Source organism: Neobacillus ginsengisoli, assembly GCF_030813055.1.
Map to the genome: position 1 here is coordinate 57,370 of NZ_JAUSTW010000001.1, position 57,671 is coordinate 115,040.

A 57,671-nucleotide genomic window follows, 5' to 3' on the forward strand; every position below is an offset into this window, starting at 1 on the left:
AAAACTGCAAATCAATAAGCTTGGAATTTTCGGGAAAGCAGATTCGCCCCGTATTTTTTGGGCGGATACATTGGAAAGCGATCCGTTGCAACAGGTGAGAAAAAAGGTGTTTTCGGCATGTGAGGAGGCAGGATTCCAGCTTGAAACCAGGCCATTTCGGCCGCATATTACCCTTGCAAGAAAGTGGGTAGGTGAGATGCCTTTTGAATCGCATCTCCTTGATAGGTGGCTGGAATTTCAGCCCGAACCCCTGTCGTTTGAAGCAACTGATGTGGTTTTATATCAAACACATCTTAAGAGAACGCCAAAATACGAAGCGAAAACTATATTTCCATTCATTCATAACTCGAATGAAAATTCAAGTTAAAGGTTGGTTGTATGGAACAAATCTATTTTATTATCAATCCCAAAGCGGGGAACGGATCCTGTTTAAAAATATGGAAAAGGCTCGAGCCTGAACTAAAGAATAAAAATATTTCTTATCTGGCTTTTTTTACGGAATATCAGGGTCATGCAACTAGCATTGCCGCCACAATTGCAACCCGGGATCATGAGAAAAAAATACTTATTGCTGTTGGCGGTGATGGAACTATGCATGAAGTCATGAATGGAATGGTAAAATATAAGAATATCATTCTTGGATTTATACCGGGCGGTTCCGGCAACGATTTTTGCAGGGGCTTTCAAATTCCTTCAGAACCTGCAGAAGCATTAGAAGTGATTTTTCGGCTTATGAATAAAGAGGCTGCATCAATCGATATCGGAGATATTACGATGCAGGATCAAGCAAAATATTACTTTATTAATAATATGGGAGCGGGTTTTGACGCATTAATATCCTATGAAGTAAATCAATCCCGTATGAAAGTACTATTAAATAAGCTTTCAATGGGAAGGTTAATTTATTCCTATTTTCTTTTGAAAAAACTATTTACTTATAAATGCTCAACAATTGATTTATCAATTGACGGGAAAAAGCATATATTTGAACATACATGGTTTGTTACCGTTTCCAATCAACCTTATTACGGCGGGGGTATGAAAATTGCACCCGGATCAGTGCCGGATGATGGAATTTTCGATATAACAGTGGTTCATCAGCTTTCAAGGCTGAAGCTTTTAGTTGTCTTTATTAGTGTTTTTTGGGGTAAACATATCCATTTCAAAGAGGTTAAAACCTTTAAAGGCAGCTTTGTTTCAATTCAAACTAACTCTCCTTTATATGTACATGCAGATGGAGAGTTTATCGGATATACTCCCTTAACGATTTATCTTCACTCCAAGGCATTAAAGGTGTTAACGAGAAGACAAAGTAAGGAAGATGCTAATCTGAAAGAGAGGGGTTCGAATGATCTCAACTGAACGAAATTTCTTTGCCTATTTGGATGAGATGAATATCATTACGATTCTTCTTCCGCTTTCCTATCATCAGGGATTGTCATCTTCTTTCACGATCACAAGTGATTTTCAAGAATTTCCTTTGATTATCATGGGGAAGAGCCAAATCGAAAACAATAATAAATATACATGTCATCTTGCAGAGGAAATTTCTTTTGGTAAACCATATTGGATTATTGATGAGCATGGCGGCAAAACAGATCTTCAAATAGGGGCAGTAATTCGCACAGATGCTTTTGATGAAAAATTTTATTATAACGGTAAGGATCTTGGTGTTCGGTTCGAAAACAATCAAACTCGCTTTAAGCTTTGGGCACCAACAGCTACTCAAGTTAAATTAAAATTACGTCCGCCAAATAACTTTTTTTCTGAGATTGTCAAGATGAAACGGGAGGAAAAGGGTATTTGGTCCGCTGTTGTTTCTCAGGATTTAGATCGCTATCAATATACTTACCTGGTCCTTGTGAATCAGGAATGGCGGGAGGCCGTAGATCCTTATACAACGGCAGTAACCTCTAATGGAGAGGGAGGAGTTGTTGTGAGACTTGAAAAAACAAATAGGCCGAAACCGGTTTTACCGGCATTGGAAAGTCCCGTTGATGCCATTATTTATGAAACACATATTAGGGATTTTACGATTCATCAAAACAGCGGAGTAAAAAATAAGGGTCTCTATTTAGGCGCGGGAGAGTTAAATACAAAGGGACGGGACGGAGAGGCTACAGGATTATCGTACCTAAAGGAGTTAGGAATCACCCATATTGAATTTCTCCCTTTTAATGATTTTGCCGGTGTGGATGAATTAGACCGAAACAAAGATTATAACTGGGGCTATAACCCGCTGCATTTTAATGCTCCTGACGGAAGCTATTCAACGAATCCGGCGAACCCCTATTCCAGAATTAAAGAATTAAAGCAATTAATTGATAATATCCATAGCGCAGGACTAAGAATTATTATGGACGTGGTCTACAATCATGTCTATATTCGTGAAAATTCCTCTTTTGAAAAAGTAGTTCCCGGTTATTATTTCCGCCACAATGAGTTCGGTCTGCCATCTAATGGTACGGGTGTGGGAAATGATATTGCATCCGAAAGGAAAATGGTCAGAAAGTTCATCGTTGACTCCATCCGATTTTGGATAGAGGAGTATCATATCGATGGATTTCGTTTCGATTTAATGGGGATTTTGGATGTTGAGACAATGTCTGAGGTGAGAGAGACTTGTGACAGCCTGCAAAAAGGAACACTGCTTATTGGTGAGGGATGGAATCTTAACACCCCTTTACCAATTGACCAAAAGGCGATTATTCGTAATCAGTCGAAGATGCCTACAATAGCCCAATTTAATGATAAATTTAGGGATACCATTAAAGGAAGTACCTTTAATTTATTTGAGAAAGGATATGCCTTAGGAAATGCTCATTACTTTGAGGCAGCATGTGAGATGCTGACTGGTAGTGTAGGTTTCAAAGGGACGGAAAACGGGCTTTTTAATGAGCCTTACCAATCAGTTAATTATATCGAATGCCATGATAACCATACGATGTGGGATAAACTACTCTCATGCCATTATAATGTGGACGATTCCATACTGATGAACTATCACCGTCTAGCAACAGGAATCGTTTTATTATCACAAGGAATCCCCTTTCTTCACAGTGGTCAAGAGTTCTTCCGAACAAAGCAAGGGGAAGGAAACAGCTATCGTTCACCGGATTATATCAATCAACTTGATTGGGATCGAAAATGTCGGTATGAAGAAAATGTAAACTATATTAAAGGGCTAATTGAGATACGCAAAGCGTTTACCTGTTTTCGAATGAGATCTGCAGCTGAAATCCGAACCAATATGCAGCTTTTACCCAACAGTGAAGCCCACATCATTAGTTATTTATATCAAAATAAAGATAGCGATTTCAATGAAATAGTAGTTTTAATTAACCCCTTTCCTGGAAAGCATACGATATCAATTCCCGAGGGAAAATGGTTGGTTCTTGCTGACCATCTCCATGCAGGAAATTATTCCAAAAGAGTTGTGAATGGGGGAAAAATCACGATAGATCCAGTTTGTCTTAATGTTTTAGCAAAAAAATAGTTTCTCCAGATGTACTTGACTAAAAAAGCATATAGGAGATAAAATTTAGTAAGATGGCTATTTTATGTAATGGTTTCAATAGCTTTTTTTATTTTTTTAAAATAAAAGCTGTTGAAATGCTTGCGATTATTAAACCTTCCAGCAGCTAGAGATTACCTCTGTATATTGATGGGAGACTAAAAGCCCATTAGAACGGCATAAATTGAAGGTGAACAATTTTGGAACATATATTAGGACAAGAATGGGAAATTGTCCCAGCAGGAGGCGCAACCGGGGAAGCCTTTTATGCAAGGTACAAAGATCAAAGGCTTTTTTTAAAGCGCAATTCTTCTCCATTCCTAGCAGTACTATCAGCAGAAGGCATCGTCCCGAAGCTTGTTTGGACGAAGCGATTGGAAAATGGAGACGTAATTACTGCCCAACAATGGCTAACAGGCAGAGAACTTAAGCCGTCTGAAATGAATCAAGAGCTTGTTGCGAAACTTCTTAAGAAAATTCATTGCTCAGAGCCAATGCTTGGAATGCTAAGTCGGTTAGAAAAATCACCATTACATCCTAACACTATTTTCCAAACGGTGGAAGAGGAATTGGATGATGAAGTTCTTTTGTTGCCGGAAGTCCAAAAAACTATAGCTTTTTTGAAAAAAGAGGCGATAAATGTTTATTCAGAAGAAATGGTCGTTTGCCATGGAGATGTCAATCATAACAACTGGCTGCTTGCACAAGACAACCAGTTGTATTTAATTGATTGGGACGGAGCAATGATTGCAGACCCTGCCATTGACTTAGGCTTACTTCTTTACTGGTACATCCCTGAAGAAAACTGGGGAAATTGGCTTGCCATGTATGGGAAAACACTGAATAACCATTTAAAATTAAGGATGAAATGGTATGTGGCATTGCAAACTTTATCCTCTATTCAATGGCATAAAAATAAGAACCGCCTGCAGGAAATGGATAAATGGATTGAATTCTTAAATGGAATTTAATCGTTAGGAAAACTGGTCAATATTGCTGACCCAATCTGACAAATTTTCCTGGTTAGAGAGTATATGTTGATCTAAATCAGCTGTCCCTGCGCCATGCTGGCTGTATTCATATACCTCCTGTAAAATATTTTTTACATTTTGATCAACCTGTGTGTTTACCATAAGGGATTTTACTAAACGTTCCAATTGTTCACATTCTGCTACCGATCCACAACAATCCGTTTGATGATTGTTTAATATATCTTTAAGTAATGTAACTTGGTCCTGATGACTTAATGGCATGAAAGCACACCCTTTCAAGTGAATATTAAAAAGAATTCACAGTTAGGTTGTGAATTCTTTTTTTGTTTATTCATTTTTTAAATTTGTATTTTTAACAGGAATGGCTTGCAAGTGTTTAGTTTGAATGTTATGTTTTGAACGATATTATTTTTTAGGAGTGTCAAAATGCGACTTAGGAATAAACCTTATGCGAAGGATAAAATAGAGCAGCATCCCCAATATATAGTAGCAAACCCTGAACTGTATAAAGGCAAATGGAATGAAGTATTTGAAAATGGCCAGCCGCTTCATATTGAAGTCGGTACTGGAAAAGGCCGTTTCGTTACAGAAATGGCAAAAGCCAATCCGCATATAAATTATATGGGTATTGAGCTATATAATAGCGTCATCGTCGCGGCGTTGGATCGGTTAATTGAAGCCGATTTACCAAATTTAAAGCTGTTAAATGTAAATGCTAGTGATTTAGAAAAATACTTTGAGAAAAATGATGTGGACAGGGTTTATTTGAACTTTTCTGACCCATGGCCAAAGGTTCGTCATGAAAAAAGGCGTTTAACCTATAAAGATTTTCTAAAACTTTACGAAAATATTATGGTTGATGGCGGCGAAATTCACTTTAAAACAGATAACCAAGGCTTATTTGAATATTCTTTAATGAGCTTTTCTGAATATGGATTATTATTGAAATATGTAAGCCTTGATTTTCATAAAAGTGATTACCAAGGAAACATCATGACTGAATATGAACAGAAATTTTCTGAAATAGGCAACCGTATTTACCGTTGCGAAGTAAAATATCAAAATTAATTAGTTGGACAGTTCATTACCTGAGCTGTCCTTTTTCATTCTCATAAATATCTCACAATGATAAAATAATGAGGAGGGGGAGAAGCACATGGAAACGTTACAAATTGGAAATGTTTCACTGACCTGGTTATCCGGTGGGGTGACGAACCTCGATGGAGGTGCCATGTTTGGTGTTGTACCGAAAGGGCTATGGTCTAAGAAGTATCCACACAATGAAAAGAACCAAATCGAATTGTCTACAGACCCCATTTTAATTCAAATGGATGGGAAAACTATTTTGGTTGAATCCGGAATTGGAAAAGGAAAATTAAGCGAAAAGCAATTAAGAAACTATGGCGTTACAAGAGAATCAGAATTGGAAGCTTCTCTGGGGAAAATTGGGTTAAACCCTGAAAAAATTGATTATGTTCTGATGACACATCTTCATTTTGATCATGCTTGCGGTTTGACTGGTCTTGTAGGAGGTAAGTATGTTTCAACCTTCCCGAATGCCCAAATTATTACTTCCCACATTGAATGGGACGAGATGAGAAACCCAAATATCCGTTCAAAAAATACATACTGGAAAGAAAATTGGGAAGCGATTGAAAATCAGGTTGTCAATTTTGAGGAATCATGGAAAATGGGGCCAATAAGTATGTATCATACCGGCGGACATAGTGATGGCCATTCGATTTTAATCATTGAAGATGGCGAAGAGATGGCCATTCACATGGCAGATCTTATGCCCACCCATGCCCATCGAAATAGTTTATGGGTCATGGCTTATGATGATTACCCAATGGACTCCATTGCGGCAAAAGAAAAATGGGTAAGCCATGCATTAAAGCGTAACGCTTGGTTTACATTTTATCATGATGCTTTTTATCGTGCTGTAAAATGGGGAGAAGACGGTCAAATAGTAAAAAGTATAAAAAGACAGGGATAATTAAAGAGAGCCGCAACAAATAGGAACGGCTCTCCTTTAAGGTTATGATAGAGCCCGTTTATTAATAAACTAATAAACGGGCTCTTGGGCTTTTCTTAATTCCCGTACATCCAGCAGAGTTCCTGTAGAGGCATCTGCAATAAATTCATATTGTTCATTTTCACCATTGTTTACTTTGGAAATTCCACCCTTATAAACATGATAATGAATTTGTTGTTTTTCATACGGTTCGGTTTTCATATGGATCCAGGACCCGCTAATAGGGCCATTTTGTTTAAATTGTTTTCTTACATGATCCAATACTTTTTCCGGTGAAACAACTGATTTAGTTGAGATGATTTCCTTGACGGCATAACCACCGATTACACCAACTGTTGCACCAAGGATAAATGATTTCCAGTTCATCATAGACCTCCAAAATATTTATTTGGAAAAGAGAATCATCTTACTTGAATCTCTTTTTAGTATATCGTATTTGAAGAGGGGAAGATATTATTACATAATTAAACGGAATGGATGGTAAGCGGCTCAAAATATCTGTAAAATTAAACTATACATAAAGTAAACTAACCAAAAGGAGCCTGAAAATGAACGAGCAAACCTTAAAGCTTTTCCACGCCTTAACAGAGCTTCCCGGAGCCCCCGGGAATGAGCATTTAGTGAGAAATTTTATGCAGGAACAATTATCTCTATATGCAGATGAAATTGTCCGTGATAAACTAGGCGGTATTTTTGGTGTAAGAAAAGGAATTGAAAATGGGCCAACAGTCATGGTAGCAGGTCATATGGATGAAGTAGGTTTTATGGTGACGGGCATTACAGATAACGGAATGCTGCGTTTTCAACCGCTTGGCGGCTGGTGGAGCCAAGTTCTGTTAGCGCAACGTGTCCAAATTATGACTAAAAATGGGCCTGTCATTGGTGTTGTGGGCAGCATCCCGCCGCATCTTCTTGATGAAGCAAAACGTAGCAAGCCGATGGAAATTTCCAATATGCTGATCGATATTGGAGCAGATGACCGTGAGGATGCCGAGCGGATTGGCATTAAGCCCGGTCAAGCCATTTTGCCGATTTGCCCATTTACTCCGATGGCCAATGAGAAGAAAATTTTGGCGAAAGCTTGGGATAATCGCTACGGCTGTGGTTTAGCAATCGAACTGCTGCAAGAATTAAAAAATGAAACTTTGCCAAACACCCTCTATTCCGGTGCAACTGTTCAAGAAGAAGTGGGATTACGCGGTGCTCAAACTGCGGCAAATATGATTAAACCCGATATCTTTTTTGCCCTTGATGCCAGCCCTGCTAATGATATGTCAGGAAGTAAAACTGAATTTGGTCAATTAGGTAAAGGAGCTCTTTTACGTATTCTTGATAAATCGATGGTAACCCATCGGGGAATGAAGGAGTTTGTTCTTGATACAGCCGAAACTCATAAAATTCCCTACCAATATTTTGTATCACAAGGCGGAACGGATGCTGGACGTGTTCACCTTTCCAATGAGGGTATTCCAAGTGCCGTGGTCGGTATTTGTTCACGTTATATTCATACCCATGCATCTATTGTTCATATTGATGATTATGCCGCCGCAAAAGAATTAATAGTCAGGCTCGTTAAAGCTTGTGATAAATCAACTGTTGATGCAATCAAAGCAAACAGCTAATAAAGAAGAGCTTTGGAGGCATTCAATGATGCCTCCTTTATACGTTCATTGAAGGAGATTTTAAATCGTATGAAAATAATCATCGGATCAAAAAACCCGGCAAAAATTACCGCTGTAAAGAATGCCTTTTCTGAAAAGGAACTTGAATTCATTTCCTTAGATATTCCTTCAGGGGTTAATGCCCAGCCTTTTTCAGACGAAGAAACGATAAATGGAGCCGTGAATCGGGCCGTTGAAGCTTTAAAAAAAGGGAAAGGTGAAATTGGAATAGGACTCGAAGGAGGAGTGCAAGAAACAAAGCGGGGAATGCTGATATGTAACTGGGGCGCCCTTGCCGCAAACGATATTGAACCGATTATTGCCGGTGGAGCCAGATTTATTCTCCCGGAAGAAGTGGCCATAAGAGTAAGATCAGGAGAAGAGCTTGGGCCTGTAATGGATGATTATGCCAAAATACAAAATGTAAGGAAGCATGAAGGCGCTATCGGCATTTTTACAAATGGGCTAATTAATCGCGTTGATATGTTTACCCATCTTATGAACATCCTCGTCGGCCAATATCAATATAAAAAAAAATCTCTTGAAAATCAGTAACATTTTTTATGAGGAAAAATTTTTTTCGACAACAAAAAATCGACAAAAAGTCTTGTCTTTTAAATATTATGGAAGGTATAGTGGAGGTAGGACTATTGGATGATTAGGGAGGAAAGAAAGCTGAACTTCTTCAAACCCATTCTTATATTGATGATATCAGTTCTGGTATTAAGTGCCTGCAGCAATTCATTAAAAACATAAAGTAAAATGACTGTTAAAACCGTGAAAACGGTTTTAAATGAAAAAGCCAAAAAGCCAAAAAGCCAAATAAAAAAATGAAAAAATTCAATTTTATTAAATTGGGAATCATAAGTGGAGCTTCACTTTTGTAATGTTGCATATAAATGGACTGAAAAGCTGTACGATTGATATGATTAAATGGAAGCGACTTGAAGAATCAATTTAAACAGGGGGCATAGGAATTGAAAAATTTAGAATCCATGGAGCAATTTGAGCAACTTCGAGATCAAGGTAAAACAATCTTTATGTTTTCAGCAGGCTGGTGTCCTGATTGCCGATTTATTGAACCGGTTCTTCCTGAAATTGAAGACAAATTTAAAGAATACACATTCATCCATGTAGATCGTGATCAATTTATCGATTTATGCCAACAATTAGATGTGTATGGCATTCCAAGCTTTATCGGGTTTGAAAACGGTAAAGAACTTGGCCGCTTTGTAAGCAAGGATCGAAAAACTCAAGAAGAAATTGAAGGATTCATTACAGGTTTAAAATAAACTGGCAGTTTAACCTCCATCTTCTTTTGAGATGGAGGTTTTTAATGTAAAATATAACTTACAGCTCCTAAAGCGGAGGGATTAATGATGAAAATGACTAGCAATAAAATGAAAAACGAATTAGAGACACGGCTGGCAAGAGATAACCGTGCCATTTCTTATGATCGTGAGAAAGATGTTTTTAGAATTGAAAATAAATCTACCGGTAAAGGAATTTCGATTTCATTATCAGGGATTGTAGCCAAATGGCATATTGAAAAAGAAAAAGCTATTGATGAGGTCGTTTATTATGTGGAAGAAGGGCTTAATGCCATGGAGGATCCAATCCGGCTAAGCGATCATGAGAAACATATCTTTCCAGTTATTCGTTCAGCTTCTTTTCCGGTCGAAGCAGAAGAGGGGATCCCGTTTTTAATTGATGAGCATACAGCTGAAACAAAAATCTATTATGCAGTGGATATGGGGAAAACCTATCGATTAATTGATTCCCGCGTGATGGAAAAGGAAGGTTGGGAAGCAAGCAGAATAAGGGAAATTGCATTATTTAATGCAAGGTCACTTCCCACGCCGTTAAAGGAAGATCAAGTGAGAGGGAATGTGTTTTATTTTCTTAACACAAATGATGGATACGATGCCAGCCGTATTTTAAATAAAGGCTTTTTGAATGAAATGAAAAAGCGGATAACCGGTACCATGGTTATTTCCATCCCGCATCAGGATGTATTGATTGTTGCTGACGTCCTTAATAACACAGGCTATGATGTTTTAGCTCAAATGGCGATGAGCTTTTTTGCAAATGGACGTGTTCCGATAACGGCATTATCATTTATATACGAAAATGGAGAATTGGAGCCGATTTTTATTTTAGGAAAAAACAAGTAGTGAGAATGAAAAGGTCACTGTAAAGAGTGGTCTTTTTTCATTGTAATTTTGAATTTATTTCCATATTATCTGTATTTCGACTTATTCTGAGATTTTATGTCGAAATTTTTGTAATTACTGATAGAATAGAATGATAGATGAAAGTAGAAAGAGTGATAGTTTTGAGCTGGATCCAAAACTTTTTGCATTTTTTTATAAAAGAAGTTGAAGTGGAAGTTGAATTTGAGGAAGAACTGATAGTAGAAAAAAGTGTGAAAAAAGAAAAAAAAGAAAAAAAAGAGATTCTCCCGTATCCTAGCTGGAATGAGGGCGTTAAAGACATAGAAGCCAGGATTTCTTACCATTATCCAAAAGGAAATGTTTTATTTTCTTTTCCTGAAGAAATAATTAAGCCGAAGGAAGAACCAATCCGTAAAAGAAAAGAACGGCTCCCTGAAAAAGATATAACGGCTCCAATTGACGTTCCATCAGTAAAAAAAGAAATTATTAAAACGAGAAATGAACAGTCTACTACAATGCGAAGGCCATTTCACCCAACTGAAATTCCTTCACCTGTTTTTGGATTTAACAGACCGAACAGTCCATCGAATATGACAGAATTAGTCGAGCATGAGCTTTGCCATTTTTTAAACAAAGATGCTGAAACTCAGATTGATCCTTTACCTGTAAAGAATGATTTGAATACTGTAACTGAAGAAATAAAACCAAATAATCAACATTCTGATATTCCAATTAATTCACCTATTGAAATCAACCAAAGTCAGTTTCATAAAGATGAAGAAGGGGTGTCTGCTGCAAAAGAACCTTTTTCGAATGAGTTAGAAAATCAAGATTCTCAAAAAGAAAATACGATACCTATTCATTTTGAAGAAGTAGTTAAATCAGAATTGAAAGAGGATGCTGTGATTGGGCAACCTAGCCCGCCTGAACAGCCAAGACCAAGTCGAGCGCATTTGCCGTTTAATGTGATGATGCTAAAGCAAGATAAACAAAAATGGGAAGAAAGTAAGAGAAGAAGAGTCGAACAGCTGAGACCGATAATCCCAATAAGCACTCAGCAGGTTGAAAAGGCAATAGAAAGCATTCCGATTGTCGCGGAGCTTAAAGAAGAAAAACAGTCAGATGTTGATTCAAATTTATACGAGTTCCCGATTTCAGAGTTGTTAAATCCCCCTGTATCGGAAGAAAAGGATACAGAGTGGATCCAATTCCAAGAAGAGCTTTTAAATCAAACATTGCAAAATTTCAATGTCGGAGCCAGTGTTGTCAATGTAACACAGGGTCCCTCTGTTACCCGGTTTGAGGTTCAGCCGGAGCCAGGAGTAAAAGTTAACAAAGTAACGAATTTAAGCGATGACATTAAGTTAAGCCTTGCTGCAAGAGATATTAGAATCGAAGCTCCTATCCCGGGGAAGCATACAATTGGGATAGAAGTGCCTAATCAAAAATCTAGACCGGTTTTAATCAATGAAATTATTCAAAGCAATGTTTTTCGTGAATCACAATCGCCGTTAACGGCTGTGCTTGGTCTTGATATTTCCGGTAAACCGATTGTTACTGACCTGAAAAAAATGCCGCATGGATTAATTGCCGGTGCTACCGGCTCAGGAAAAAGTGTTTGTATTAATTCGATTTTAATTAGTCTATTATATAAAGCAAGTCCTGAAGATTTGAAGCTCTTACTCATAGACCCGAAGATGGTGGAGCTAGCGCCATATAATCGTATCCCTCATCTTGTCAGCCCGGTGATAACGGATGTGAAGGCAGCGACGGCGGCATTAAAATGGGCAGTTGATGAAATGGAAAGACGGTATGAATTATTTGCGCATACAGGGGTTCGGGATATAAATCGCTTTAATGAACTGGCAATAACGCATAAACGGTATTCTGATAAGCTTCCGTTTATTGTCATTATCATTGATGAATTAGCGGATTTGATGATGATGTCACCCGCAGATGTTGAAGAAGCTATTTGCAGAATTGCCCAAAAAGCAAGGGCATGCGGAATTCATCTCATTGTTGCTACGCAAAGGCCATCTGTGGATGTCATTACAGGATTAATTAAAGCAAATATACCGACGAGGGTCGCTTTCTCCGTTTCATCCCAAGTCGATTCCAGAACGATTATTGATATTAGCGGTGCGGAAAAATTACTTGGCCGAGGTGATATGCTCTTTTTAGAAAATGGGTCTTCAAAGCCTGTCCGTCTCCAAGGAACGTTTGTGTCAGATGAAGAAATTGATATCGTTGTAGCCCATGTAAGAGAGCAGCGGGAGCCAGATTACTTGTTCGAACAGGAAGAGTTATTAAAAAAGGCACAAGTAACGGAAGAAGAAGATGAACTCTTTTATGAAGCCTGTGAGTTTATCATCGATCAAGGCGGTGCTTCCACATCCAGTTTACAAAGACGATTTAAAATTGGGTATAATCGTGCCGCACGATTAATGGATGTGCTGGAGAACCAAGGATACATATCCAGTGCAAAAGGAAGCAGACCCCGAGAGGTCTTAATCACAGAATCAGACTTAGAATCCATGCAAGATGCAAATTCAATTAGTTAATTTATGTCAGTGGACAAATAATATATAGTTTTGTGGTACTTAAATAGTTTTTATGAATAAACAGTGGTATAATAATTAAATGTTATTTTAAGAATTTGATTCACTGTTATTGATAATTACCAAATACAGTAAGATGTCATATACTGTTTTACAGATAGACGTTGGTTGGAGGTTCTTTACATGACTATTTACCATTTTGTAGGTATAAAGGGGTCAGGAATGAGTGCGTTGGCGCAAGTTCTGCATGATATGAAGTTCGAGGTGCAAGGCTCCGATGTCGAAAAGCGCTTTTTTACTCAACAAGCCCTTGAACATTCAGGAATAAAGATCCTTCCCTTTCAAAAGGAAAATATTAAGCCGGGAATGACCATTATTGCAGGAAATGCCTTTCCGGATACTCATGAAGAAATTCAAGAGGCAATGAAATTGGGTCTTCCTATTGTTCGCTATCATCGGTTTTTGGGCGATTTTATGCAAAACTTTACAAGCGTTGCGGTGACAGGTGCACACGGAAAAACCTCTACTACAGGCTTGCTTGCCCATGTAATGGAGGGGGCAAAGCCTACATCCTTTCTGATTGGTGACGGTACCGGTAAGGGTGAAGAAGGTGCTGAATACTTTGTTTTCGAGGCCTGTGAATATAGAAGACACTTCTTGTCTTATTTTCCTGACTATGCCATCATGACAAATATTGATTTTGACCATCCCGATTATTTCGCCAATATTGATGATGTTTTTTCAGCATTCCAAGAAATGGCGATCCAGGTGAAAAAAGGGATATTTGCTTACGGAGATGACGAGCAACTGCAAAAAATTCAAGCAAAGGTTCCAGTCCTGTTCTACGGATTTGGGGATGAAAATGATTATCAGGCTAAAAATCTTGTGAAATCAACAAATGGAACCAGCTTCGATGTTTTTATTCGAAATACTTTCTATGACACATTCTCTATCCCGACCTTTGGCGATCATAGTGTGTTAAATTCGCTTGCCGTCATCGCCTTGAGTCATTATGAAGAAATAGATGCCGCTATTGTGAAGGAACAGTTAAATACGTTCCGTGGTGTGAAAAGAAGATTCTCCGAAAAGAAAATTGGTTCACAAATTTTAATCGATGATTATGCCCATCATCCAACAGAAATTAAAGCAACTATTGATGCTGCGAATCAAAAATATCCTGATAAAAAAATTGTTGCTGTCTTCCAACCGCATACTTTCACACGCACTCAAGCCTTTTTGGATGATTTTGCTGTTAGCTTGCGTAAGGCTGATAAAGCCTATTTGTGTGAAATTTTTGGCTCAGCCAGAGAAAACCATGGAAAGCTAACAATTAAAGATTTACAGGATAAAATTGAGGGGGCTGAAGTTCTTTCAGAAGAAACAACCTCAATGTTAAAAGAACATGAAAATAGTGTCATTATCTTCATGGGAGCTGGAGATATTCAAAAATTCCAAGACTCCTATGAAAAACAATTGACGATATAAAAACAAAGGATGCCGGTACATGTCGGCATCCTTTGTTATAAGATAAGTAAGGATAAATTTGACTTTGAGAATTGTCTAGCGCAAGCAGCCCAGCGACTAGTGTACTTCGCTAAAAGGGCGCTTGCGCTTTTCTTATTTCATTTTAGATTTTCTGGGTTAAGTCCTTCTAATTCCGGTACAACAAACAGGCCGTCTTTGCGAATTAACACATCATCAAAGTAGATTTCACCGCCGCCATACTCTGGACGTTGAATATTCACCATATCCCAGTGGATATTGGAATGGTTCCCGTTAAACGCATCATCATAGCATTGACCAGGGGTAAAGTGGAAACTACCTGCTATTTTTTCGTCAAATAAAATGTCCTGCATTGGATTTAAAATAAAAGGATTTACCCCAATTGCAAATTCCCCTATGTACCGTGCACCTTCATCCGTATCAAAGATTTTATTGATCCGTTCTGAATCATTTGATTCAGCTTCAACAATTTTTCCATCTTTAAATGTTAGCTTAACATTTTCAAATGTGAAGCCTTGATATGGTGATGGAGTATTATATGTAATAATTCCGTTGACGGAATCTCGGACAGGAGCTGTGTATACCTCACCATCAGGGATATTTAATCTGCCTGCACACTTAACAGCAGGAATATCCTTAATAGAGAAAGTAAGATCTGTACCAGGCCCTGTGATTCGGACTTTGTCTGTACGGTTCATTAAAGCTTCAAGGCTGTCCATTGCTTTATCCATCTTTCCATAGTCTAAGTTACAAACATCAAAATAAAAGTTTTCAAAGGCTTCTGTGCTCATTTTCGCTAGTTGTGCCATTGAAGAAGTTGGATAGCGGAGAACCACCCATTTTGTTTTAGGAACACGGATTTCGCTATGAACTCTTTTGCCAAGTGTTTTCCCGTGGATTTTCATTTTATCGTCCGGTACGTCGGCAAGTTCATTTATGTTATTACCTGAGCGAAGTCCTATGTATGCATCCATCTTACTCATTACATTTGCTTCAAAATCCGCCATCATGTTAAATTGCTCTTCCTCTGCACCTAAAAGCAGAGAACGATCCACCTGTTGATCCTTAAGTAGAACAAACGGATAGCCTCCTGCTAAGTAAGCTTCTTTTACGAGAGCTGTAACAAGCTCACGCTGCAAGCCAAAGTTTTCGATTAACACCTTTTCACCTTTTTGGAGCTGCACGGAATAGTTAATTAAACCGTTGGCTAGTTTTTCTAAACGAGGATCTTTCATTTCATAACGCCTCCATCTTAAAATAGTAAAACTACACTTCTATTGTACCCGAAGGAAGCTCGAAAGTTATAATATATACTCTATCAATAACACAAGGCGAAATTTAAACTTTTTGCAGGAAAAGAAGACAAATTTATTGAAGTAATATAAGATAAATAGCGAGGTTTAGATCCATTATGGATGGGTTATACATAATGATAGATTAAGCGGAGGTGCGGGATGCAAATTATTTTAAGTTTAAGTGCAGCCTTGGTTGCGGTCGCGTTTTTTATCCTGGTGATATATTTAGTGAAAACGCTTAAATCGCTTCAAGCAATTCTCACGGGTGTTTCGAAGACATTAAAGGAAGTAGAAAAACATCTTGAGGATGTAACAACTGAAACCACTTTACTTTTAAAAAAAACGAATGTACTTGCTGATGATTTTCAGCACAAAGCGGAAAGCTTAAATAGTGTGGTGGATGCGGTTAAAGACGTTGGCTCAACAGTGAGTAAATTTAATGGCACATTAAACAACCTATCAACTTCATTTGACAGGCAAGTCGAGGAAAACAAAGAAAAAGTCTCGCAAATCATCCAGTGGAGTGATGTGCTCTTAGAATTAAAAGACAAGTGGAGGGCTAGAAAACAATCAAAAAATGAAAACACTCCAAACGAGAGACAGAGAGTTAGGTCTAACTAGTTTTTTAAGGAGGTATAAAAAATGACCACTAGAGAACAAGAAACAAGAGAAAATACCCAAAACAAAAAAGCGGGAACTTCCAATAGCTTTTTGCTTGGTGCAATAATTGGCGGAATGGTGGGCGCAGCAGCTGCACTGCTTTTTGCACCAAAATCAGGTAAAGAACTTAGGAACTCCATTAATAATCAAACAGGCCCGCTTGTTGAAAAAACGATCCAATTACGCGAAAACGTGGTCAACAAGAGCAATGAAATTGTTACCAAAACTTCATCGCTTTCACAGGGGTTGGTTCAGCAATCAACTGAATTATTGAATAAGGCAAAAAAGGTAACAAAACCAAATGAGGAATATGAAGAGAAATCAGAGATTCAATATATTCCAATCCATACTCCCGCTGAAATAACAACCGGAAAACATTCAATTAAAGCCGGGACAACGCCTGATAATTCTGATATCAGAAAAAAATTAGAAGAAGCAAAAAAAGCCTTTGATGAGGAAGAATATAAGGTAAAACATTAATGATTTCGTTTAGCACCAATTTAAATTATTTGTGATAGAAACGGTGAAGTGATAAAATGACTTCACCGTTTATTATTTTGGAGGTTTTGAAATGTTAGAAAAAATAGATTCAGTTGAACAATTTGATGAATTATTGAAAAAGGAAGAAAGATTTTTTCTATTAAAACATAGTTTAACTTGCCCGGTCAGTCACGCAGCGTATCAAGAATATCAAAAATATGCGAGCGAGCATCAGGATGTACCGACCTATTTTCTAGCTGTGCAGGAATCAAGGCCGCTTTCCAATGAAATTTCAGAGAAATTCCAGATTAAGCACGAATCTCCTCAGGCGATATTGTTTTCAAACGGAGAGGCAATGTGGAATGCTTCTCACTGGAAAATAACTAATCGTTCTTTGACTGGAGCAATAGGTGAAAATTAAAAAGCTTATTGATTAGATTCTTGCACCGCTTATAGTCCAATTGCATAAACTGCTTTAATACTTAAAAGCGTTTAATCGTTAAAGAAAAAAGTCGTGACAAAGAAATTTTTTTCCGCTATAATAAAGCCTAATTATATAAAAATTGTTTAAAAATTAAAAATTCGCAAAAAGTTGTTTAAGTCTGACAAAAGCAGCTTTATGGAGCATTCAGAATTTAAGTAGTTAAATACTGGGTAGCTTTAAGAAAGGACGGGGGCAAATGATGGGCAATAATGAATTGGAGCAATTAAGGACGCGTGTCGATGAATTAAACCTGGAATTGTTGAGGATTATTAATGAAAGAGCTGAACTTGTACAAGAGATTGGACGAGTTAAAGGCCACCAAGGTGTATACCGTTACGATCCGGTTCGTGAAAGAAAAATGCTCGACAACGTTAAAGAGCAAAATGATGGTCCGTTTGATAATGCAACAATTGATCATCTTTTTAAAGAAATTTTTAAAGCAGGTTTAGATTTGCAAAAGGATGACCATAGCAAAGCACTGCTTGTTTCACGTAAGAAAAAGGCAGAAGATACTATTGTAACCTTAAAAGGTGAAAATGTTGGGGATGGCAAGCCGCATTTTGTATTTGGACCATGTTCCGTTGAATCATACGAACAGGTTGCTGCAGTTGCCAAGTCAATGAAGGAAAAAGGTTTAAAACTGCTTCGCGGCGGTGCTTATAAACCAAGAACATCACCGTATGATTTCCAAGGCTTAGGGGTTGAAGGATTAAAAATTCTTAAGCGCGTTTCAGATGAATACGGTATGGCGGTTATCAGTGAAATTGTTAACCCTGCAGACATTGAAATGGCTTGTGATTATATTGATGTCATTCAAATTGGTGCACGTAACATGCAAAACTTTGAATTATTAAAAGCTGCAGGTGCAGTTAAGAAGCCTGTATTATTAAAACGAGGGCTGGCTGCTACAATTGAAGAATTTATTAATGCAGCAGAATACATTATGGCTCAAGGTAATGGACAAATCATTCTTTGTGAACGAGGAATTAGAACCTACGAACGGGCTACGAGAAATACACTTGATATTTCTGCAGTTCCAATTTTAAAACAAGAGACACATTTGCCGGTATTTGTGGATGTTACGCACTCCACTGGAAGAAGGGATTTACTATTGCCTACAGCGAAAGCTGCGATTGCAATTGGTGCTGATGGAGTAATGGCGGAAGTTCACCCTGACCCGGCCGTTGCCCTTTCGGATTCTCAACAGCAAATGGATCTTAAACAGTTTGATCAATTCTATAATGAATTATTGGCATCAAACTTTGTCCGTATCTAAGCAAATACAAAACTAAGTCCAAAAACCTTCTGCAATCGTAATTGCAGAAGGTTTTTTAAGTTAATCATGAAAATAAAATGAAAATAAAGGCAAATGCAATTGCGGCATTATAATTCTTATCGTATTATTGAATACATAAAATAAAGATTGTTTATTTTCTCACAATCAATAAAGATGACTAGGTTATCATATCCTGTTGTAAAATAAAAGAAAATAACGAATCGTGTAAAGGAGTGTGGTAAACGTGAATATAACGATTTATGATGTTGCCAGGGAAGCAAACGTTTCGATGGCGACTGTTTCACGTGTAGTGAATGGAAACCCCAATGTTAAACCAGTTACCCGCAAAAAAGTTCTTGAAGTAATTGACCGCTTAGGTTATCGTCCAAATGCGGTTGCAAGAGGGTTGGCCAGTAAAAAGACAACAACGGTTGGTGTAATAATCCCGGATATATCGAATATCTTTTTTGCTGAACTAGCCCGCGGTATTGAGGATATTGCGACAATGTATAAGTACAATATTATATTGAGCAATTCCGATCAAAACAAAGAAAAAGAATTGCACCTATTAAATACAATGTTAGGTAAGCAAGTGGATGGGATTGTCTTCATGGGAGGCAATATCACGGCTGATCATGTTGAGGAATTTGAAAAATCTCCTGTTCCAATTGTACTTGCCGGGTCCATTGAAGAATCGAAAAAAATCCCCTCCGTTAATATTGATTATGAAGAAGCTGTTTTTGATTCTGTTTCAGAGTTTATTGAAAAAGGTCATAAAAATATTGCATTTGTTGTAGGCCCATTACATGAACCGAAAAACACGGAGAAGAAGCTAAATGGATACAAGAGAGCACTTCAGGAAGCAGAAATTCCGTATAAGGAAGATCTTGTTGTTGAAGGTGATTATACGTATGATTCAGGTCTTGAAGCCTTTGATAAATTATTGGAAGCTTCCGACAAGCCGACAGCTATTTTAGTCGGCGCTGATGAAATGGCACTTGGAGTGGTACATGGTGCTGAGGATAAAGGGTACCAAATCCCTGAAGATTTTGAAGTTATTACTTCGGATAATACAAGGCTCTCACTAATGGTTCGCCCGCAGCTGACAACAGTCGTTCAGCCATTATATGATATTGGTGCAGTTTCAATGCGTTTGCTGACTAAATTAATGAATAAAGAAAAAGTAAGTGAACAAATTGTAGTGCTGCCACATCGCATTGAACATCGGCAATCAACTAAATAAATGAAACAAAGGGTTGTCCAACTTGGACAACCCTTTTTCTATGATATGGTCTCACTTTTCTTCTGGTTCCGAATCGGATATAATGCTTTTTCAAGTGTTCGTAAATTTTTTTCGGTAATTTCAGCTTTTCGCGGGATCGGTTTGTACAAGTGCTCAGGGTCGTCCCATTCCGGTGGTAATGTTACCGGAGCTTCCTTTTGCCAGCTATCAACCCATTCGTGCGGTAAACTTCCATAACAATTTGAGTTTTCAGTCATTTCTAACCAGATTAAAGCCCAGGCCCGCGGGACAACTCTCCAAATGTCATAGCCTCCACCACCGACCGCAATCCATTTACCGTCACAGTATTGATGGGCAATTTCATGAGCTAGCTTTGGAATTTCCCGATAAATTTTCATTGTTGCTGATAAATGTGTCAATGGGTCAAAGTAATGCGAGTCTGCACCATTTTGAGTTAGGATAACATCAGGTTTAAAAAACTCGGCAACTTCTTTAATTGAGTGAGTATAAATATCCAGCCAAGATTCATCTTCTGTAAATGCATCAACAGGGACATTAAATGAAAAACCGTAGCCTTTGCCCTGGCCTCTCTCATTTACATTACCTGTACCGGGAAATAAGTATCTGCCTGTCTCATGAATGGATAAGGTACAAACATTTGGATCATCATAGAATGACCATTGCACACCATCGCCATGATGGGCATCCGTGTCAACATATAGGACCCGTGCATTATATTTCATTTGCAGATATTTAATTGCGACGGAACTATCATTATATACGCAAAATCCCGATGCCTTTCCCCTAAAGCCATGGTGGAGCCCTCCTCCAAGATGGAGGGCATGGGTAGCTTGTCCTGTCATCACTTGATCAACAGCCGTTAATGTGCCTCCAACCAGCAGAGAACTGGCTTCATGCATATTTGGGAAAATAGGCGTGTCCTCGGTACCTAATCCATAGTTTTCAGCTATTTCTTTTGAAAGCTTTCCATGACCTGCTTTATTTACTGCGTCAATGTAGCTTGGGTCATGGATAAGGGAAAGTTCTTCAATGGTTGCTCTTCTTGGGGTAATAATCTGATTATCATCTAAAGCATGAATTTTTTTAAGTAGGTCTACTGTAAGTTTAAGACGGAACTGATCAAAAGGATGATGACTGCTGAATTTATAATTCAGCAGCTCTTCTGAAAAAATAAAGGAACAACGATCCATCATATCGATATACCCGGCAGATTCGGCCATAAAACATGGTGTCCTGCTTCTTTCAAATCGTGTATCAGCTGTACAGGATTCATCATTTGCACTCGAATTACAAGTATTTTAAATCGATCATCCTTTTTGTCCGGGTAAACAAGCACACTTAAAATATTTGCATTCCGATTTCGAAATATAGCCGAAATATCACTTAGAATTCCGGCTATGTTAGGAACCTTTATTTCAATTTGGGAACCCGGCTGATGAGCTCCGGTTAACTCGACCATGGTCCGTAAAAGGTCAGTTTCGGTAATAATTCCTACTAGTTTTCCATCCTTCGTGATGGGAAGGCAGCTGATTTTGTGTTCATAGAATAAGCCTGCAACTTCTTCAACAAAATCAAGTGGATGTCCGGAAATGACGTCCTTTTTCATAATGGAATCAATAGGTTTTTGTAAGTCCTCTAAGTGTTCATTGGCGTGAAAGATGGAGGGAGTTACATCCCGTAAACCGGCCGCCGTTACTAATCCGACTAAATGCTCTTCTGAATTGATAATGGGAATATGACGGATTCTTTTTGCCTCCATTAAACGCAAGGCATCGGCAATTGAATTTGTCGGTGTAAGCTTTGCGACATTTGTTCTCATGATTTCTTCTACTATCATCAGAAAATCCCCCCTACTCAAACAGTTTTTGGTGTCTAGCTCCAGTGCCTAGTGGCTCTTTGGTCTAAGCCAATCCGTCAAGAAGGTTAAGGAGCAACCTTCTCGCCGGCTCGTCTTATGCTTGTCGCTCCTGGACAAGGCGCTTGCACTTTTTGTATTAATACATAAAACGGTTCATAAAGCGAAGTCGATCAAATCTTTGAATTGATTCAGTATCTATTCTTTTACCGATCCGAGCCATTAGGCAGTTGGCGGGATGGGAACAAATTTCAGGGTCATCGGTAGCATACCATTCCAAGCCGCCGGCATTCATCATTTTTTCCATAATTTTTCGATACTCCCAGACATTTGTACCTGTTCCCTTTAGATCCCAATGCCAATAATATTCTGTCGTGATGGTAATGTAATCTTCCATCGCATCATCCATCATCGACACAATCAGAAGATTTTTCCCTACTGAACAACCTCTAAATTGAGGAATTACTTCAATCGCACCCAACTCTATTAAATTATCCATTTTGCCCTCTGACCAGCGTTCAAGAGGATCCGGATAGAGATAGGTCACATATCCAACAATGGTTTCCCGATGTCTGGCAATAATAATCCTGCCTTCCTCAAGTTTTGCAATGCCAACCAGGGCCTGATGCTGTGCAGCCGGCTGACGGAAAGCAATGAGGTGTTCATGAAATTCATAACCTGCTAGTTTATCTGAAGAAGTAGGTCCTTCAATAATTAAGTTCCCATGAGGAGTTTTTAATTCTTTGGCATTATACGTTTTTTTATGTTTCATTCGGTCACCCCTGGATAAATCTATCGCGCGTTAATTCTATTATACATAATTTCTATTCATTTATTGTTCGTTCACAAAATTTTCTGTTTTCTTTGATGGTATTTTCTAACCATCCTACCTCGTCATTAAATGTAAATTATTCTTTAAAAATAATTTTAAAAATTGAGAATAGTTACTATTTGTACTATAATAATCACATGAAATAGCAAAAGGGGGAATTTGAATGAAAGTGGAAGCGCTGCCAGTGGTACATGGTGATTACAATCTAAACAATTATGATGAAATGTACAAGCATTTTAACTGGAATGAAACAGAAAAGGAATTTACTTGGCATGAGACAAATCTTGTCAATTTAGCATATGAGGCAATTGACCGTCATGCAGAAACCTTTCGGAAAAATAAAATTGCCCTTTACTACCGTGATGGCTTAAGAGATGAGAAATACACCTTTAAAGAAATGAAAGATCTTTCCAACAAAGCTGGAAATGTCCTCAAAACGTACGGTGATGTAGAAAAAGGCGACCGCGTCTTTATTTTTATGCCACGCTCACCTGAGCTATATTTTACTGTTTTAGGTGCGATTAAGCTAGGAGCCATCGTAGGTCCTTTATTTGAGGCCTTTATGGAGGGGGCTGTTAGAGACCGCCTACAAGACAGCGAAGCAAAGGTACTTGTCACAACACCGGAATTACTGGACCGTGTACCTGTCAGTGAACTCCCGGCTTTGAAACATATTTTCCTTGTTGGTAACGGTGTAGAAGAAAACGGAGAATACCATGATTTCTTAAAGAAATTTGAAGGAGCAAGCAAAAAATTAAGAATAGAGTGGGTCGACAGGACAGATGGCCTGATTCTCCACTATACTTCAGGATCCACCGGGAAACCAAAAGGAGTATTGCATGTACATAATGCGATGATTCAACATTATCAAACGGCAAAATGGGTTCTTGATTTAAAAGAAGATGATGTTTACTGGTGTACTGCAGACCCGGGGTGGGTAACAGGAACTTCCTATGGTATCTTTGGGCCATGGTTAACCGGTGCGTCCAATGTGATTGTTGGCGGGCGTTTTAGCCCTGAAACTTGGTATAAGATGATAGAAGACTTTGGCGTAACCGTGTGGTACAGTGCTCCAACAGCTTTTCGCATGTTGATGGGCGCAGGAGACGAAATCGTAAAGAAATTTGATTTAAGCTGCCTTCGCCATATATTAAGTGTTGGCGAACCGTTAAACCCGGAAGTTGTAAAATGGGGAGTTAAAGTGTTTAACCATCGAATCCATGATACATGGTGGATGACTGAAACAGGTGCCCAGCTGATCTGTAACTATCCATGCATGGCAATAAAGCCCGGCTCAATGGGTAAACCGATTCCAGGCGTTGTCGCTGCAATTGTTGATGATCAGGGCAATGAGCTTCCGCCATACAGAATGGGAAACCTTGCTATTAAAAAAGGCTGGCCGTCCATGATGCATACCATTTGGAATAACTCTGAAAAATATGAATCTTATTTTATGCCTAGCGGCTGGTATTTTTCAGGAGATTCAGCCTACATGGATGAAGATGGCTATTTCTGGTTCCAAGGTCGGATTGATGATGTGATTATGACGTCGGGTGAACGGGTTGGCCCATTTGAAGTTGAGAGCAAGCTTGTTGAGCATCCAGCTGTTGCTGAAGCGGGTGTAATCGGTAAGCCTGATCCTGTTCGTGGAGAAATCATTAAAGCCTTTGTAGCACTCAGGGATGGCTATGAACCGTCAAATGAATTAAAAGAGGAAATTAGGCAGTTTGTAAAACATGGACTTGCAGCACATGCCGCACCAAGGGAAATTGATTTCCGCGATAAGCTTCCAAAAACACGAAGCGGTAAAATTATGCGCCGCGTCCTGAAAGCCTGGGAGCTCAATTTACCTGCCGGTGATCTTTCAACAATGGAAGACTAGAGCAGGGGACTTACAGGATAAGAAATCCATAGAAAAACCGCACCGGTGATTTTCGGTGCGGTTTTTCTATGGATTTCTATCCTTAAGGCGTTGGTGTACCGCCAATTACAACTTCGTTTGAAGGTGCTGATTCATGACCGGCAATATCGACAGCAGTGACATAATAAGTACCGTTTGAAGCCGTATATGCGAGGCTTGAGCCACTTTTTATACTTGCCACTTTTGTTGAAAATACATTATGTTGATAGACACGATAACCAATTACATCATTATCGCCTGAAGTTGACCAAGTCAATATGCTGCCGGAAGCCGTTACGTTCACGCTATCCGGGGTTTTTCCGTTATCTACCATCTTCGCATTAGGTACGAGTATATTCGCCCATCGATCTTTCTTTGGAATGAGCTGACTTGTATTTCTGAAATTTTTACCGACCATTTGGGTGATAAAATCCGGATTTAAAATCATACCTTTTTGGGCAAAATCACTTGGTGTTGAATCCAAGGCTAAGAATTTTTTACCATTAATTTGGACGAAATTTCCTTGAATTAAGCTATTATCTTGTTTTTTCGGGACATTATTTACATTAAAGTAATCACTCACAAGCAATCCTGCATTTGAGCAGGCAGCTGAAGGGAGTAATCCGGAAACAGCACATATTGTACGTTTCACTATCCCATCCGGCATTTGAAATGATTCTTTCGGACTGATTAAATCTGGCTTTATCGCATATGCCGAATTGATTAAGTCAACCCATAAATTATTTGTTCTTTGGCTATATGACAATGATCCGGAGGATTGCAATGATTTCGGAGTATCATAACCTGTCCAGATCCCAAATGTAACATTTGGATTTGTGGCCACAAACCAAGAATCATAATAATTTACCCCTGTACCGGTTTTTCCTGCCCAATCTGTTTTAAATTTCAGTCTGCTGTTAATTCCGGCTGCCGTCCCCATTTTAACCACATCTCGCATCATATCAAGTGTTAAGTAAGCCGTTTGCGGTTTAAAAACGTCAACCGGTTTCACTTCATGTTGGTAAATAATTTTGCCATTTTTATCAACAATTTTATCAATCAAATATGCGTCAATAAATTTACCGCCATTTGCAAAAGTGGTAAAGGCATTCGTATTTTCTTCAATCGTTACCCCATTCTTCATCGATCCAATTGCTGTTGCGAGGTTTGTATAATCATCACTTCGAAGAGATGAAAAGCCCATCTTTTCAAGATATTTGGAAGGTCTTTGATTGACAATTTCACTATAAAGCTTTACCGCGGGAACATTATAGGACTTGGCAAGTGCATATCTTGCTGAAACCAAACCACTGTACCTGAGGTCATAGTTGTGCGGCCAAGGACTGCTACTGGCCGGATTAAGACTTAAGGCCACATCTGGTAGCAGTGTCCCCGGGGAAGCTATTCCTAAATCAATTGCAGGCCCATAAACAAGTAAAGGCTTCATTGTTGAACCGTTTTGCCTGATTGCACTCGTTGCATGATTCAGCTGCTGTTTGTTGTAATCTCTTCCGCCGACAAAGCTGATAATTGCACCAGTCTTATTTTCAATCAGCTCTGCCCCAACTTCCACAGGTTCCATTACAGTTTTCTTTTCACCCGTGTCCGGGTCTACTTTTTCCTGCGGTTTGTCAGGTCCGTAAGAAGGGTATTTATCCTTTACGATTTGCATTGCATCATAGATATCTTTGTTAATGGTCGTATGAATTTCATACCCATTTTGATGCAGATCATGGTTAGCTAATGTTTGGTATTTGTAATGAAGATTATCATCGTTTTTTAAATCTTTTTCACTGTATCCATCTTTTTTTGCTAACACTGAGGCAAGTACATCAATTGAACGCTTTTCAATTTCCTGCGTAAGCCATGGGTATTTTTCGATTGGATTAAGAGTTGGCTTTGTAAAATCTTTAGTAATATCATAAGCTGATGCTTCTGTATAATGCTTTTGGTTTATGTATCCCCCGTCATACATTCTTTTTAAAACTATTTTCATTCGGATTAGTCCTGGTTTAAGATTGTCTTTCAATTTTCCTTCTTTTGTAAAAGGTGTATACCCAAAAGGACTTTGAGGTAAGCCGGCAATAAATGCTGCTTGAGGAAGGGTTAAATCTTTGGCATTTTTTCCGAAGATTCCTTTTGCCGCCGCTTGAATCCCTGCAATATTTCGTCCTGAAGCATTTCTTCCGAAGGTTGAAACGTTTAAGTATGCCTCAAGTATTTCTTTTTTTGTGAAAAATTTCTCTAATCGAAGGGCAAGTAAAATTTCATTTGCTTTTCGTTGGAATGAAACTTCATTTGTCAAAATTTGATTTTTAATTAATTGTTGGGTTAAAGTACTTCCGCCTGATTGGACAGAGGAGTTTGTGACTTCCTGAAAAAGGGCACGGAAAACAGCTTTAGGGACAACACCCTTGTGCTGGTAAAAGTATTCGTCTTCGGTTGCCACAATTGCTTTGACTAGGTAATCTGATACTTGATCTATCTTGACTTCCTCACGTTCCAGATCAGACTGAAGTTTTCCAAGGTAGACATTTTCAGAAAAATATAGATCAGAAGGTTCGGTATAATCATAGATATCTTTTTTCATACTATTGTACGAACGGACGGGCTCGTCCTTAACTAGTGAGGCGAAATAGCCTGCGCCGACACCTGTTGCAAAAGCTCCTCCAAGTACGATTACTGTTAAAAATAAAAGAAATAAGTTCCAAACTACTTGGTAGGTAATTCGTGCTTTTTTTACCGTTTTTTTATGGGTAATCAAGTTTATTGCCGGTTTTATTTTTTCAATCCATGCCTGTAGCTTTTCTTTCATAGCATCACCTCTTATGAAATCCCTTACATTATAGCATATAGCCTTCTAAAAAATGACAAACTTCTACATTTTTCTGGAATTTCCAATCCAGGTTTGACAGATGTAAATAATTATGGTAAAAATAAATTTAATTTCAATAATAAGCTGTGAAGGGAATCCAGTAGTTCTTCTATCCCTGTTCGAAGAGAGTCAGCATATGGTGGAAGCTGACACATATAGGAGAATGAATTACGTCCTCGAGCTTTCGCCGTGAAAAATATAGTAGCGGAGAACGGTAAAAACCGTTAACTTTTTTGAGTTGGAGGAGATTTTCCTCAAGCCGGGTGGTACCGCGATTTTTCGTCCCTGCATTTTTGCAGGGGCGTTTTTAATTTTTTACAAATTGGTTAGAAGTAATATGGAGGGATTTAGGATGGAATTGTTACAGGATTTAGCGTGGAGAGGAATTATTTATCAACAAACGGATGAAGAGGGAATAAAAGATGTTTTAGGCAAGGATAAAATTTCACTGTATTGCGGCGTTGATCCTACAGCTGACAGTATGCACATCGGACACCTGCTGCCGTTTTTAACGCTGCGTCGTTTTCAGGATCACGGTCACCGTCCTATCGTTTTAGTAGGTGGGGCAACAGGACTAATCGGTGATCCAAGCGGAAAAAGCGAAGAACGAAAGCTGTTAACATTGGAAACTGTTCAAGATAATGTTGCAGGCATTAAAAATCAATTAGAATCTATTTTTGATTTCGATGGTGAAAATGGTGCGATTATGGTGAATAACTATGATTGGGCCGGCTCTATGGACATTGTGACCTTCTTACGTGATATCGGTAAGCATATCGGTGTTAATTACATGCTTGCGAAGGATACAATTGCATCCCGCCTTGAGACAGGTATCTCGTTTACAGAGTTTACTTATACGATTCTTCAGGCATTGGATTTTCTACATTTATATGAACACCACAATTGTAGATTGCAAATCGGCGGCAGTGATCAGTGGGGAAATATTACCTCGGGCTTGGAATTAATCCGCAAAATGCAGCCGGAAGGATCCAAAGCTTTTGGTTTAACGATACCACTTGTGACAAAAGCAGATGGGACAAAATTTGGAAAATCGGAAAGCGGTTCAGTATGGCTCGATCCGGAAAAAACAACTCCTTACGAATTTTATCAGTTCTGGATTAATACCGCTGATGCCGATGTCGTGAAATACTTAAAGTACTTCACGTTCCTATCTCATGAAGAAATTGAGAAATTTGCATTGTCTGTTGAAGAGGAGCCTCACCTTCGTAAAGCACAAAAGGCTTTAGCTGAGGAAATGACTCGTCTTATTCATGGCGAAAGCTCACTGCAGCAGGCAATTAAGATTTCTAATGCCTTATTTAGCGGAGATGTGAAATACCTATCCGCAGCGGAGATTAAACAAGGATTTAAAGACGTTCCATCCTTTAATGCAACTGAATTAGAGGGTAATCTAGTAGATCTGTTAGTGGCAGCGGGTATTTCTCCATCTAAGCGTCAAGCCCGTGAAGATATCACAAATGGGGCCATTGCCATTAACGGAGAAAGAATTACAGATACCGCGTATTCACTTCAGGAAACAGATCGGATCGAAGGACAGTTCACAATTATAAGAAGAGGCAAGAAGAAATATTCTTTAATTAAATATTAATTTTCCCAAAGGCTGCCACATTTGCAAAATGGGGCAGCCTTACTTGTTTGATTGGAACAATTTTAAAACTAAAAACCCCTTACCAATACGGTAAGGGTTTTTAGTATCAAGTGACTAACGAGAGTAATGCGCCAATTAAAATCGTTGCATGTGTATGATGAAGGCCATGAGGTGTAATTGTTTTTAGCCCTGTTTTTTTGATGATTCGGTCGAAGCAATATTTTAACGTGTTTCTCCCATTGGTGTGTAATATTCTCTAAGTTAAAACTGTTACAACCCAATTTGGTTCTCTTCATTGATAGGGTTGAGGAGACATCTCTTACCCCTAAGGAGACATCTAAACAAGAACCTTGATAATGTTGGTCCGCAAGTTTGTCCGGATAATTTTTTATAAAGTTACTTTGAATCGACTGTAGTGGCGGAGTTTTTAGCGCATTAAGTTACAAAGAAGCAATTAAAAGAGCAAAAGCAAAAGGGGCTACCATCCGAACATTTGGAAGTCTTTGAAGGGGAGCAATGAGTATCCGCGATTGTAAATCGAACCGAATTTCGACGTACAGATCCTTAACGCGGATCCCGAATAGCTTGATGGGAGTGAACTCCGATAGGGGAACGCGTCCGTGCAAAAATAAGAGCCTGAGTTCTATATTTGCAAGGACTTAGGCTGTTTAATTTTTCTCTAAAAACGGTGGTTATAATAGAATCGGAAATATTGTTTTCGACACATTACCTCTTCAGGCCTGTAATACGGATTCTTTACCTCTCTATAAATTAAATGCTTTTTTTAAAATTATCTAAAAAGTCATCAATAAATTCCTTGGCTACTTTCGTAAAATTTTTCGTTTCTAAATATATAAGCCAGAAATCAACTGGAAAATGCTTTTCTTCCTTTAATGGGATAATTTTTATATCTCCATTCAAAACCATTGAACTATTTTTAATAGCAAAATCATGTAAAAACAAGATGGCTTGACTTTCTTTTACCAGCTTAAAAAGAAGGCTGCTGCTATTCGATCTAACTAACACTTGATTTAAATTCGGTTTTGTTAATTTTAACACCTTTTTATAGTCAGATGAATTATACATCACTAATTTTGAATCTTTTAATGCACTAAGTGTTACATAATCATGATGATAAAAAGGTGAATTTTTACCAACCGCTATACAAATATGCCCTGTATGAATATGTTCAAAACGAATATTTTTTTCTTTTTTTAATTCTTCTAAAGAAGAGGGAATTAAAGCAAAGTCATAATTTTCCTTGTTGAAATTCTGAATAATTTCTGTAGGGTTTTGCTCTATTAATTCGAAGGTAATATCTTTATTTTCCGAATTAAACTTTACCATTGTTTCTTGAAGTATAAAAGTAAAGGCAGGAGCAGTTAAAATTTTCAAATGAGCTTGATTATTATTTTTATACTCAAAAATTTCTTTATTTAGTTCTTTAATGGTGTTTAGTAAAGTTATTGCTTTAGAAATAACGATTTTACCTTCAAAAGTAGGAGTAACTCCTTGTTTTGATCGGTTAAAGATTTTTATACCAAGCTCATTTTCCAACTGAGTAATAGATTGACTCATCCCTGAATTTGAAATAAATAATTTTACTGCTGCTTTTGAAATGGACATCTCGTTTGCAACGTTTATAATATATTCCATTTGTTCAAAATTCATCATTTCACCTCAACTTCAGCGGATCACATCATTATATCTTTATACATTTTACACTTGATTTTAATAGAATCATGAGCCCGTCGTACATAAAAAATTGTTAACAAATTCACCGATAAGGTTGAGAATGACCGAATTCCGAACGAGCTGGAATTGGGTACTCACCTCTGTTTTCCAACTGGGCTGACCGTGCCCTACGAAGAGCTAATCGTAATTACCATTCTAATTCAGTATGCAAATGATATAAATTCCTTTAACATGTACGTATTTCCTTTTGCGAAGGCTTTGGAACTGACCAATTTCGTTTCGATGATCCCTCATACTACAATAGCACTTCCAATCAAAAAGTTGATCATTAAGGAAAATATTTCAATTGGCGCTAATTCTGGTCATCATCCCATCGTGACCTTTCATGCACAGAGAGAATTTTATTGCGATGAAATTTCTCCAGTATCTAAAAGTTCACCCCTCACTTTTGTACGAATCGGTACGGTTGATAGACGGAATCCCAATTATTTTTCTCGGCTCCATCGATCGGACTGATCGGACTGATAAACAGTAAACGGCCAAACTTTATTTTAAAATCACTGCCTTCAATTTGCTTTTCTGCTAAATTGTAAGTGACAAATTTTAATAGAGAGTAAATCGAATGTAAAAGTTTTGTAAATGGGTTCTGGAGCAAAAGGCTTAAATGCGATTGCAGTAATATCAAAAGGACATTTTAAGTTTTACTTAATACGGTATTCAGTTTTCTGGAATTTAATAAACGTTTCGAACCATGATAAGCTTCTTTCTGGCAAGGGACACGAATCCATTTTGGGCTTGCTGAAGGAAGGGTGTTGGGCGGTGTTTTTGCCATGGTTTGTGTGCTACGATTCCTGTCATTTCAAGAGCTGTAGGGGAAAAATTAGATTCATCTAGAAAAGGGAGTGAACAATTTGGGGAAATTTAAAAAGAAGAAAAAAATGATTGCTGGACTGGCATTGAGCACTGTATTACTTGGTTCTATAACTGCTTATGCCGCAAATGATGGTGCATTTGGAACTAACTTAGTCGGTCGACAACCCAATGGCTCAGTTCAAACTGCTGATAATCATCTGCTCACACCAGCTGGGAAGCAAGTTGAATTCCCTGGAAACCCAATTTCCGTTGCCGTTAGTCCTAACGGAAAGACTGCTGTAGCCTTAGATGGAGGAGGTTATGGTGGGGAGGGGCTTAACATTGTAGATCTGACAACCGGAAAGCTGATAGGCACGAATGTCAACATTGGTCTTTACAATGCGTGGGGACTCGCTTATTCTCCTGATGGTAAAACACTCTATGCAACAGGTTTAAATAATAAGAATCAAGCGCAAATTGCCACTATGTCAGTGGCTGATGACGGAACTCCTACAGTGACCTCGACTTTGACACTACCAGATGCTACTGTGGATGGATGGAATGATATTAACCCGCTAGACATGGCTGTTGGGCCTGATGGAAAGACGCTCCTTGTGGCTCTTAATCGAGGCAATAGTCTTGGTGTTATTGATCTACAGTCGGGAAAATTTTCTACCCAAATACCTGTAGGAAACGCTCCGACAAGTGTAATGGTTAATGGGAATACGGCATACGTGACAAATCAAGGTGGTAGAAAAGCTAATCCAGGAGACTTTACTATAAAATCCTCAGGTACGCCGATTGTAGTAGACCCTCAATTGGGTACTTCATCTACTGGAACCGTATCGGTGGTTGATCTCACCACGAATACAGTTACGAAGACAATCCCTGTCGGGGTTCAACCAGAGCGAATGACGCTCTCTGGAAAGTATCTCTTTGTAACAAACACAAACAGTGACACAGTGTCGGTTATCGACACACAGACCAATGACGTTGTTCAAACGATCGATATCAAACCATATCCAGATGCACCGCTTGGCTCTGCACCAAACGCGGTTAAAATGATTAACGGGAATCAATTAGTAGTTAGCTTGGGACGAGATAACGCTCTCGCTGTATATGACTGGAACGGACCGGATAAAGAACCTCAGCTGAAGGGACTCGTACCGACTGGTTCGTTCCCAGATGATATTGCCATTGATACTGCTAACAATCAACTTATTGTCTCAAATATGAATGGAGTAGGCGCGCTCGGATCAAATGGCACCAGTAATGTAGCGGGAAACAAGGTAACAGGTCACCAAACTTATGCTCAAGTCGGCTCTATGTCGATGATTCCGTTCCCTTCGAATAACGATCTCGCTAAAATGACGGACCAAGTTTACAGCGATAACAACTGGTTCGGGTTGAAAAATCGAAACGCCGAACCTCGCCACAATAAGAAAGCTGTGGCAATGCCAGAGAGAATCGGTGAGCCTTCCACCATCAAACATGTGTTTTACATCATCAAAGAAAATCGTACGTATGATCAGGTACTCGGAGACCTTGGTAAAGGCAACGGCGATCCAACTCTGACTCAGTTTGGTCAGACTGTTTCACCAAACTTCCATCAGTTTGCAAATACATTCCCGTTGTTGGACAACTTCTACACAAGTGGCATTAATTCAGCCGCTGGGCATCAATGGGTTACACAAGCAACCCTCCCTGACTATGAGGATAAAGAGACAGATGGAGGAAACAATCGTAGCTACCCAGGAGGAAACCAAAGTGACCCTATGGCCTACGCACCAACCGGGCATATCTGGGATAACGCCGTAAAACATAATGTATCGGCTGCTGTCTTCGGAGAAAATGCAACTAATTTTAGTGGTCCTGAGCCCTTTGGTAAGTGGACTGATTGGTATAATGATTACAAGATATTGTCGGGTCAACAGCAAGGTTCACTTCATGTGCCTGTTGGGGATTATCAAGCAACAAGTGATATTCCAGCGGTGAATTCTATCTTGTACAAGCCGTTTCCTACCAACACCCAAGCAATTCCAGATGTGTACCGGGCTCAAATCTTCTTGGACAAGTTTAATGATTATGTAAAGAACAATAATTTACCACAACTCATTACCATGTGGTTACCTGACGACCATACTGCTTCAACGTCCAAAGGGTACCCAACGCCACAGGCAATGGTAGCAGACAATGATCAGGCAGTCGGAAAGATTGTAGACGCCATCTCACACAGTCCGTACTGGAAAGACTCAATCATTTACGTAACCGAAGATGATGCTCAAGGCGGTGTAGATCACGTAGATGGCCACCGTGAACCAGCATTTGTCATTAGTCCGTGGGTAAAAAGAGGAGTAACCGATAGTCACTACTGGACCACAACTAATATGATTAGAAGTATGGAACAAATACTTGGGTTACCGCCTATGAATCAAAACGATGCTGCGGCTGATCCGATGAGCGAGATCCTTACCGACCAACCGGATTTTACTCCGTATAACTTGGTTGCAAATCAAATACCACTAAATTGGATGAACGGACAGCCTGCACCACAGGGATTCGCACAGGCACCGACACCTCCAACAACACCTGCAACGCAGCAGATGCAGAATGATTGGGATTCCTGGTCCGACAAGCATAAGGATGATTTTGGTGGACCACATTCAAAGCCTGACGTGGAGAACGCTAACGTTATGAACCATTCTGTTTGGTACGCTACAAAAGGATATGATAAACCATATCCGGGTGACGATAAGGTCTTAACACCGGATGAAGTTGAAAAGCAGCCTGCAAGCAGTGCACCTTCACCTGCTGACAACTAAGAGTTTTTTCATGATCTAAAAATCGAAGGGGATGTCTCAAAAGTATAACTTTCTGGAGGACACTGCAAAAAGGGAAGAAATGCTAATCGGTGTTAAATAAAATAGCCCCTAACTTATGATTTTCAAAATTTAGGGGCTGTTTCAACAATAGCTCAAATTGGATTCTAAGCACTAATCATCCTTAAAAAGGTCTGGATAGATACTTGCTAATTCTTCATCTTCTTGTACCTTTTGACCACGAAACAAATAGAATGGTTTAACATTCCATTATTAAATTAACATATAAAAGCCTGTTTTATCAGGCTTTTTTAGAAATACTTTAATTCGTTTTTCTTCATATTTTATACATAAATTAAAGACGTAAAAAATACGGTTTAAGGTGAACAAAGCTACATCCGTTATCAATATTTTTATTTTCTATAACTCCAGTCAAGTGTTGGCTGGAGTTTAGCAGACGGAGAATTGGTGGCAAGTTGGTGTCAAACCCAAACATTCTGCAACCAACTACATATGTTTTAATCTTTAGTGATTTGGGGAAACACAAAAGCCATGGAGCGATCCATGGCCTTTTTAATGATAATTTTCTAATGTAAGAAAAAATAAAGAGCGCTTGTCCACTTAATAATTTCCTTGAAATATCCCCAATTAGTTGGGGGATAATACATTATTCTACAAAGCAGATAGAAATAAAAAACCCTAGAGGTTGAGTAATATCAACGTTTCTAGGGTTTTTGTTGTTACAATTTACAACTCGTATTAATTAACGAGAGTAGAACTCAACGATAAGAGCTTCGTTAATTTCAGCAGGAAGTTCAGAACGCTCAGGTAAGCGAGTGAAAGTACCTTCAAGCTTGTCAGCATCGAATGATAAGAAGTCAGGAACGAAGTTGTTAACCTCTACTGCTTCTTTAACAACATCAAGATTACGTGATTTTTCACGAAGGGTAATTGTTTGACCGGCAGTTAAACGGTATGATGGGATATCTACGCGAGCACCATCAACCAAGATATGACCGTGGTTAACTAACTGACGAGCTGCACGGCGAGTGCGAGCCAAACCTAAACGATAAACTACGTTGTCAAGACGTGATTCAAGAAGAATCATGAAGTTTTCACCGTGTTTACCAGATTGTTTCCCTGCTTTATCAAAAAGATTGCGGAATTGGCGCTCAGTTACTCCGTACATGTGACGAAGTTTTTGTTTTTCTTGCAATTGCAATCCGTATTCAGAAAGCTTTTTGCGTTGGTTTGGACCATGTTGTCCAGGAGCGTAAGGACGCTTATCTAATTCTTTACCTGTGCCGCTTAGAGAAATTCCAAGACGACGAGAGATTTTCCAGCTTGAGCCAGTATAACGAGCCATGAATGACTCCTCCTTCGTGTTTTTATTTTTTTGGTAAAATAAAAACCGTTATGAAACAACAATGAAAGCCATTTTGTTTTCATGCACCTTCGCCCTAGCAGCAGAGGGTTACAAGATGCACCATCATAAAAGAAATATATCTTTATGAGGAACAAAATGAGACCATTAAAGTGTTCACATAGGCTGCAATATTTTACACAAAAAATATTATATAATTTTAATTGCTTTAAAGTCAAGATTTATTTTTGAAATAGATTAAAAGGGATAAAAAAGAAAATTAAAAAATATTCAAAAAAAGTTTACAAAAATTGTCCGGTAGTCACTATAATTAGGATAGGATGTATATTTTTGGAATTAGAAAAATTGGGTGATGTTGGATGGATGATCTAGAAAGAGATTTGACTTTACAAAATGAGGAAAATAGATATAAGCAGTTATTTTTAGTTACTGAAACCTTCTATTCGCTCTTGGACAAGGATGCCCTACTGCGGGAAATAATCGTTTCTCTCGAGCAGTTATATCCTTCCTTTTCTTATTATTTACTCCTCTCTCAGGATAATCCTATCCAAAATGAATTACCGATTATGGACCTGGAATATGATAGTGAAAATGTAGCTGCAATTAATTCCTACGTTTCAGGTACTATTCAAATGGAATTTTCGCTGGAAGAGAAGCGTGCGATCCTTTATGCACCATTTAAAGGAAAACAAGGGGTTTACGGAGTTTTACAGGTGATAGCCTCAAATACACTTGAATTTCCTAAAAATGAAATAGAATTTATTACTTTATTTGCAAATGCAGCCGGAGGAGCACTGGAAAATGCACAGCTTTATCAGCAGTCTAGGCGGGTCATTTCTGATTTGCAATTAATTAATGAGACCTCCCATCGTTTAAATTCTAATCTGCGTTTAGCTGAAACAATGACCTATATGAGCGAACAAATTAAACATTCTTTTGATTCACAGGAAGTGGGTTTCTTCCTGTTCTCCCACGATCAAGTTATAGCAAATGTACTGCCGGGATCCACTCCTTTCTTTTCGACGAAACAGGCCCGAATATATATTGATTTTATAAATGATAAAATTCTGCAAGAAAAAGATTCCCTGTTTATTGGGGATTTACATCTTCCAAAAATATATGATATTACACGCTTTCGTTCCATAATGGCTATTCCGATGATTGAAAGTGAGAATTTAAAAGGTTTTTCAATTGTCATGCATCAAGAACCATATTTTTTTTCATTTGAAAAATTTAAGCTATTACAATTGCTCATACATCATTCTTCACTGGCACTCACCAATTCAATACTTCGGGAAGAATTAGAGAAGATGATCATTACAGACCATTTAACAAAGCTGCATTCCCGTAATTATTTGGATGAAAAAATCCAATTGTCCATGAAACATGAAGAGGAAGGTACATTTATCATTATAGATATTGATAATTTTAAAGACATTAATGATACTTATGGACATCAGGTTGGCGATGAGGTGCTAATTCAAGTGGCGAACCTAATTAAATGTAATATACGTGGAAATGATGTAGGTGCTCGCTGGGGCGGCGAAGAACTGGCAATCTACCTTCCAAAAGTTACCCTTGAAACAGGAGTGAGTATTGCTGAGAGATTAGTTGAAAAAGTGTCACAATGTTCAAATCCTCCTATTACAGTGTCCTGCGGTGTTTCCTATTGGAATAAGGATCGACTTGATTCCTATAATTATTTATTTAAACGTGCGGATGAAGCACTTTACATTGCTAAGAGTACGGGTAAAAACAAGGTAGTTTCCCAGCGGAACAGCATAAGAGCGAGTTAAGCCATAGAAAAAATCTAAAAGAAGAGCACAGGGGATTTTTTCCTGTGCTCTTCTTTTTAAATAAATTCCATTAATACGTCTACAAACTCTTCCAACTTTTCTTGGTCAATCTCATCAAAGCGATTTTTTTCCGTTGAATCAATATCAAGAACGCCGAATAGTTGGCCGTTTTTAATTAACGGAATAACAATTTCCGATTGCGATGCTGCGTCACAGGCAATATGACCCGGGAATTGATTGACGTCTTCTACCCGGACAGTTTCTTTATTCTTTGCCGCTGCACCGCAAACTCCTTTGCCGACAGGAATACGAATACATGCCGGAAGACCTTGAAATGGTCCTAAAACCAGTTCATCAGTGCCATCCATTAAATAAAATCCAACCCAATTAACCCGGTCAAGAAATTGATTTAATAATGCACAAGTATTGCTAAGATTGGCAATCTGATTTTTCTCATCGTGAATCAGAGCTCTTAGTTGCTTTTTTACCAGTTCATAATTTTCAAGGCGGTTGGTAGTATACATTTCGACATTAAACACGAATTTTCACCTATCCCTCATAAAAGTTTATATAGTATTTTATCAAAACATCATGAAAATGGGCAGTATTTGTCGACATTTTCATAAAGGATAAAATAAGGATTTCAAAGAATCATTAGGTAAGGAGTTTAATGGAGACGTCTACAGGGGGAATACGAGTGAAAAAAAATTCAAAAGAAGCAATCGTAACCGCGGCAATTTCACTGTTTAATACAAATGGATTCTCCGGAACGTCTATCAGGGATATTGCCGAGCTTGCGAAAGTTAATACTGCTACCATTGCGTATTATTTTGAACATAAACTTGGTTTGTTGGAATATTGCTTTACCTACTTTTTTGAGCAATACATCAATAAAATCGAGGAAGCATATGCATCAATTGATCATGGCGCAAAAGGTTGTTTAAAGCGATTGGTTGCTAATTTACTCCATTATCAATGTGAAAATAACCACCTTGCAAGTGTAGTGTATCGCGAAATGTCGGTGGATTCTCAAATTGTACGTGAAATCATGTCAACCTATTCTCTTAAAGAGAAATACTATTTACAAAAAATATTTGAAAAAGGTTTTGAATGGAATGAATTTCGTCCCCACTCTATTCCCTATTTGATTATCCAACTTAAGGGCTTACTGATGATGCCATTTATGAATACAAATTATTTAAGGGAAGTTTTATACATTTTTCCCAACGAGCCCTTCTTTGAGCAAAAATATTTAAAAGAAATCAATTTTTGGATAGACAAAACGCTAAGTTTTGAAATCAGAGAAAAGAAGGAAGCATTTATTAAATAGGCTTGACCATTTTGTGGTGAGGAATTTTTAGAGCACTAGCTGATTTTTATCGGCTGTGTGCTTTTTGACATGAGAAAAAGGTAGTTCTCCACGCTGAGAATGTTGTCCACACTGGTTATCCTCTATAATCTTTCCTATTCACTTAATTGCTGAATATTTCCTTTCCTATTTGATTTCAAATCAATGCTTTTTGATTTCTTTTTACAAAAAAATTGAAAATAATAGTCAAAAATTGTCGTATACATGGTATCATAAAGGCATTGAACTTAAACATACATGAACTTTAATATATAGTTTTAATAAAAGCTTTCAATTGAAACTTGTGTACTGCGGAACAGGGGGCCCTCATGTGAAATATTTCATTGGATTTTTCATCCTGCTACTAGCCTTATTTGTATTGGGATATTTAATAAAGAAAAAATACTTTAAAGAAATGGATCGATTAGAAGCTTGGAAAATCGATATTCTAAATAGGCCTATTCTGGATGAATTGTCCAAGGTAAAACAGCTGAATATGACTGGACAAACTGAGGAGCTTTTTGAAAATTGGCGAAATCAATGGGATGATGTCGTTACAGTGAAACTACCGGATTTAGAAGAACTGTTATTTGATGCGGAAGAGTACATTGATCGGTATCGATTTAATAAAGCAAAAGGAATCCAACGTGAAATCGGTAATAAATTACAGGAAACAGAAGATCAAATTAAAAAGATATTGGAAGAGTTACACGAGCTCGTAGGCAGTGAAGAAAAAAACAGAGTAGAGATTGATCAGCTGAAGGAATTGTATAGAGAAACTAAAAAAATGCTGCTTGCTCACCGACATAGCTTCGGCAAAGCCGAAAAACACTTAGAAGTCCTCCTTGATGGCGTGTCAAAAAAATTCCATGATTTTGATGAGAAAACAGAACAGGGCAATTATCTTGAAGCTCGTGAAATTGTCTTAACCATTCATAACGACCTGGGGAAAATAAAAAATCATATGGATTTAATTCCGCAGCTCGTAATAGAGTGTCAATCGATCCTTCCAAGCCAGCTTTCAGAGGTTCTTGATGGGCTCCGTGAAATGTCACAGCAAGGCTATTACTTAGAGCATATTGAGCTTGAAACTGAAATTAGCAATTTGGAAGAGAAATTAACGGAGCATTTAAGACTTATTGAAGAAACTGAAATTGAAAAAGCAGAAGAAGGAATTAAAGAATCTAAGGATAGAATTGACATCCTTTTCGACCATTTGGAAAAAGAAGTACATGCAAAGCATTTTGTGGTCCAAAATGAAAGAATAACGAATAACCTGCTTTTGACTGTTCAGGAACAGCATGATCAACTTACAAATGAAGTTATTCATGTTCAGCAAAGTTATCATTTAACAGAATATGACTTTGAAACACAAAGGAATTTGGAAAAAGAACTGGCTTCTGTTTTTAAACGCTATGAAATTTTGAGTGAAAAAATAAAATTAAACGAAACAGCTCAAACTTCGATTAGCGCAGAATTAACAGAAATAAAAGAACAGCTGGATGCGATGCAAAGTGAGCAGCAAAATTTTGCAAACAAGCTTCAGGCTCTTCGAAAAGATGAGTTGGAAGCAAGAGAAAAAATAAAGGAATTAACAAAAAAAGTGGGCGAAATGCTCAGGCTTGTTTCAAAAAGCAATATTCCGGGACTTCCGGATGATTATAAATATTTAGTTGAGGATACAAATGAGAGTATTCAAAATGTAAAACTTCAACTTGAAGAAAAACCGCTTAATATTTCTTCGTTAAATCAGTATTTAGAGATTGCCATATTAACGGTGGAAAAACTTGTTTCTTCCACGATTGAATTGATCGAAAATGTAATGCTCGCCGAAAAAGCGATACAATACGGTAATCGGTATCGCAGCCAATATCCTTCAGTTGCTAAAGGATTGTCTGAGGCGGAAAAGGCATTTAGGCTTTATGAATATCAGGATGCATTAGAACAAGCTGCAGCCTCAATAGAGGGAATAGATCCTGAAGCTTTGAAGAAAATTAAAACCCCTGTCGTAACAGAATAAAAAAGTAGAACCGATTCAGTCCCATGGCTGAATCGTTTTTTGTATTTTAAGACGCTGTTCTTTTTAATTTGACAAAAATTATGATAAGATTTATTTTTGCGATGGGTTTTTGGTTAAGAATGGGGGAGGACCATGATATATTTTGATAATAGTGCAACTACCAAACCATATAAGGAAGTTTTAGATGCTTTTGTAACTGTATCGAGTGAATATTTTGGCAACCCATCCTCACTGCATGGTTTAGGGGGACAGGCAGAAAAGCTTTTATTTCAAGCAAGGGCACAGGTAGCCGGTCATCTAAAAGTAAAACCATCTGAGATTTTTTTTACCTCCGGAGGTACTGAAAGTAATAATTTGGCGATAAAGGGTGCGGCATTTTTGCACAAAAATAAAGGCCGCCATTTAATAACAACGAGGGTTGAACATGCATCTGTAAGAGCAACGATGGAGCAGCTTGAACTGAATGGATTTGAAATAACCTATCTCCCGGTTGAGAAGGATGGCAGAGTCAAAGTAAAAGAGGTTGAAAAAGCGGTAAAACAGGATACGATATTAATCTCAATTATGCATGTGAATAATGAAGTTGGGACGATTCAACCAATTCAAGAAATTGGAGAGTTATTAAAAACAAATTCCTCCATTTTGTTCCACGTCGACGCAGTACAAGGTATTGGGAAAGTACCCATTCATTTGCATGAAAGCAGGGTCGACCTTTGTTCTTTTTCAGGACATAAATTTCATGGATTAAAAGGTAGCGGGGCACTCTTTATCCGTGAGGGTGCAAGAATTTCCCCATTATTTACAGGCGGAAATCAGGAGTGGAAGATCCGCAGTGGTACGGAAAATGTAGCTGGAGCTGTAGCAATGGCAAAGGCGCTCCGAATGACATTTGAGAAAAATCAGTCAGGCATTGAAAGAATGAAAAAAGTTCAAAGCATTTTACGAGCAGGACTTAGTTCGATGGAAGGTATACAAATTCATACCCCATTTGAACATGCAGCGCCGCATATTTTAAACTTTTCGGTTAAAGGAATGAAAGCTGAAGTTTTCATTCATGCCCTTGAGGAAAAAGGAATTTATGTTTCAACGACAAGTGCCTGTTCTTCAAAGAAAAAATCACCGAGTAAAACTCTTTTAGCAATGGGTGTTTCCGAAGACTTAGCCGGAAGTGCCATTCGATTAAGCTTATCTTTTGATAATACAATTGAGGAAGCAAATACTGTCTTAATTGCCATTGAAGAGGCTGTACAACATTTACGAAAGGTAATGAATTAGATGAACTATGATCGCATACTGATTCGCTATGGAGAATTAACAACCAAAGGCAGAAACCGCAATAAATTTGTGGATAAGCTAAGGAAAAGTATTAAAACCGCACTTTCTTCCTATCCAAAAATAAAAATGGAAGTCAGCCGGGACCGGATGTACGTTTTACTAAATGGCGAAAACGGAAAAGAGATAATTGAGCAATTAAAGAAAATATTTGGAATCCAGTCATTTAGTCCTGCTATTAAAGTCGAGCGGGACCTGTTGGAGATGAAAAAGGCCGCTCTTCAATTAGTCACCGGACTTTACCGGGAAGGTCAAACCTTCAAAATAACTGCAAAAAGGTCAGATAAAACCTTTGAGCTTGATACTGATGAAATCAATCAAGCTTTTGGCGGTTATCTTTTAAAAAACATCCCAGGGATTAAAGTGGATGTAAAAAATCCTGATATTAATCTGCGAATTGAAGTTAGACAAGAAGCAGTATATTTATCCTGTGAGACGATTTTAGGTGCCGGCGGTCTTCCTGTTGGGTCAGGAGGAAAAGCGATGCTCATGCTTTCAGGCGGAATTGACAGTCCTGTTGCAGGCTACATGGCCATGAAAAGAGGTTTGGAAATCGAAGCAGTCCATTTTTTTAGTCCTCCATTTACGAGTGAAAGGTCTAAAGAAAAGGTAATTGACTTGACGAAAAAACTATCTGAAATATATGGCTCCATGTCCCTTCATATTATCCCATTTACAGATATTCAGAAGGCAGTTAGGCACCAGGTGCCAGAAAATTATTCGATGACAACGACAAGAAGATTAATGCTTAGAATTACCGATGAAATTAGAAGGAAACAAAATGGTTTGGCAATTATTACTGGTGAGAGTCTTGGTCAGGTAGCAAGCCAGACATTAGAAAGTATGTTTGCTATTAATGAAGTGACAAATACCCCAATATTAAGGCCTTTGATTACGATGGATAAAACAGATATAATAAAAATTGCTAAAGAAATTGATACCCATGATATCTCAATCAGACCATTTGAAGATTGCTGTACTATTTTTGTACCGGCATCTCCAAAAACAAAACCGCGAAGAGAGAAAGTGCAATATTACGAAAGCTTTTTTGATTTTGAAGCATTGATTCAAGAAGCAATTCAAAGGGTCGAAACCATTCATGTTAAACCTGAAACTACTCAACAAAATGAGTTTAATGAATTATTTTAATTAGTAAATATTAAATTTTGTGAATAATTACCAATTGTTTGTTAGAATGAAGCTTGTGTGTTCTACACATTCTATACTCACAAGGAGGTGATTATCACATGGCTAACAACAATTCATTAGTAGTTCCTGGTGTTGAACAAGCTCTTTCCCAAATGAAATACGAAATTGCAACTGAATTTGGTGTACAACTTGGTGGAGACACTACTTCACGTGCTAACGGTTCTGTTGGTGGTGAAATTACGAAGCGTTTAGTCGCAATGGCTGAGTCTCAATTAGGCGGCGGCGGATTTACTCGATAAAAAATAAATAATATGGCTACAGAGGGCGGGAGTTAATCCCGCTCTCTTTTTTAGTGGATTTTAAAAATATTTTGCAGGAATAATAATTTTAAATTTTTGAATAATTTTGTATAATAAATCTTGAGGGAACAATTATTTTTTAAAAGGGGGAGAATTATGAAACGGGAAGATTTAATTGCTCCAGAAAAGTATAATCTTGTTTCTGAAATGGAACGTTTTGCAAAAGATCCAAATAGATTGGCACTTAAATGGGAAAGTGAATCCGGTGAAACAAAACAAGTTACATACGAACAATTATTGAAAAAGGTGAACCAAGCAGGAAATGCATTTGTTCAAAATGGATTGAAAAAAGGCGATGTCGTTCTTGTTATCGTCCCGCGCTTGGTTGAAGCCTATGTTGTTTATTTAGCAGCGTTAAAAGCCGGTATGGTCGTAATTCCAAGTTCTGAAATGCTAAGAGAAAAGGATCTGCAATACCGTATTACACACGGTGATGTAAAAGCAGTAGTAAGTTATTATCCTTATGTAGACCAATTTAAACATATTACCAGCAGCCAGCCACTCGTTAAATTTTCGATTGGCGGGGAAGAAGAAGGCTGGATTCTGTTAGATGACGAAATGAAAACGCTATCAGAGGGATTTTCTATGGCTGAAACGCATAGAGATGATATGGCCTTTTTATCCTATACATCCGGAACGACAGGAAATCCAAAAGGTGTTGTGCATACTCATGGTTGGGCCTTTGCTCACTTAAGGACAGCAGCTGCAAACTGGCTGAGTATAGAAGATGGAGATACCGTTTGGGCAACTGCAGGTCCCGGCTGGCAAAAGTGGATTTGGAGCCCATTCTTATCGGTACTTGGCTCGGGTGGAACCGGCCTAGTGTACAATGGAAAATTTGAACCGAAAAAGTATCTAAGTCTTCTGCAAAAATATAAGGTAAATGTCCTTTGCTGTACGCCGACTGAATATCGGTTAATGGCAAAGGTAGATAATTTAACAGAATATCAATTACCCAATCTTCATAGCGCAGTGTCAGCAGGGGAACCTTTGAATCGAGAAGTGATTGATACATTTAGAAAGTATTTTAATGTTAATGTCCGTGATGGTTATGGACAAACGGAAAATACATTGTTAGTTGGCGTTACAAAGGGTATGGAGTTAAAATCCGGTTCGATGGGTAAGCCGACGCCCGGTAATAGGGTAGAAATCATCAATGAAGAGGGCGAAGTTTGTCCGGTAGGAGAAGTTGGCGATATTGCTGTACATGTTGAAACACCTGCCTTATTCAAAAACTATTACAAAGACCCGGAAAGAACAGTAATGCAATTCCGCGGTGATTATTATGTAACCGGTGATAAAGCGAAAATGGATGAAGAAGGTTATTTCTGGTTTGAAGGCCGCAGTGATGATATTATTATTAGCTCGGGCTATACAATTGGACCTTTTGAAGTAGAGGATGCACTTGTTAAACATCCATTTGTTAAGGAATGTGCGGTAGTAGCAAGTCCTGATGAGATTCGCGGATTTATTGTTAAAGCGTTTGTTGTTTTACAAGAAGACATAGATTCGAATGATCCGGAATTGACAAAAAACCTGCAGGAGCACGTTAAAACTCTTACTGCACCATATAAGTATCCGCGGAAAATAGAATTCTTATCCGAGCTTCCGAAAACAACCTCCGGAAAAATTCGCCGGATTGAACTTCGTCAAAAAGAATTTGAATCAGTAAAGCAAAATTAAATTTTATGAATCTAAAAAGCAGACGGGATATGATATACCGACTGCTTTTTCTCTTTTTAATGAGTAAAAAAATCCCCGCTCCAAGTAGTTTCGAGATATAATAAATAATATTTCGAAACTAGAAAGAATAGGGGAACAAAATATATGAAAAAAAATGAAACAAAAATGGGGGTCATTTATGCTGGCTTTTCCTATATTTTATGGGGATTATTGCCGATTTACTGGAAGGTTTTAGATCATGTCAATGCCAAGGAGATACTCGCTAATCGTGTTTTTTGGTCGTTTATTTTTATGACGGTAATTCTTTTGTTAACGAAAAAATGGGTCCTTTTTCTTCAAACATTAAGAGGATTTACTAAGAACAAAAAACAAATGTATGCACTGATTCTTGCCTCGTTATTGATAAGTATTAATTGGTTTGTTTATATTTGGGCTGTGAATAGCGGTCATATGATTGAGGCCAGCCTAGGATATTATATTAATCCACTTGTTAGTATTATTTTGGGGATGTTTGTACTAAAAGAAAAATTAACAGCTTATCAATATATATCCTTCGTACTAGCTGTTGTCGGTGTGCTAATTATTTCTATTTCACATGGGCAAATCCCATGGATTGCAATTATTTTAGCATTATCCTTTGGCCTATATGGTTTAGCAAAAAAGCTTATTAACGTTGAATCGGCTGTTGGTTTAACTTTAGAGACATTGGTCGTAACACCAATTGCTGCTATTTATCTGGGATACTTATTCTATAATGGTTCCAGTTCATTTCTTACACAAAGTGCAGGAACCGACTTGTTTTTAATTGGTGCAGGTGCCGCTACTGCAGTGCCACTTCTTTATTTTGCAAAAGGTGCACAAAAAATTCCTTTATCCTTACTTGGATTCATCCAATATATCTCACCTACATTGACCTTGATTTTAGGGGTATTCGTCTACGATGAGCATTTTTCAAAAGTACAATTACTATCCTTCATGTTCATTTGGTTAGCGTTAACCATCTTCTCTCTTTCAAAGACGAAGTTAGTAGCTGAAAGAGAGTTTAAGTGGCGGAAAGAAAAAAAAGCAATCATGTAATCGTTGAAAAACCTTATCTCACTAAAAATGGATAAGGTTTTTTATTTTCTGTCTAGCTCTAGCGCCCCGTGACTAGTGTACTTCGCTAAAGGGAAGCTCCGCTTTTCTTATAAGAATGTTCTCTTAACTTTATCCCAGAAAGAATTGTCTTTTAGTTTTAAGGTTTTTATTTTTTTATTACTAATTTTTATTTGAATTTTATCAACATGGCGAATGCTTAATGCTTCATTATCCATTCCCATTGTCGGGTAATCATTTCCTTCTGAGATGACCTTAAGCCCAAGGGTACGTTCACTGCCTAAGATGAAGGAAGAACCCAGCGTTCGGTAACGGTTGGTATTAACTGATGCCACCTCACTCACCTGCATACATGAAAGTAAAGGATCAACTATCGAACCGTTAACCGACTTATTATAGGCTGTACTTCCTGTAGGTGTAGCAACAATCAGACCGTCACCGCGGAAGGTTTCCAGGTGGAGCTGGTCAACAAATACATCGACTACAAGTGTTTTAATAATCGATGAACGAATGCTGAATTCATTTAAGCAGGTGAAGGTTCCCTGTCCATCAACGGCAACCTCAATCGTTGGATAACGGCGAACTTCCAGATGCTCATTTGCAGTGATAAGCTCTATCATTTTGGACTCATCGGTGAGTAGGAAGTCACAATACATACTTAAATTATTTTTTGTTGAAATACCCGCATAAAGGCAGTCATCACGAAAGCCGGTTTTTCTTATAGCTTGAAGAAATGTACCATCATCACCGATGCTTGCAATAATGTTTGCTTTTCGATAATCCTCCACAATTGTAAAACCATACCGTTCCGCGAGATTAAAAAGGGGTGCTGCTTTAACAAGCATGTCCTCATCCCGCTTGTAATAGAAAAATATATTAAGTCTATTCTCCATTTTTAGTGCCCCCTGTAATGTATCGAGTAACATATTATAATTTTATCAACCAAATTTAATTTTGGTAAAATATTAATAATCTGAATTTAGTTTAACATTTTTTTAAATCAATATGAAATCATAAAATAAATTAAATTTTAGCGAGTTAAAGAGGGCTTAAAAGGTAAACCTATCAACTATGTTGATAGGTTTATTTTTTTTCTGAAAGGCGATACTAATAGGCTGAAAGGTTGTGAATGAATTGATTTGGCTGACCATCGCACTTATATTTCTTTTGTTCATATTCATCCTTATCATTTTTACTAAATTAACAATTTCTATTAATTATTATCATCATAATGATAACGATGACCTAAAAATTGAATTTAAAGTTTGGTTTGGTTTGATTAAATACAAAATTAATATTCCCTTGATAAAAATTGATGATAATTCTCCCAGTGTTATTGTTAAAAGGAAAAAGCCAAAGGAGCAGCCTGCAGACGAAACAAAAGATAAAAATGTCAATCAAATCACACCTGGTGATGTAATTAATACGTTAAAAACGGTAAAAGAATTATTGCACCAAGTTTTTAATTTGCATGTGGTTATTAGGAAGTTTTTTAGCAAAGTAACTATAAAACAATTTGAATGGCATTCAATGATTGGTATTGGAGATGCAGCCTTTACAGGGACGCTGACTGGAGCACTGTGGGCTATCAAAGGCAGTATCGCAGGCATGCTAAGCCAGTATTTAAAGATGAAAGAAATGCCCAATTTAACGATTACTCCACATTTTCAATTAGCGGTATTACAAACACGTTTTACATGTATTTTTCAGTTTCGAATCGGGCAAGCTATTTTAGCAGGATTAAAACTGATTAAATTCTGGAGGGGCGGACGCCCGCATTTTAAATCAAAAACAAATTCTTCTAAGGAAAAAACTAAATCCGTTTGAATGAGGAGGAAACAGACATGTCGGACCACCCAATCCAAGGTTTGATGACGACTGCAATGGAAAGCTTGAAAGAAATGATTGATGTAAATACAATTATTGGGGATCCTGTCGAGACCCCGGATGGAAGCGTTATTTTAACAGTTTCGAAGGTTGGATTTGGATTTGCCGCAGGTGGAAGTGAGTTTAAACTTGATAGCACACAGTCTCAATCACAAAATCAAAGCCAAGGTCAAAGCCAAAACCAAGGGCAAAATCAACCGAAACACCCATTTGGGGGAGGTAGTGGCGGAGGAGTTTCGATTACGCCTATTGCTTTTTTAATTGTTAACTCTCATGGAGTAAAAATGCTTCATTTAGATGAGAGCACCCATCTTTATGAGAAAATCTTAGAATTAGCACCTCAAGCTGTAGACAAAATTCAACAGATGTTTTCCAAGAAAGATGAAGTGAAAAATGAAAACCATACTCTAAACCATCAACCGAAAAACGATCTAGATTTATAACATGACAGGTTAATCTCCCAGTTATAAAGGGGAGATTAACTTTTTTCATGGATTAGGAAGTTTAAATAATTGCAAATAAGATTCTGAAAAGATATATTTACACTGTACATATTTTTGGACGAAAGCGTTAACTTATTGCGCTTAAGCCTAAACGACAAAGGAGGATGTAATACCATGGCAAACGTTACATTTGGAGGAAATCCGGTTACATTACTAGGCAATGAAGTAAAGGTAGGAGACAAGGCTCCTAATTTCACAGTGCTTGCAAATGATCGATCAGAAGTTACGTTAAACGATACAAAGGGACAGGTACGTTTAATCACATCTGTTCCTTCATTAGATACGGGTGTTTGTGATGCAGAAACTCGCCGTTTTAATGAGGAAGCTAATAAATTAGGAAATGTGAAAATCCTAACCATTAGCTGTGACCTACCATTTGCACAAAAACGCTGGTGTGCTGCAGCCGGTATCGAAAATGTTCAAACATTATCGGACCATCGCGACCTATCATTTGGTGAAGCATACGGAGTTGCAATGCAAGAACATAGATTATTAGCACGTGCTGTATTTGTTGTTGATTCAACGGACACAGTAACATATGTAGAATATGTAAGTGAAGGAACCCATCACCCTAACTATGAAGCTGCAATTGAAGCTGCCAAAGCTGCAAAGTAATTATATGATCAAAAGGGCCTCGTCAAATGGCGGGGTCTTTTTTACGTTTAACTTGTATAAATTATACTTACTCGTTTAAAATGGATAAGGAAAATTATGATAGGAGTAAATAAAATGAAAATTTCTCCAGTTGAACAGCTTTTTACTATTTTTAATGAAACAGCCATTGTTTTGCAGGAAGAATTATATTGTACATACTTAGAGGCACTTGCCGAGACTGGAGAGAACCTGTTTCAAGGATCTATTCTTCAGGAAGAATTGAGCGAGATCACAGTTAAAAGACTGAAAAAACATTACCAAGAGATTCACTTGGAAAAATACACAAATGAAGAAATTCGTAAAGCTTACCAGTTGGTTATTTTAAAGGGAATGAAAGAAAATGTACAGCCTAACCATCAAATGACACCTGATTCGGTTGGAATGCTGGTTGGATATCTCGTAGAGAAATTCATGAAACAATCGGACTTTCGATTGTTTGACCCTGCTGTAGGAACAGGTAATTTACTAACAACCGTTTTGAATCAATTACATAAAAAAGTGGATTCCATCGGTGTGGACATTGACGACTTGTTAATAAAATTAGCTTATGTAAATGCTAATTTACAAGAGCATCCAATTCAACTATATAATCAGGACAGCCTTGAACCGCTATTTATCGATCCGGTCGATGCAGTAATCAGTGATTTGCCTGTTGGCTATTATCCAAATGATGTAAGGGCTTCGGACTATCAATTAAAGGCGAATGATGGTCATTCCTATGCCCATCATTTATTTATTGAACAAAGTGTCCGTCATACACGTCAGGGAGGATATTTGTTCTTTATCATTCCAAATGGTCTGTTTGAAAGCGATCAAGCATCACAGCTTCGCGAATATTTTAAGGAAAATGTCATTATCCAGGGACTGCTTCAATTTCCAACAAGTATGTTTAAAAATAAAAATGCAGCGAAAAGCATTTTAGTTTTACAAAAAAAAGGAGAAAATGTTCAGCCTCCTAAGCAGGCATTATTGGTTGATTTACCTAACCTATCAAATGCAGTTGAAATGGATAGAATTTTGACAAAAATCGAAAAATGGTTCCAAGAGAACAAAAGATAAACCGGTAAAAAAGGCCTGTTTTTCAATTTTATGCCGGTAAATTTCAAATGAAAAATATTGCGAAATATTAGAATTGAATTACATTTAACTGAAACCGTTGTCAATGAAAATACTCCTTGAAATGTATTATATACAATGTTTAAATGAGGAATTGAGGGAATAAACATAGACGTTTGCGCAAAATAAAGTTGTATTACTAAAATCCTTAACCAATCATTGTTGTTATATAAAAGGAGAGTTAGAAAAATGGCAAAAATCATTGCAATCAATGCCGGGAGTTCTTCCTTAAAATTTCAATTATTTGAAATGCCGAGTGAGGAAGTCATTACAAAAGGTTTAATTGAAAGAATTGGGTTAAATGATTCAATTTTTAATATTACAGTAAACGGAGAAAAGGTTCAGGAAATTATTGACATTCCTGATCACGAAATCGCAGTTAAGTTGCTTTTAGACAAGCTTACAACTCTAGGTATTATCCAATCCTTAAGTGAAATTGAAGGAATTGGCCACCGTGTTGTGCATGGAGGAGAAGCTTTCAATGATTCCGTTCTTATTACGGATGATGTATTAACTAAAATTGAAGAATTATCTGAATTAGCGCCATTGCATAACCCTGCAAATATTACAGGAATTAAAGCATTCCAAAGCGTTCTGCCCAATGTTCCAGCGATTGCTGTATTTGATACAGCGTTCCATCAAACGATGCCTGAGAGTTCTTTCCTTTATAGTCTTCCTTATGAATACTACGAAAAATATGGTATCCGGAAATACGGCTTCCATGGGACATCCCATAAATATGTATCCCAGCGTGCTGCTGAATTATTAGGCCGTCCAGTTGAACAGCTTCGTTTAATATCTTGTCACTTAGGAAATGGAGCAAGTATTGCTGCAATAGAAGGTGGAAAGTCGATCGATACATCCATGGGCTTTACACCGCTTGCTGGTGTGACAATGGGTACTAGGTCAGGAAACATCGATCCTGCACTTATTCCATATATTATGGAAAAAACAAATCAAACTGCTGAAGAAGTACTTGATGTATTAAATAAAAAGAGCGGTATGTTAGCTGTATCCGGGTTCTCCAGTGACCTAAGGGATATAGAAATCCAAGCTAAGCAGGGAAATGACCGAGCTAAGCTCGCATTGGAAGTATTCGCAAATCGAATTCATAAATATATTGGGTCGTACGCTTCCCGTATGTATGGAGTTGACGCGATTATTTTTACAGCAGGTATTGGTGAAAACAGTGATGTCATTAGGGAAAATGTGTTAAAAGGCCTTGAATTTATGGGTGTTTATTGGGATCCGGCTCTTAATAAAGTCAGAGGCGAAGAAGCATTTATCAACTACCCGCACTCACCGGTAAAAGTAATGATCATCCCAACAAACGAAGAGGTAATGATTGCTCGTGACGTAATGGAAAAGGCTAATTTATAGGCTTTTTCGTGACCTTAACTGGGTAAGTTGTTGAATTACAAATCATTGCCTAAAAATCAACGCAATCTTTTTCATGTTATTAATTTAGCATGGGGAGGTTGCGTTTTTGTTTTGTCTAAAAATCCAATTTATCGAAAAACAAAACGTTATACGAATCAATTAGCATCTGCATATCTTGTAAACAAACCGGCTGATTGATACTCATCTGTACCCTCTTTTACGTCTTGAGAGATGTAAAGAAGTGGCTAATATTGTCCACTCTTTTTTTGATATTTTCGTCAATTGTGTCCTTCTTATTTCATAGTGATATTGTTATAATTATTACTATTCCAATATTAATATATTTATTGAAGAGGATTCCAAATGACAAGCACTTCACATTTTCTTATAAATCTCATAGGCATTCTTATATTATTACTTATATTTCAATTTTGGTTGAACAGGCTTCACCAGAATCGATTAGTTACTGAAATAGTTATGGGTTTGTCTCTTTCTGCAACCGTTGTACTCTGTATGCTGTATCCATTTAATACTAATGGCGGGGTAATTTTTAATTTACGCTTTATTCCATTTATACTAGGTTGTTTGTATTCACATAGGATAACCAGCATGTGGCTTACCTTTTTAATTATCTGTTTACGACTTATGCATGGATTAGAAGTTTCGTGGTTTTCCTGTGTAAGCCTTCTTATTTTTTTTCTAATTACTACTAAACTTAAACCTTTTTATAATAATTTACCAATGGTAAAAAAGATTATGGTATCAGGTGTATTAATGTTATTTATGTCAACTTGGATAATTGTGGGGGTTAAATTTTTATTTCATGTCCCGATTACAATTGAGTTATTTTTTTCTTATATTTTAATTCAAACATTGGGCATACTTTTAATTGTTTATATTATGGAATCTAATAAGGAAAAACAATCGCTTCTCTACAAAATTATCCGAATGGAGAAAGTAGAAGTGGTTAGTCATTTGGCTGCGAGTATTTCTCATGAAATCCGAAATCCATTGACTACTACACGTGGATTTTTACAATTACTAAATGAATCAAAAGCAATTCCTGAAGCTGAGAAAGGTTACTTAACAGTTGCCATTCAGGAACTGGATCAAGCGGAAAGGATCATACGGGATTACCTTACTTTTGCAAAACCTACAACAGAAGAAATTGAAAGCCTAAATTTAAAAAAAGAAATCGAGAGAGCAATAAATATCATTGTACCTTTTGCCAACATGAACATTGTTGAATTATCGTCAGAGTTAGAATCTTGCTATATTAAAGGAAATGCCGGATTGTTCCAACAAGTGCTTGTAAACCTTTTGAAAAATGGGATTGAAGCAATGCCTTCAGGTGGTACTCTTTCAATTGCAGGGACTGTAGAGAAAACTCTTGCTAAAGTTACCATAACTGATAATGGGGTAGGGATGAATGATTTGCAAAGAAATCGTCTTGGAGAGCCTTACTTTTCAACAAAAGAAACAAAAGGTACAGGACTTGGTATGATGGTTGTATTTCGTATTATCGAAAGCATGAATGGATCAATAAATATTGAAAGTGAACAGGGGAAAGGAACACGGATTACACTGGCTTTTCCACTAAATATCTAGGGTTAGTAAAATAATGGCTATAGATTTTAAATTAAATGATTAACCAAACGAAGTGGTAATGATTGCTCGTGACGTTGTTCGTTTAATAAAATTAATAAAAAACATCAAGAGGCTTACCCTTTTTACATAAGGGCCGGCTTTTTTTATTTTCTAACCCTGCAAATTTCCGTTTTTAATCCATCCAATGCTTTATGCTATACTTAAAGAAGAGTAGCTGAACGGAGGGATACAGTCATGCGATTGTCAGAGCGTGAAAGCAAGGTTTTGAATGAAATACGGGATTGGGAAAAGAATTTATTAAGTTACGACGCAAATGATTTTCAATTAACGTATGAAAAATATTTAGAACGATCTTTTTCGCTGTTACCTTATAAAATTCAAAAGCAGTTTTTTTCCCTTATTGATAGCTGGCTTTTTCATTTACATGGTATCATCCAGGGCTCTCAGCTTCAAATGAATGCAAAGGAAAGAATTCTTACATCAGGAAGAATCTTTAAGAAGGATTTAGAAAAAATTGACGATTTAAAACAACTGGACATTGATCAATTACAATACATAGCACAGCAGCAAATAGCAAGACACAGGTTTTATTCATTTGCACAGGGCGGTTTAGCCGGAACAGGCGGTACCCTTCTTTTAGGCAGCGATATTCCGGCAATGGCGGTCATTAATATAAGAGTGGTTCAATTAATCGCTATGACATACGGCTTTGAGGTAAATTCGCCATTTGAAATGATGACCTCTCTTAAGGTTTTTCATATAGCTACATTACCGCCAAGAATTCAAAAAGAGGGCTGGGTTACCCTGATTGATGAAATGGATGGAGATGGAGATCATTATTTTTATGAAGGAAAAGAAGAAATAACTGATATTACTTGGTTGGAACAACCGATCCAACAAATCTTAAAAGCTATGGTTATTACATTGTTCCGAAAAAAGGCCATTCAAGGTATTCCAATTGTCAGCATGGCCATTGGGGCAGGGGCAAATTATCAATTAACAAGAAAAGTGACGGATTTGGCCAATAAATATTATCAACTTCGCTATCTTAAAGAAAAAAGGGAGCATCCGAATGAGTAGCCAAGAGCATAAAAAAGAAGCACAAAAGATTGTGAATTGTAAGGTGATTACGGTCAGTGATACGAGAGACCGGGAAACGGACAAAAGCGGTAGGTTGATGATTGATTTGCTTGAAACAGCAGGTCATAAGGTTGTCGACTATGTGGTCGTTAAAGACGAAACGATCCCTATTCAATCTGAGATAAGAAAAGGGTGCAATCGGGAGGATATTGATGTTATCCTAACGAATGGCGGCACGGGAATAGCGAAACGTGATGTAACGATTGAATCTGTCCAATCCCTCCTTGAAAAGGAAATTGTCGGTTTTGGAGAAATATTTAGAATGCTAAGCTATCATGAAGATATCGGCTCTGCTGCTATTCTTTCAAGGGCGATTGCGGGTGTAGTCAGAGATAAAGCGGTATTTTCTACCCCAGGGTCTACCGGGGCCGTTAAGCTGGCGATGAATAAATTAATCTTACCTGAGATTGGGCATGTGGTCAGAGAACTAAAAAAAGATTTATAATCAATAGAAAAACGAGGTAGACTCAATAGGAGAGTCTGCCTCGTCTAGTTAATGGTGCGCTTTTGCTGAAATAGTTTGGTTCGCTCGGTACCAAATCCATAAATCATTGATAATCGAGGCAAGTTCTGCGATTTCAGAGTTAAGTATACAAGAGCGTGGGAAGTCGCTTTCATTTGAAAGCTGCGCTTGTTTTTGATTAATTATCTTTTCAAGTTCTGCTATTCGGTCTGGAATAGAGCCGCGAACTTGCTCCCAATAAAAGAGAATCTCTTGCTGTGTTTGTTTAGAGTATTGGTCCCATTCGACGGTTAATTCAGGCAGATGGATTCCAAGCCGCTGATCGAAAGAAAAATGTTCTTTCATAAAAATGCCTCCAAGACGTGTTATGATTTTTATTTTACTACACATTAATTGACCTTTCACGACAAATTTCAAGTGGTAGACAAAATGGACTTAAAGATATAGGGCGGTGAAAATATTTTAAAAAACACGCAGCATCAATGCTGCGTGCCTGAATAGTTGTTAATCAAACCTTCCTAGTGCGGATAACAAGAACGTCACAAGGAGCATATCGAGTAATATGTTCAGAGACACTTCCAATAAAGAACCGCTCCACTGCATTCATACCTGTTGCCCCGCAAATGATTAAATCTACATTGTGTTTTTTTGCAATATCCTTAGGAATTCTTACTTTTGGAGAACCAAATTCAATTTCATATTGTACATCCGGCACTCCTGCATCCAAAGCAAGATTTTGATAATTTTCCAGTAATTCAGTTGCGAATACATCAGCCTTTTCCGCAACGGTACGGTCATAGGCTTCGACCATTGAAAACGTTCTTGTGTCAATAACATGGACAAGTAGTAGTTTGGCATTATTCCTTTTTGCGATTTCAATTGACTTTTGAAATGCCCATTCTGCTTCTTTAGAGCCATCAATAGCGACCAAAATATTTTGATATTTGAGTCCCATGATAATCTCCCTCCTTACCTTAATTATACAGTATTGAAAAATGCATAAGTGTTTCAATTTTTCGAACAATAACTAGGTAACTAACATTGAAGGGAGATTGGCATGATGGAAAAAAGTGATCCTAATAAACAATCGTTTGAGTTTGATCAACAAGGAACAAATGAGGTAAGAGAACAAATAATGGATTCATATAATAGCGGCTATATTGGTCAGGGAACAGCACTTGCTGACAGTGAAGATTTTACTGAAACAGAAGGTTAGGTTTTGTTTATAAAATGGAAGGCTGTCCCAAGCGGACAGTCTTTTTGTTTGTTTAGAAAAAATTCCTTGTGCGATTGTCTTGGGAATTTTGCGATAGGAGGGCATTTACCCAAGAATTTCCTTTCTGCAGTGCATACTCTTTAATGTGTAAAAAATATAATGGGGAGGAGAAAAATGAATATGCAAGTAATGCCTAATTATTTAGGTGCTATAAATCCAACTGATGAGAGGATTCGACCGGGATTCGGAGGATTTGGGCACTTTGGCGGTTTCGGACATTTCGGAGGCTTTGGCCGCCCGGGATTTGGTTTCGGTGGATTTGGCAGACCAGGATTTGGTTTTGGTGGATTTGGTAGACCAGGATTTGGATTCGGAGGTTTTCATCGACCATTCGGTTTTGGCTTTGGTCGCCCGTTTGGATTTGGTTTCGGATTTCCGTTCTTGACTGGTTTAGCAGCCGGGGCATTATTATCCCCGGGCTATGGCTATGGCTATGGGTATCCCTACTATGACCCATATTACCCATATGACCCATATTACCCTTATCCTTACCCATGGTATTAAAGTGATTGTAAAAAGAGCCTTGCCATCAGCAAAGCTCTTTTCTAGAATCTTAGTGTAGGACTCATTTTAACATCTTTTCTTGGAAATATGGATATATTAATACTACCTTTGTTTATTTAATTTTTGATTTTTCCTAGGAGGAAAACGCATGCGGATCGGTGTACCGAAAGAGATAAAAAATAATGAAAATCGAGTAGCTATGACACCAGCAGGGGTTATTAACCTCTTGCATTTTGGCCATGACGTTTTTATTGAAAAAGGAGCAGGGATTGGTTCCGGATTCAAAAATGAGGATTACGAAACTGCAGGAGCAAAAATAGTTGATACAGCAGAAGAAGCCTGGTCTATGGAAATGGTCATGAAGGTTAAGGAGCCGCTTCCGAGTGAATATCAATATTTCCGTGAAGGATTAATCTTATTTACATATTTACATCTGGCACCGGAACCTGAATTAACAAAAGCTTTAATCGATAATAAAGTGGTGGGGATTGCATATGAAACCGTTCAGCTGCAAAATAAATCCTTGCCATTATTGACACCGATGAGTGAAGTGGCGGGCAGAATGGCTCCGCAAATAGGAGCCCAATTTCTTGAAAAAGTCAATGGCGGGAAAGGCATACTCCTTTCAGGTGTTCCCGGTG

52 protein-coding genes and 1 other annotated feature (2 of these 53 only partly in view) are annotated in these 57,671 nt (G+C 37.8%); of the genes, 39 read left to right on the plus strand and 13 right to left on the minus strand.

All coding sequences use genetic code 11. The annotated features are described in order from the left end of the window. The 4 genes from thpR to J2S10_RS00405 form a co-directional block, all read left to right on the plus strand. Positions 1 to 367, plus strand: partial view of an RNA 2',3'-cyclic phosphodiesterase gene (gene thpR, locus J2S10_RS00390; protein ID WP_307403532.1) — the 3' portion only. Its footprint begins 224 nt before the window's first position; 367 of the gene's 591 nt are visible here — the last part of the coding sequence; the start codon falls outside the window, past its left edge; its stop codon occupies positions 365 to 367. Between the two features lie 11 nt (positions 368 to 378). Next, on the plus strand, positions 379 to 1,362 hold the full coding sequence (locus J2S10_RS00395; RefSeq protein WP_307403534.1) for a diacylglycerol/lipid kinase family protein: 984 nt from the start codon (positions 379 to 381) through the stop codon (positions 1,360 to 1,362). Next, a complete protein-coding gene (gene pulA / locus J2S10_RS00400; protein WP_307403536.1) occupies positions 1,349 to 3,496 on the plus strand; it encodes a type I pullulanase in 2,148 nt (715 codons plus the stop codon). Before J2S10_RS00395 ends, pulA begins: the two co-directional genes overlap by 14 nt. A gap of 218 nt (positions 3,497 to 3,714) precedes the next feature. After that, the gene (locus J2S10_RS00405) at positions 3,715 to 4,485 is read left to right on the plus strand and encodes a phosphotransferase family protein (RefSeq protein ID WP_307403539.1); all 771 of its coding nucleotides are present in this window, start codon (positions 3,715 to 3,717) and stop codon (positions 4,483 to 4,485) included. Between the two features lie 3 nt (positions 4,486 to 4,488). Here J2S10_RS00405 and J2S10_RS00410 read toward each other — a convergent pair whose 3' ends face one another. Continuing rightward, complete coding sequence (locus J2S10_RS00410) at positions 4,489 to 4,767, minus strand: YtzH-like family protein (RefSeq protein WP_307403542.1); 279 nt, start codon at positions 4,765 to 4,767, stop codon at positions 4,489 to 4,491. Positions 4,768 to 4,932: 165 nt separating this feature from the next. Between J2S10_RS00410 and trmB the strand changes: the two genes are divergently transcribed. After that, a complete protein-coding gene (trmB, locus tag J2S10_RS00415; RefSeq protein WP_307403544.1) occupies positions 4,933 to 5,574 on the plus strand; it encodes a tRNA (guanosine(46)-N7)-methyltransferase TrmB in 642 nt (213 codons plus the stop codon). Positions 5,575 to 5,662: 88 nt separating this feature from the next. Beyond that, positions 5,663 to 6,502, plus strand: a complete 840-nt coding sequence (locus J2S10_RS00420) for a YtnP family quorum-quenching lactonase (protein WP_307403546.1) — start codon at positions 5,663 to 5,665, stop codon at positions 6,500 to 6,502. A gap of 69 nt (positions 6,503 to 6,571) precedes the next feature. Here J2S10_RS00420 and J2S10_RS00425 read toward each other — a convergent pair whose 3' ends face one another. Further along, entirely contained in the window at positions 6,572 to 6,907 is a 336-nt protein-coding gene (locus tag J2S10_RS00425) for a PepSY domain-containing protein (RefSeq protein WP_307403549.1), read from the minus strand. A gap of 182 nt (positions 6,908 to 7,089) precedes the next feature. On the opposite strand from J2S10_RS00425, the gene J2S10_RS00430 reads away from it, so the two are divergent. The 6 genes from J2S10_RS00430 to murC all read left to right on the plus strand — a co-directional run bounded on the left by J2S10_RS00430 (position 7,090) and on the right by murC (position 14,419). Further along, entirely contained in the window at positions 7,090 to 8,163 is a 1,074-nt protein-coding gene (locus J2S10_RS00430) for a M42 family metallopeptidase (protein WP_307403551.1), read from the plus strand. Between the two features lie 69 nt (positions 8,164 to 8,232). Further along, on the plus strand, positions 8,233 to 8,757 hold the full coding sequence (locus J2S10_RS00435) for a DUF84 family protein (RefSeq protein WP_307403553.1): 525 nt from the start codon (positions 8,233 to 8,235) through the stop codon (positions 8,755 to 8,757). 422 nt (positions 8,758 to 9,179) lie between these two features. Next, positions 9,180 to 9,494, plus strand: coding sequence for a thioredoxin family protein (locus J2S10_RS00440; RefSeq protein WP_307403555.1), 315 nt, complete (start codon positions 9,180 to 9,182; stop codon positions 9,492 to 9,494). 87 nt (positions 9,495 to 9,581) lie between these two features. Then, the gene (locus J2S10_RS00445) at positions 9,582 to 10,376 is read left to right on the plus strand and encodes a DUF1444 domain-containing protein (RefSeq protein WP_307405097.1); all 795 of its coding nucleotides are present in this window, start codon (positions 9,582 to 9,584) and stop codon (positions 10,374 to 10,376) included. 515 nt (positions 10,377 to 10,891) lie between these two features. Then, the gene (locus J2S10_RS00450; RefSeq protein WP_307405099.1) at positions 10,892 to 12,937 is read left to right on the plus strand and encodes a DNA translocase FtsK; all 2,046 of its coding nucleotides are present in this window, start codon (positions 10,892 to 10,894) and stop codon (positions 12,935 to 12,937) included. Between the two features lie 180 nt (positions 12,938 to 13,117). Then, positions 13,118 to 14,419 (plus strand): UDP-N-acetylmuramate--L-alanine ligase, encoded by a 1,302-nt coding sequence (gene murC / locus J2S10_RS00455; protein WP_307403557.1) that lies wholly within the window; start codon positions 13,118 to 13,120, stop codon positions 14,417 to 14,419. A gap of 137 nt (positions 14,420 to 14,556) precedes the next feature. Here the strand turns inward: murC and J2S10_RS00460 are convergent, their stop codons facing one another. Beyond that, positions 14,557 to 15,672 carry an aminopeptidase gene (locus tag J2S10_RS00460; protein WP_307403560.1) on the minus strand — a complete coding sequence of 372 codons (1,116 nt, stop codon included), beginning with the start codon at positions 15,670 to 15,672 and terminating at the stop codon, positions 14,557 to 14,559. A gap of 219 nt (positions 15,673 to 15,891) precedes the next feature. On the opposite strand from J2S10_RS00460, the gene J2S10_RS00465 reads away from it, so the two are divergent. The 5 genes from J2S10_RS00465 to ccpA all read left to right on the plus strand — a co-directional run bounded on the left by J2S10_RS00465 (position 15,892) and on the right by ccpA (position 19,875). After that, the gene (locus J2S10_RS00465; protein WP_307403562.1) at positions 15,892 to 16,353 is read left to right on the plus strand and encodes a DUF948 domain-containing protein; all 462 of its coding nucleotides are present in this window, start codon (positions 15,892 to 15,894) and stop codon (positions 16,351 to 16,353) included. A gap of 21 nt (positions 16,354 to 16,374) precedes the next feature. Further along, on the plus strand, positions 16,375 to 16,872 hold the full coding sequence (locus J2S10_RS00470; protein ID WP_307403564.1) for a YtxH domain-containing protein: 498 nt from the start codon (positions 16,375 to 16,377) through the stop codon (positions 16,870 to 16,872). A gap of 91 nt (positions 16,873 to 16,963) precedes the next feature. Then, positions 16,964 to 17,293, plus strand: coding sequence for a bacillithiol system redox-active protein YtxJ (ytxJ, locus tag J2S10_RS00475; RefSeq protein WP_307403566.1), 330 nt, complete (start codon positions 16,964 to 16,966; stop codon positions 17,291 to 17,293). Between the two features lie 262 nt (positions 17,294 to 17,555). Further along, positions 17,556 to 18,632: a bifunctional 3-deoxy-7-phosphoheptulonate synthase/chorismate mutase gene (locus tag J2S10_RS00480; protein ID WP_307405101.1), complete on the plus strand. Its 1,077-nt coding sequence runs from the start codon at positions 17,556 to 17,558 to the stop codon at positions 18,630 to 18,632. 244 nt (positions 18,633 to 18,876) lie between these two features. Next, positions 18,877 to 19,875: a catabolite control protein A gene (gene ccpA / locus J2S10_RS00485; protein WP_307403568.1), complete on the plus strand. Its 999-nt coding sequence runs from the start codon at positions 18,877 to 18,879 to the stop codon at positions 19,873 to 19,875. A gap of 38 nt (positions 19,876 to 19,913) precedes the next feature. Here the strand turns inward: ccpA and J2S10_RS00490 are convergent, their stop codons facing one another. From J2S10_RS00490 to J2S10_RS00500, 3 genes are all read right to left on the minus strand, one after another. Next, complete coding sequence (locus tag J2S10_RS00490; RefSeq protein ID WP_307405104.1) at positions 19,914 to 21,089, minus strand: acetoin utilization protein AcuC; 1,176 nt, start codon at positions 21,087 to 21,089, stop codon at positions 19,914 to 19,916. Continuing rightward, positions 21,086 to 21,733: an acetoin utilization AcuB family protein gene (locus tag J2S10_RS00495; RefSeq protein ID WP_307403570.1), complete on the minus strand. Its 648-nt coding sequence runs from the start codon at positions 21,731 to 21,733 to the stop codon at positions 21,086 to 21,088. Before J2S10_RS00495 ends, J2S10_RS00490 begins: the two co-directional genes overlap by 4 nt. Positions 21,734 to 21,890: 157 nt before the next feature. Beyond that, entirely contained in the window at positions 21,891 to 22,523 is a 633-nt protein-coding gene (locus J2S10_RS00500; RefSeq protein ID WP_307403572.1) for a GNAT family N-acetyltransferase, read from the minus strand. Positions 22,524 to 22,746: 223 nt separating this feature from the next. On the opposite strand from J2S10_RS00500, the gene acsA reads away from it, so the two are divergent. Then, positions 22,747 to 24,465 carry an acetate--CoA ligase gene (gene acsA / locus J2S10_RS00505; protein WP_307403573.1) on the plus strand — a complete coding sequence of 573 codons (1,719 nt, stop codon included), beginning with the start codon at positions 22,747 to 22,749 and terminating at the stop codon, positions 24,463 to 24,465. 82 nt (positions 24,466 to 24,547) lie between these two features. Here acsA and J2S10_RS00510 read toward each other — a convergent pair whose 3' ends face one another. Further along, complete coding sequence (locus tag J2S10_RS00510; protein WP_307403574.1) at positions 24,548 to 27,298, minus strand: transglycosylase domain-containing protein; 2,751 nt, start codon at positions 27,296 to 27,298, stop codon at positions 24,548 to 24,550. A 137-nt stretch (positions 27,299 to 27,435) separates the two neighbouring features. Then, positions 27,436 to 27,648 (plus strand) — a binding site (T-box leader). A 62-nt stretch (positions 27,649 to 27,710) separates the two neighbouring features. Between J2S10_RS00510 and tyrS the strand changes: the two genes are divergently transcribed. After that, the gene (tyrS, locus tag J2S10_RS00515) at positions 27,711 to 28,967 is read left to right on the plus strand and encodes a tyrosine--tRNA ligase (protein WP_307403576.1); all 1,257 of its coding nucleotides are present in this window, start codon (positions 27,711 to 27,713) and stop codon (positions 28,965 to 28,967) included. A gap of 771 nt (positions 28,968 to 29,738) precedes the next feature. Here the strand turns inward: tyrS and J2S10_RS00520 are convergent. Next, entirely contained in the window at positions 29,739 to 30,638 is a 900-nt protein-coding gene (locus J2S10_RS00520) for a LysR family transcriptional regulator (RefSeq protein WP_307403579.1), read from the minus strand. Between the two features lie 926 nt (positions 30,639 to 31,564). Here J2S10_RS00520 and J2S10_RS00525 point away from each other — a divergent pair. Beyond that, the gene (locus J2S10_RS00525; protein ID WP_307403581.1) at positions 31,565 to 34,336 is read left to right on the plus strand and encodes a bifunctional YncE family protein/alkaline phosphatase family protein; all 2,772 of its coding nucleotides are present in this window, start codon (positions 31,565 to 31,567) and stop codon (positions 34,334 to 34,336) included. A gap of 760 nt (positions 34,337 to 35,096) precedes the next feature. On the opposite strand, the gene rpsD is transcribed toward J2S10_RS00525, so the two are convergent. After that, a complete protein-coding gene (gene rpsD, locus J2S10_RS00530) occupies positions 35,097 to 35,699 on the minus strand; it encodes a 30S ribosomal protein S4 (RefSeq protein WP_307403583.1) in 603 nt (200 codons plus the stop codon). Between the two features lie 377 nt (positions 35,700 to 36,076). On the opposite strand from rpsD, the gene J2S10_RS00535 reads away from it, so the two are divergent. Beyond that, the gene (locus J2S10_RS00535; protein ID WP_307403585.1) at positions 36,077 to 37,513 is read left to right on the plus strand and encodes a sensor domain-containing diguanylate cyclase; all 1,437 of its coding nucleotides are present in this window, start codon (positions 36,077 to 36,079) and stop codon (positions 37,511 to 37,513) included. A 56-nt stretch (positions 37,514 to 37,569) separates the two neighbouring features. Here J2S10_RS00535 and J2S10_RS00540 read toward each other — a convergent pair whose 3' ends face one another. After that, complete coding sequence (locus J2S10_RS00540; protein ID WP_307403587.1) at positions 37,570 to 38,052, minus strand: GAF domain-containing protein; 483 nt, start codon at positions 38,050 to 38,052, stop codon at positions 37,570 to 37,572. A 158-nt stretch (positions 38,053 to 38,210) separates the two neighbouring features. Between J2S10_RS00540 and refZ the strand changes: the two genes are divergently transcribed. From refZ to rarD, 7 genes are all read left to right on the plus strand, one after another. Then, complete coding sequence (gene refZ, locus J2S10_RS00545; protein WP_307403589.1) at positions 38,211 to 38,843, plus strand: forespore capture DNA-binding protein RefZ; 633 nt, start codon at positions 38,211 to 38,213, stop codon at positions 38,841 to 38,843. Positions 38,844 to 39,192: 349 nt separating this feature from the next. Next, positions 39,193 to 40,881: a septation ring formation regulator EzrA gene (gene ezrA, locus J2S10_RS00550; protein WP_307403591.1), complete on the plus strand. Its 1,689-nt coding sequence runs from the start codon at positions 39,193 to 39,195 to the stop codon at positions 40,879 to 40,881. Between the two features lie 132 nt (positions 40,882 to 41,013). Further along, positions 41,014 to 42,156 carry a cysteine desulfurase family protein gene (locus J2S10_RS00555; protein WP_307403593.1) on the plus strand — a complete coding sequence of 381 codons (1,143 nt, stop codon included), beginning with the start codon at positions 41,014 to 41,016 and terminating at the stop codon, positions 42,154 to 42,156. Beyond that, a complete protein-coding gene (thiI, locus tag J2S10_RS00560; RefSeq protein ID WP_307403595.1) occupies positions 42,157 to 43,362 on the plus strand; it encodes a tRNA uracil 4-sulfurtransferase ThiI in 1,206 nt (401 codons plus the stop codon). A gap of 98 nt (positions 43,363 to 43,460) precedes the next feature. Then, positions 43,461 to 43,661 carry an alpha/beta-type small acid-soluble spore protein gene (locus J2S10_RS00565; protein ID WP_307403597.1) on the plus strand — a complete coding sequence of 67 codons (201 nt, stop codon included), beginning with the start codon at positions 43,461 to 43,463 and terminating at the stop codon, positions 43,659 to 43,661. 156 nt (positions 43,662 to 43,817) lie between these two features. Continuing rightward, on the plus strand, positions 43,818 to 45,404 hold the full coding sequence (mbcS, locus tag J2S10_RS00570; RefSeq protein WP_307403599.1) for an acyl-CoA synthetase MbcS: 1,587 nt from the start codon (positions 43,818 to 43,820) through the stop codon (positions 45,402 to 45,404). Positions 45,405 to 45,548: 144 nt separating this feature from the next. Next, a complete protein-coding gene (rarD, locus tag J2S10_RS00575; protein WP_307403601.1) occupies positions 45,549 to 46,481 on the plus strand; it encodes an EamA family transporter RarD in 933 nt (310 codons plus the stop codon). Positions 46,482 to 46,588: 107 nt separating this feature from the next. On the opposite strand, the gene J2S10_RS00580 is transcribed toward rarD, so the two are convergent. Then, a complete protein-coding gene (locus J2S10_RS00580) occupies positions 46,589 to 47,392 on the minus strand; it encodes an NAD kinase (RefSeq protein ID WP_307403603.1) in 804 nt (267 codons plus the stop codon). A gap of 232 nt (positions 47,393 to 47,624) precedes the next feature. Between J2S10_RS00580 and J2S10_RS00585 the strand changes: the two genes are divergently transcribed. The 8 genes from J2S10_RS00585 to J2S10_RS00620 all read left to right on the plus strand — a co-directional run bounded on the left by J2S10_RS00585 (position 47,625) and on the right by J2S10_RS00620 (position 55,232). Continuing rightward, on the plus strand, positions 47,625 to 48,326 hold the full coding sequence (locus J2S10_RS00585; protein ID WP_307403605.1) for a DUF2953 domain-containing protein: 702 nt from the start codon (positions 47,625 to 47,627) through the stop codon (positions 48,324 to 48,326). Positions 48,327 to 48,343: 17 nt separating this feature from the next. After that, complete coding sequence (gene ytfJ, locus J2S10_RS00590; protein ID WP_307403607.1) at positions 48,344 to 48,829, plus strand: GerW family sporulation protein; 486 nt, start codon at positions 48,344 to 48,346, stop codon at positions 48,827 to 48,829. Between the two features lie 174 nt (positions 48,830 to 49,003). Continuing rightward, complete coding sequence (gene tpx / locus J2S10_RS00595) at positions 49,004 to 49,504, plus strand: thiol peroxidase (protein ID WP_307403609.1); 501 nt, start codon at positions 49,004 to 49,006, stop codon at positions 49,502 to 49,504. Positions 49,505 to 49,618: 114 nt separating this feature from the next. Beyond that, positions 49,619 to 50,602: a class I SAM-dependent methyltransferase gene (locus J2S10_RS00600; protein ID WP_307403611.1), complete on the plus strand. Its 984-nt coding sequence runs from the start codon at positions 49,619 to 49,621 to the stop codon at positions 50,600 to 50,602. Positions 50,603 to 50,848: 246 nt separating this feature from the next. Continuing rightward, complete coding sequence (locus J2S10_RS00605; RefSeq protein ID WP_307403613.1) at positions 50,849 to 52,039, plus strand: acetate kinase; 1,191 nt, start codon at positions 50,849 to 50,851, stop codon at positions 52,037 to 52,039. Positions 52,040 to 52,402: 363 nt separating this feature from the next. Beyond that, on the plus strand, positions 52,403 to 53,647 hold the full coding sequence (locus tag J2S10_RS00610; RefSeq protein ID WP_370876136.1) for an ATP-binding protein: 1,245 nt from the start codon (positions 52,403 to 52,405) through the stop codon (positions 53,645 to 53,647). A gap of 234 nt (positions 53,648 to 53,881) precedes the next feature. Next, on the plus strand, positions 53,882 to 54,727 hold the full coding sequence (locus J2S10_RS00615) for an EcsC family protein (protein WP_307403617.1): 846 nt from the start codon (positions 53,882 to 53,884) through the stop codon (positions 54,725 to 54,727). Further along, positions 54,720 to 55,232 (plus strand): MogA/MoaB family molybdenum cofactor biosynthesis protein, encoded by a 513-nt coding sequence (locus J2S10_RS00620; protein ID WP_307403619.1) that lies wholly within the window; start codon positions 54,720 to 54,722, stop codon positions 55,230 to 55,232. The genes J2S10_RS00615 and J2S10_RS00620 overlap by 8 nt, the downstream gene beginning before the upstream one ends. A gap of 48 nt (positions 55,233 to 55,280) precedes the next feature. Here J2S10_RS00620 and J2S10_RS00625 read toward each other — a convergent pair whose 3' ends face one another. Beyond that, on the minus strand, positions 55,281 to 55,595 hold the full coding sequence (locus J2S10_RS00625; RefSeq protein ID WP_307403622.1) for a hypothetical protein: 315 nt from the start codon (positions 55,593 to 55,595) through the stop codon (positions 55,281 to 55,283). Positions 55,596 to 55,758: 163 nt separating this feature from the next. Beyond that, positions 55,759 to 56,205, minus strand: coding sequence for a universal stress protein (locus tag J2S10_RS00630; RefSeq protein ID WP_307403624.1), 447 nt, complete (start codon positions 56,203 to 56,205; stop codon positions 55,759 to 55,761). 105 nt (positions 56,206 to 56,310) lie between these two features. Between J2S10_RS00630 and J2S10_RS00635 the strand changes: the two genes are divergently transcribed. From J2S10_RS00635 to ald, 3 genes are all read left to right on the plus strand, one after another. Beyond that, positions 56,311 to 56,466, plus strand: coding sequence for a hypothetical protein (locus tag J2S10_RS00635; protein ID WP_307403626.1), 156 nt, complete (start codon positions 56,311 to 56,313; stop codon positions 56,464 to 56,466). Positions 56,467 to 56,640: 174 nt separating this feature from the next. Then, positions 56,641 to 57,030: a hypothetical protein gene (locus tag J2S10_RS00640; protein ID WP_307403628.1), complete on the plus strand. Its 390-nt coding sequence runs from the start codon at positions 56,641 to 56,643 to the stop codon at positions 57,028 to 57,030. A 148-nt stretch (positions 57,031 to 57,178) separates the two neighbouring features. After that, positions 57,179 to 57,671, plus strand: the beginning of a protein-coding gene (gene ald / locus J2S10_RS00645) for an alanine dehydrogenase (protein WP_307403629.1). Its footprint extends 629 nt past the window's final position; 493 of the gene's 1,122 nt are visible here — the first part of the coding sequence; the start codon lies at positions 57,179 to 57,181; its stop codon lies off the right edge, out of view.

Excerpts from the sequence above, each read along its gene's own strand:
- J2S10_RS00395 (WP_307403534.1), top strand. The coding sequence starts at position 379 with ATGGAACAAATCTATTTTATTATCAATCCCAAAGCGGGGAACGGATCC.
- pulA (WP_307403536.1), top strand. The coding sequence starts at position 1,349 with ATGATCTCAACTGAACGAAATTTCTTTGCCTATTTGGATGAGATGAAT.
- J2S10_RS00410 (WP_307403542.1), bottom strand. The coding sequence starts at position 4,767 with ATGCCATTAAGTCATCAGGACCAAGTTACATTACTTAAAGATATATTA.
- trmB (WP_307403544.1), top strand. The coding sequence starts at position 4,933 with ATGCGACTTAGGAATAAACCTTATGCGAAGGATAAAATAGAGCAGCAT.
- J2S10_RS00420 (WP_307403546.1), top strand. The coding sequence starts at position 5,663 with ATGGAAACGTTACAAATTGGAAATGTTTCACTGACCTGGTTATCCGGT.
- J2S10_RS00425 (WP_307403549.1), bottom strand. The coding sequence starts at position 6,907 with ATGAACTGGAAATCATTTATCCTTGGTGCAACAGTTGGTGTAATCGGT.
- J2S10_RS00430 (WP_307403551.1), top strand. The coding sequence starts at position 7,090 with ATGAACGAGCAAACCTTAAAGCTTTTCCACGCCTTAACAGAGCTTCCC.
- J2S10_RS00435 (WP_307403553.1), top strand. The coding sequence starts at position 8,233 with ATGAAAATAATCATCGGATCAAAAAACCCGGCAAAAATTACCGCTGTA.
- J2S10_RS00445 (WP_307405097.1), top strand. The coding sequence starts at position 9,582 with ATGAAAATGACTAGCAATAAAATGAAAAACGAATTAGAGACACGGCTG.
- J2S10_RS00450 (WP_307405099.1), top strand. The coding sequence starts at position 10,892 with ATGCGAAGGCCATTTCACCCAACTGAAATTCCTTCACCTGTTTTTGGA.
- murC (WP_307403557.1), top strand. The coding sequence starts at position 13,118 with ATGACTATTTACCATTTTGTAGGTATAAAGGGGTCAGGAATGAGTGCG.
- J2S10_RS00460 (WP_307403560.1), bottom strand. The coding sequence starts at position 15,672 with ATGAAAGATCCTCGTTTAGAAAAACTAGCCAACGGTTTAATTAACTAT.
- J2S10_RS00465 (WP_307403562.1), top strand. The coding sequence starts at position 15,892 with ATGCAAATTATTTTAAGTTTAAGTGCAGCCTTGGTTGCGGTCGCGTTT.
- J2S10_RS00470 (WP_307403564.1), top strand. The coding sequence starts at position 16,375 with ATGACCACTAGAGAACAAGAAACAAGAGAAAATACCCAAAACAAAAAA.
- ytxJ (WP_307403566.1), top strand. The coding sequence starts at position 16,964 with ATGTTAGAAAAAATAGATTCAGTTGAACAATTTGATGAATTATTGAAA.
- J2S10_RS00480 (WP_307405101.1), top strand. The coding sequence starts at position 17,556 with ATGGGCAATAATGAATTGGAGCAATTAAGGACGCGTGTCGATGAATTA.
- J2S10_RS00490 (WP_307405104.1), bottom strand. The coding sequence starts at position 21,089 with ATGATGGATCGTTGTTCCTTTATTTTTTCAGAAGAGCTGCTGAATTAT.
- J2S10_RS00495 (WP_307403570.1), bottom strand. The coding sequence starts at position 21,733 with ATGATAGTAGAAGAAATCATGAGAACAAATGTCGCAAAGCTTACACCG.
- J2S10_RS00500 (WP_307403572.1), bottom strand. The coding sequence starts at position 22,523 with ATGAAACATAAAAAAACGTATAATGCCAAAGAATTAAAAACTCCTCAT.
- acsA (WP_307403573.1), top strand. The coding sequence starts at position 22,747 with ATGAAAGTGGAAGCGCTGCCAGTGGTACATGGTGATTACAATCTAAAC.
- J2S10_RS00510 (WP_307403574.1), bottom strand. The coding sequence starts at position 27,298 with ATGAAAGAAAAGCTACAGGCATGGATTGAAAAAATAAAACCGGCAATA.
- tyrS (WP_307403576.1), top strand. The coding sequence starts at position 27,711 with ATGGAATTGTTACAGGATTTAGCGTGGAGAGGAATTATTTATCAACAA.
- J2S10_RS00520 (WP_307403579.1), bottom strand. The coding sequence starts at position 30,638 with ATGAATTTTGAACAAATGGAATATATTATAAACGTTGCAAACGAGATG.
- rpsD (WP_307403583.1), bottom strand. The coding sequence starts at position 35,699 with ATGGCTCGTTATACTGGCTCAAGCTGGAAAATCTCTCGTCGTCTTGGA.
- J2S10_RS00535 (WP_307403585.1), top strand. The coding sequence starts at position 36,077 with ATGGATGATCTAGAAAGAGATTTGACTTTACAAAATGAGGAAAATAGA.
- J2S10_RS00555 (WP_307403593.1), top strand. The coding sequence starts at position 41,014 with ATGATATATTTTGATAATAGTGCAACTACCAAACCATATAAGGAAGTT.
- thiI (WP_307403595.1), top strand. The coding sequence starts at position 42,157 with ATGAACTATGATCGCATACTGATTCGCTATGGAGAATTAACAACCAAA.
- J2S10_RS00565 (WP_307403597.1), top strand. The coding sequence starts at position 43,461 with ATGGCTAACAACAATTCATTAGTAGTTCCTGGTGTTGAACAAGCTCTT.
- mbcS (WP_307403599.1), top strand. The coding sequence starts at position 43,818 with ATGAAACGGGAAGATTTAATTGCTCCAGAAAAGTATAATCTTGTTTCT.
- rarD (WP_307403601.1), top strand. The coding sequence starts at position 45,549 with ATGAAAAAAAATGAAACAAAAATGGGGGTCATTTATGCTGGCTTTTCC.
- J2S10_RS00580 (WP_307403603.1), bottom strand. The coding sequence starts at position 47,392 with ATGGAGAATAGACTTAATATATTTTTCTATTACAAGCGGGATGAGGAC.
- ytfJ (WP_307403607.1), top strand. The coding sequence starts at position 48,344 with ATGTCGGACCACCCAATCCAAGGTTTGATGACGACTGCAATGGAAAGC.
- tpx (WP_307403609.1), top strand. The coding sequence starts at position 49,004 with ATGGCAAACGTTACATTTGGAGGAAATCCGGTTACATTACTAGGCAAT.
- J2S10_RS00600 (WP_307403611.1), top strand. The coding sequence starts at position 49,619 with ATGAAAATTTCTCCAGTTGAACAGCTTTTTACTATTTTTAATGAAACA.
- J2S10_RS00605 (WP_307403613.1), top strand. The coding sequence starts at position 50,849 with ATGGCAAAAATCATTGCAATCAATGCCGGGAGTTCTTCCTTAAAATTT.
- J2S10_RS00610 (WP_370876136.1), top strand. The coding sequence starts at position 52,403 with ATGACAAGCACTTCACATTTTCTTATAAATCTCATAGGCATTCTTATA.
- J2S10_RS00615 (WP_307403617.1), top strand. The coding sequence starts at position 53,882 with ATGCGATTGTCAGAGCGTGAAAGCAAGGTTTTGAATGAAATACGGGAT.
- J2S10_RS00620 (WP_307403619.1), top strand. The coding sequence starts at position 54,720 with ATGAGTAGCCAAGAGCATAAAAAAGAAGCACAAAAGATTGTGAATTGT.
- J2S10_RS00625 (WP_307403622.1), bottom strand. The coding sequence starts at position 55,595 with ATGAAAGAACATTTTTCTTTCGATCAGCGGCTTGGAATCCATCTGCCT.
- J2S10_RS00630 (WP_307403624.1), bottom strand. The coding sequence starts at position 56,205 with ATGGGACTCAAATATCAAAATATTTTGGTCGCTATTGATGGCTCTAAA.
- J2S10_RS00635 (WP_307403626.1), top strand. The coding sequence starts at position 56,311 with ATGGAAAAAAGTGATCCTAATAAACAATCGTTTGAGTTTGATCAACAA.
- J2S10_RS00640 (WP_307403628.1), top strand. The coding sequence starts at position 56,641 with ATGAATATGCAAGTAATGCCTAATTATTTAGGTGCTATAAATCCAACT.